Origin of the sequence: Pseudomonas sp. 13B_3.2_Bac1, from assembly GCF_025466205.1 — a bacterium.
Classification (GTDB): domain Bacteria; phylum Pseudomonadota; class Gammaproteobacteria; order Pseudomonadales; family Pseudomonadaceae; genus Aquipseudomonas; species Aquipseudomonas fluorescens_H.
The window spans coordinates 1-56,200 of record NZ_JANLOG010000156.1 but is presented as its reverse complement, the minus strand read 5'-3'; the positions used below and the strand labels follow the sequence as shown (position 1 = coordinate 56,200).

Below are 56,200 nucleotides of genomic sequence, written 5' to 3'. Positions count from 1 at the left end.
AAAAAAACCCCGGCACTCACATGCCGGGGCTTTGGTTTTTCAGCGAATCACTCAGACCTGTGGGTCGCCCACGTGCAGGATTTTCATGCCGTTGGTGCCGCCGGTGGTGTGGTAGCTGTCGCCCTTGGTCAGGATGACCCAGTCGCCTTTTTCCACAACGCCGCGCTTGACCAGCTCGTCGATTGCCTTCTGGCTGACTTCGTTCGGCGCCAGCGAGGCCGGGTCGAATGGCACGGTGTACACGCCACGGAACATCGCCGCGCGAGCCTGGGCTTCGCGGTGCGGGGTGAACGCGTAGATCGGCACCGAAGAACGGATACGCGACATGATCAGAGGGGTGTAGCCGCTTTCAGTCAACGCGATGATCGCTTTCACGCCCGGGAAGTGGTTGGCGGTGTACATGGTCGCCAGGGCGATGCTTTCGTCGCAGCGCTCGAATTCCTTGCCGATACGGTGGCTGGAAGTCTTGCTGGTCGGGTGCTTTTCAGCGCCGACGCAGATACGCGCCATCGCCTGAACGGCTTCCAGCGGGTACAGACCGGCAGCGGATTCGGCCGAGAGCATCACGGCGTCGGTGTAGTCGAGCACGGCGTTGGCCACGTCGGACACTTCGGCGCGGGTCGGCATCGGGTTCTGGATCATCGACTCCATCATCTGGGTCGCGACGATCACCGCTTTGTTGTGGCGGCGTGCGTGCAGAATGATCTTCTTCTGAATGCCCACCAGCTCGGCGTCGCCGATTTCCACACCGAGGTCACCACGGGCAACCATCACAGCGTCGGAAGCCTTGATCAGACCGTCGAGGGTTTCGTCATCGGCCACGGCTTCGGCGCGTTCGATCTTCGCCACCAGCCAGGCAGTGCCGCCGGCTTCGTCGCGCAGTTGACGGGCGTAGTTCATGTCGGCCGCGTCACGCGGGAAGGACACCGCGAGGTAGTCGACTTCCATTTCGGCGGCGAGCTTGATGTCGGCCTTGTCTTTTTCAGTCAGGGCCGGTGCGGTCAGGCCGCCACCGCGACGGTTGATGCCTTTGTGGTCGGACAGCGGGCCGCCGATGGTCACGACGCAGTGCAGTTCGGTAGCGGTGGCGGTTTCGACGCGCATGACCACGCGACCGTCGTCGAGCAGCAGCTCGTCGCCCACGCCGCAGTCTTTCACCAGATCCGGGTAGTCGATGCCGACCACTTGCTGGTTGCCTTCGGTCAGCGGATGGCTGGTGGAGAAGGTGAACTTGTCACCGATCTTCAGCTCGATGCGCTTGTTGGCGAATTTGGCGATACGGATTTTCGGGCCTTGCAGGTCACCCAGCAGGGCGACGAAGCGGCCGTGCTTGGCGGCGAGGTCACGCACCAGCTTCGCGCGAGCCTTGTGCTCGTCGGGGGTGCCGTGGGAGAAGTTCAGACGGGCGACGTCCAGACCAGCCAGAATCAGCTGTTCGAGAACTTCCGGCGAGTTACTGGCCGGGCCAAGGGTAGCGACGATTTTGGTACGACGGACGGACATGCAAAGACTCCTGAGTTCAAGCGCCAGCGAAGGCTACTATGCTCCGAGGGTGTAGTCATTGTTCGAATGCACTACTTATCGTTTTCTTTATTGAACGTGGCAACTTTGGGACAAACGCGCCTGAAGATTTCCGACTAGGGGTCGATACAGAACTCAAGACAGGAGAACCCCCATGCGATTGTTGCCCATTGCCGCCCTTGCCCTCAGCGCCCTTGCCGCCTCGGGATGTACCCGTTGGGCGATGAACCACCATCTGAACAACGCCTACAGCGCCTATGACCGGGGCAATTGCGAGCAGGTGATGCTCGAACTGTCCAAGGTCGAACGCGACAGCCGGGCGCGTCCTTATGTGTGGCCGGAAGTGTCGATGATGCGCGGCCAATGCCTGGAACGGCAAAAAATGTACATCGACGCGGCGCAGACCTACCAGTTCATCATCGCCTCGTACCCTACCAGCGAATACGCCTTCCGCGCCCGTGCGCGCCTGGAAACCCTGCAGAGCCTGGGCCATTATCCGACCCGCAGTTCGGCAGCGGTGGTACCGGCACAGCGTTTCTGATGGTGGTTGTCATACAAAATCTGGCCTGTTGTACAAGCTGAGCTATAGTCCAGTGATCCGGTTCGGAGCCTGACTACGAACTGGGGCAACACCTGCGACTGGTCGTTGTTGAGGCGATGGCGTATTGGCGACCATCCCACCGGAAGCGGGGAGAGCGCGGCTGCCATACAGGCGCGTTCCGAAGCAAAGGTGCGGCTCTGTGATGGAGCCTTGCATGGCGAACTGCGCATGTTTACCGACCGCCGAATCGAACGGCATCAGTTGCCGTACTTCCTCAGAGTGTTCAACAGCGTCACCGACAAACCCATCGGCTTTCTGGGCAACGTGTCTGAAGACGGGCTGATGCTCATCAGCCAGTTGCCGATGATGATCGGTGCCGAATTCCATCTGCGTCTGAAAATCCCCGTCAGCGATGGTTGCCAACAGGTGATCGACCTCAATGCGTGCTGCCTGTGGTGCCACGAAGACGCGACTCCCCTGCATTACGACGCCGGGTTCAGCCTGCAGCGCCCGCCCCCGGAATATGCGCAACTGGTGCGGGCATTGAAGCAGTACTTCAGTTTTCAGCCTCTGCCGGCGTCTGCCTGACGTCTGCGGCGCTCTCTCTATTGCCATCGCGGGCAAGCCCGCTCCCACAGTGTCCGGTGTTGATCACAGGAGGTGTACACACCGCCAATCCCTGTGGGAGCGGGCTTGCCCGCGAAGGCGTCAGCACAGACAACATCTGTCTATGGGCTAACCCAGAGCAATCGCCCGCTCACTGTCCAGCGTCTTTTCCGCCAGCAACAACCCCATCTCGCTCAACTGATAAATCGCCATTGCCAGATGCCGTGGTTTGTCTTCCAGGCTGTCCGCCAGATCCAGCAGCAGAATGCTCACCGACGAAAAGGTTTCGTAGGTCTGGATGGCGATGGCTTCGGGATTGATGTCGGGCGCGACCTGGAACATCTGCATGCCACGATCCACGGAATTGCGCGAGGGCGGTTCAGGTTTGAGGTAGTGATCGAGGGCACGCTCGGCGGCTTCGTGGAGCTTTTTTGAATCGGGGGATTCGTAGGGCGAGGTATCGGCAGGATTTGTTTCGGGTGGATTTGGAGTTGGTTTGAACATGATTTCGTACTCGTCGTTAAGGCCATGACCATGCTCGCGACTAAACGAGAGGGTGGCGGCTGTAAGCAGGTTAGTCGACCGGGAGTACGTAAACCGGCGCGCCCGAGGGCGCCCTGCGAACAGCCACCATCGAGTGCGGGGATAGGGAATACCCGACTTGATGACGCTTATACGCAACGTACTGAATCCCCGGACGACTAAACCCGACCACTGATTGGCAGCGGCACGGACTACGTTACGGGGCATCAGCAAAGCGCACAAGCCGGCGGATTCTGGCGGATCTGTAGGCAAAGGCGCAAGGCGTTGTAGTTTGCTGCGCGTGTCGAAGTAGGGCGTGGCAAACGTTAGCTGTTTTGGTGAGCAACCAACGTTTTTTTAGACGTATTTGATCTTTTCAACTGTCAGTTCTGACAGTGGTGACACGCAATCAGCGCACGTATGTTGATCCCACAACGTGAGCGACTGATTGCCCGGAGCACTGCTGACATGAACGACACGCTTGACGACGAAAAAGGCAGTACCTGGCTGGATGCCGAAAAAGTTCAGATCAGTGCTGCTCAGGTCACGGAAATGGAAGGCGGATCGCTCCGGGAGCAGGGCGACGGTGAGCAGTTTTCCGAAGTGTTCTGGGCGCAAGCGGTCGAAACAACGCTTTACCAGACCCACCCGCGGGTGCCGACACTGCAAACTCAGATGGTTTGCCAGTACCAGTTCGAGAACAACCGGATCTATGTGAGGACCTTGCGTTACAGGATGACCACGCGATATGGCCCCGTATACAGGGCAAACATAGATCTTGGCCTGCAGGCCGGCACATGGGTGCGCAAGAATTCCCCTGACGAAATGCGACAAGACGAGGAATGGCATAACTATGTTGTGTATATCGACTCCCCGCTCGGGCCTCCTGATTTTGGCGTTACCCTGGCAATCCGGGTCGACTATGACGGGCGGGATAATGACGTGGGCCCGACTGAAGGTTGGGGGCTGGATATTTACCCGGCGCAGAAACCGATCATCGAGGTACCCGCCAATAACGCAGAAGTGACGATGCCGTTCTCTGTGGCCGGAAAAAACGGCTTCTTTGGCGGCAGAATTCATCTGAAGTACCTGTACGACAATACTGAAACCATATTCCGCGAGCTGAACGTGGAGCAGGATGGAACCTGGGGGGGCACCACCAGCCTGCCGGACAATATCCTGTCTTTCCACGCCGAGCAGGTCATTCGCGGAGAGTATTCGGGTAACTCCAACACCGTCACCATCCGGGTGGCCCCACCGTACGTGGCACCCCGCATCGAGTCCCCGGCAAACGGTGCAGTGCTCAACCTGGCCAACGGCTTACTGATCAAAGGGCGCGGTACTCGGGGCAAAGTCATCGATGTGATGACACCCGGGGGCGCCGTTTTACACGCCACGGCAGTCGTCCAACCTGATGGTTCATGGGAAGGCCGATTCAACGAGGCCAACTATCCTGTCGGCGGACGCGTCGAAATGACCGCTGGCCACCGTGACATGAATGACTGGACCGCCGTGCAATCCTTCACGTTGCTGCTGCGGCCGACAATCACGACGCCGGCCGAAGGTGCGGTGACCGATCCGAGAGGCCCGATAGCAGGGGGCAGGGCTGTTTCAGGCGCGATGGTCGAAGTCGTCAAGGATGCCGAGCATTCATTCAGGATTGGCCAGGGCACGGCAGGTGCCAATGGGGTCTGGAACGTCACAACGTTCATCCAGGACATGCCGCCCGGAGCGTTCACCATTGTCGCGCGGCAAACAGTGTCCGGCGTTGCCTCCGAGTTCAGTTTGCCCCATTCATTCAAAGTCCGCCCTCCAGCACTGACGGCTGTCAGCGTCACCTACCCATCCCTCACCACCGTCGAGTTCTCAGGTACCGGTTTCACCGGCGCCACGGTCGAGATCACGATCGTGAGCGGCCCGCAAGGTGCAACAGCGCCACCTGACGTGGTCGTGACCGCAGGCACCTGGAAAACCACTTCACAGAACTGGCCCATCGGTACCTACGAGCTGACGGCTGTACAAAAAGTCTGGGACAACGTTGGAGGCTATATCCTGTCGCAGGCGTATCGGTTCACCGCTTCCTCGAAGCTGCTGCCGCCCACTGACATTACCCATACCGTGAACGAATACAGACCGACCTTCTACGGAAAGGGCATAGCGGGGGCATCGGTCCTGGTGAAGGATAAAGCTGACGGCACGGCGCTGGCTCCGGCAGCGTTGGTCACCGCTCAGGGCTGGTCGACCACGGCCAATGCGCCCTGGACACCAGGTTCGACGCGCACGGTGCTGTTTGTGCAGACACTGGGTAACGCCGAGTCGGAGCCGGTGGAATACCCGGTCAAGATCGATCGTTACCCGGCACCGTTCGACCTGCGCTTCAGCGTTGTCGACTACATCCCGATCCTCACCGGCAAGGGCATCAACGGGGCGACGGTGGTGGTGACGGACAAGGTGACCGGTGCGCAAGTGGCGCCGCCGGCAACGGTAACATCGCAGAACTGGACGACGCGGCCTGCAAGCCCCTGGGAGCCGAACACGACCAAGGTCGTGCTCGTGGTTCAGAAGAACGGCAGCCTGGAATCCGACCCGGTGGAGATGACCATCAGCGTGCCGTTACTGGCGCCGCAGATCAGCGTCATCGAGGACGACGGGCTGTCGCCGAAAATCTCCGGCAGATGCTGGCCCGGCGCAGTACTGAGGCTGACCTACAGCGATGACACCACCGTGCATGACCCCGATGGTGCCAGTGGCAACTGGACCTTCAAACGCCCGGCCGGGTTTGCGCCGGACAAGGAGCATACCGTCACGGTGATCCAGACCGTCGCCGGCAATGCTTCGCCGGCGGCCTCGCAAACCTTCCGGGTCAGTCCGGAAAAACTGCTCATCACCGAACCTGCGGAAAACACCGAGGCCGGTCGCACCCTGCTCGTGCGTGGCGAACAGGGGTTCAATGGCGCCACCTTGCAATTGCGTGATGCCCAGTTCGGTTGGGCATTGGGCGCGCCGAAACAACTGACCAGTCAGGGTGCATGGTTCGTTGAACTGAGCGGGCTGGAATTTCGCACCTACCAGATCGATGCCACGCAAACCATCGGCGACCGGCCTTCAGCGCGCAGCGATGTGCGCACTTTCGACGTGGTGCTGCTGCCGCCCGTCATCGAGGTGCCGGCACCGGGTCAGGCCCTGCCGCGCACCGCCATGCTCTCGGGAACCGGCGATCCCTATGGCCAGGTGTCGGTCTGGCGTGAAGGGGTGCCGGAACCGCTGCTCGATAAAATACCGGTCAGTGCCGAGGGCCAATGGCAGGCCGAGGTGGTGCTGCCGGTCGGCACCTACACCCTCAAGGCCAGGCAATTCCTTGATAACAGGGAGTCGAAGGACAGCCCTTCGCTCACCTACCGCGTGGTGCCGGCCGCACCGTTTATCGAAAGCCCGGGTCGGGACACGTTTGTCGGTCGCAGCGTGGTGGTGTCCGGGTTCGGCGATCCGGAGGACACAGTGACGGCGTCACTGACGAACAGCAAAGGCTCGGTACTGGGCAGCGCCCCAGTGCTTGAGGATCGCACCTGGACGCTGACGCTTGTGCTGAGTCAGGCGGCTGGACGGTACAACCTGCAAGCGGTCTCTTCGCGCGACGGCTACGAGTCGGACGCTTCCGTTGCGCACCCGGTATTGCTTGGCACTTATCTGCCCGGGATTGATGAGCCGGCGGCAGGCGCCTGGGTTGCAGGACAGTTCGAATTGGCCGGCACCGGCCGCGCGGGAGTGGGGCAGGTGGTGAGTTGGTACGACCCCGGACAGATTCTCAGCGCCAACATCGCCGTCACCGCGCAAGGCTGGCGCAGCCAGGGTGGACAAGGCCTGCGCGCCGGTGGCCACTGGTGCCGCTTCCAGCAGACCGTCACCGACGGCGCGGATGGCTCGACCCTGTCCGACTGGGTCGAGAGCGGACGTTTTGACAAGATCGCAACCCCACCGGGAGCCGGCCATGAATGAGCCTGTGATTCGCCCTGTCGAACAATTGCTGTCGCAGGTGTTCGATGCCGAACAGCGCAAGACCTACGCCGATCTTTCCACTTACCTTGAGAGCGGCGGTTCGATTTTTCCGCTGGTGGAGCGCGGCGTGCGCGGGCTGGTCCGGGACTATCAGCTGCAGCCCGAGGACGCCCAGGCGTTTCTGCGCAGAGCCAACGCCCTGGCGGTGTTCGTGCGGCGCCAGTTCATTGAACACACGTTGCGCGGTTCGGCCACCCAGCTCACGCGTCCTGACAGTGGGCTGTTGTCGATGGTGAACGGGCCGAGTTTCGAGCAACTGTTCAGCCCCGGATTCGGCGATTTGTGCCCGCCGCAGGCACTGGAATCGATCGCATCGCCGGTGGCCTATCTGATCGAGTTGCTGCGCTGGATCCGGGACTGGATCTTTGCCGAGGCTAAAGAGGGCAAGCTGGATTTGCATGATCGTCGCCAGGACCTGAAGCGTCTGCAGGTCGACTTCAGTGCGGTGCATCAGTCGATCTCGGCGCTGGACATCATCGTGCCGGTGCTGGAAACGTTCATCGAGGCAAACAAGGACAAGGACACGGATCTCGAAGACGCACTGATCACCGCCCGCTACCCCAACGGCCTGCCTTATTACCAGCATTGGGTCACGCTGGATTTCGCCGCCCGTCAGCAGGGGATGTCGGTGGGCAACTTTGCGCACATGGTGGATCTGGCCTATCCGTATTTTCTACAGCCCGAGGCCTGGGACAACGATGCCGGGCGGGCCCTGAGCCATGCCTCGCGGCTGGGACCGTACCAGCGTGAGTTACTGACGCAAGCCCCCACCCTGGACGTGGAGAAGGAGAGAGAGGCGTATTACCTGCACAATTTTGGCGCGGGGAATTTGGATTGGCAGAACCTCAATCAAGTACCGTTTTTCGGTGAACGCACCCGCCTGAGCGCGCAAGACCTCGAGGCCTTGCTGTCGATTCGCGAGTTCGCCCCGACACGCTCGGCCCATGTCACCTACGCCGCAAGCGCGCCACTGGCGGGTGACGAGAGCCAGCTGAGCGGTTCGGTGTATCTCAATGCTGCCGAATCTCCAGCGCTGAGCATCAACTACAACGACGCAACGTTTGCGCATCGTCTGACCGAGGACCCGGTCCGCATCAATCGCTACGAACGCATGAACCGCAAACTGCGTCTGGATCAATGGCTGGGCTTGCCGCCCGAACAGGTCGATGCCCTGCTGGTGGCGGCGATCAACGCAGAAAAGCGCGGTAAGCCGCCACAAGTCCCCTGGTGGATTTCCACCCACACGGTGCATGCCGTGGGCCTGTTCCAGTCACTGCGCGAGCGTTATGACTGCCCGGCCGAGGACTTTGCGGCGTTTATCGATGATCTGTCGCTCTATGGCCGTGGCCCGGAGCTTTCGCTGTTCGACCGTACTTTCAACAGTCAGGGCAGCTACCGTCAGCCGTTGTTGCTGGACAACGGATTGTTTACCGTGCTGCCTGGGCAAGGCGTGACCGACCTGACCGTCAGCCAGTTGTGCAGTGGCTTGAACATCGACCTGCAGACCTACGCTTATCTGGCGGTGGTCATTGCCCGGGCACATGGGCTGGGTGACCAGCTCACACGTACCCCGGAGGTGATTTCGAGTTTCTATCGCCTGGTGAAATTGCCACGGCTGCTCGGTATTACGCCGGTCGAAGGGGGGCTGATGCTGACCCTGCTGGGCGGCGAGAACTGGCTCAATGGGCTGGCAGGCAAACCGCGCATCATCGAGCGCAGTGACAACGACAGTGTCCCGGACGTGCTCAACCTGATTTATGCGCTGCACTCTTGCGTGTCCTGGTGCAGGGAGCGCGACCTGCCGGTGCAATGGGTATTGCAACAGGTATCGCCGCTTCAGGCATTGGCGGTCGCCTCCGAGGCGGAGCGGAGCCTGTTCGAGCAGCTGCGCAATCTGCTGCCTTCGGCACTGTTCAGCAATGCCGGGTTGCAGGCGGCGGGGGTGCCCTTGCAGCCAGGCCTGGACTGGCTGCATTTTCTCGGTGACCTGGTCGACGCTTCCGGACTGATCGTCAATTCGTCGTTGCCCGAAGCGGACTACCTGAATTTTGCCCGGGAAAAACTCGATCAGGCCATCAAGGACGGGCTCGGTGAAGTCGACGCCGACACGCTTGCGAGTATTGTCGAGCGCATGCTGAACGTGTTGGTGCAGGCGCGGGAAGCACAAGTCTCGGTCGCCCGGGAATGTCTGACGGTGTACACCGGACTTGATGCCGAGCGGGCACTGCGGGTGCTGAGCTGGGCGCAGTCCTCGGTGTATCAGTTGTTGTCGCAGGTGCTCGAACGCGCCGAGCGCGAAGCACTGGAGGCACGTGCCTCGGAGCAGCCGGATCCGTTGCTGAGTCTGTTGGCCGATCTGCGACGGCGCAGTGCGGTGGTGAGCAAGCTGGACCTGAGCGCGCGCCTGCTCGAAGACTTTTTGCAATACGGGCACAAGGCCTGGATCGATCAGGACGACCGCCACCTGCTGTCGATGCGCACTCTGTATTACCTGAGCGTGCTGACCCGGGCGTTCGAGATGAGTCAGCAGCCGGCGGACAAACTCCTCGACTATCTGCGCCAGGTCCATGCCTTGCCCGGCTCCATCAGCGTAGATGCGCTGCGACTGGCCCAGCAAGCGGCCGTGCAGCGCCTCGCGGCGTTCTTTGACTGGAGCGTGCAGGAAGTGCGTGAGTGCGTCAGCCGCGTGGGGGCGGACGACGCGATCCTGAAGACCCTCAGCCAACTCGACTTGCTGATGCGTATTCGCGTCCTGGCCGAACACAGCGGCATGGACGCCCTGACGATTTTCCTGCTGGGAACCCTGCCGGAAACGGTCGACAAGAGTGCTTATGCAATTGCCGCCGAGCGCGCCTTGCTGAGCATTTCGGAGACGCGCACCCCGCTGGTGTCTTTCGCTGACGAAGTGCCTGAACCCCTCGTCAGCATGACCTGCACCGTCGACAAGACCGAGGTGGTGGCCAACAAGCCGGCAGACAAAATCGTCCTGACCGTGACGCTCAAGGACGCTGCCGACAAGGCGTTGAGCGGGGTCTACGTGTATTGGCAGACCACTTTGGGCACGGTTGCGACTTCCGCTACCAATGCCGACGGCGTGCTGAAGGTCGATTACGTGCCGGGCAAGGTCATGGGGCGAGAGGTGCCGTTGTTCTGGCTGGATCTGATCGACGCCCAACAGGCGCCGCCGCTGCAGGTTCTCGACGATAGCGCGACCCTGGATTTCCCGCCTTCGATGATGGCTCAGGTGCCCGTGGACCCGGTGCCGGCAGGGCTGGAGGTCGAGCTGTATGCGAGCCTGCGCGACAACTACCAAAACCCCGGCCGCCATCGCCCGGTGCGCTGGAACGGCGAGAGCAAGGATCCTTCAGCGGTTCTGGTGTTCCGGCCAGTGCAGAGTCAGACCGATGCGCAGGGCGTTACGCGGGTCTTTGTCTCCAGCCCGACCGGCGGAGAATTCACGATTACAGCCCTGAGCGATGCCAGCAACAGGATGGTCGAGTTCGACGCCATCACGTTCCTCGCGCCAACCACCCGATGAAGCCGTTCGTTGAGGGCGCGTGGATGCCCGTCCTCAGGAGAAACCGACCATGACTCAGCGCAACCTGGCTGAACTGCTGGAAAAACGTCGTACCGCGTTGGTGGATTACTGCATCGGTCACGTCGCCAAGAGCAAATACGCCTTCGTGAAAACGCCGCAAGACCTGTTCGAGTTGTTGCGCCTGGACCCACTCGACAACTATCCGGTGCAAAGCTCATGGGTGGCCGAGGCGACCAGTTGCGCCCAGCAATTCATCCATGCCGCCTACCGCAAGCTCGAGCCAGGCTACGCCGAGGTCGACTTCGAAAAGGAGCATCTGAAACTCTGGGAGCTGTACAGCAATTTCCCCGACTGGGCGGCGTTGTCGATGATTGCGGTGTACCCGGAAAACTACATCAATCCGTTTGTCCGGCAACGCAAGAGCGGGCTGTTCAAAACCCTCGAGAATGACCTGAACCAGACGCGCCTCAACGGCGACTCGGTGCAACGTGCCCTGCAGAATTATCTCAAGACGTTCGAGCAGACCTGCAACCTCGACGTGATCAGTGCGTGTCTGGACACCGACTCGGCCACGCGCGCGACCTACTATTTTATTGGCCGTCAGCGGGTGCAGCCGTTCCAGTATTTCTGGCGCAAGGCCGACATCGAACTGACGGCCGACGGCACTGCGATCAATCCGGCCGCCTGGGGTGAATGGCAACCAGTGGATATTCCGGTGGCCGGCAAGGTGCTGGATCTGCGGCCGGTGTTCTGGGGCGGGCGGTTGTGCGTGGTGTGGGCGCAGTGGCGTGAGCGGGAAGAAGCGCAGGACGTGCCGTACAAGCTGGATATCAATCTGGCGTTCATGAATCAGAGCGGCGAATGGTCGGCGCCTCTGAGTCTGAAGAGCACCACGGCGGCCAATGACCTCGGCGAGGACACACGACTGATTGCGACCACGCTGGCGGATGCGCAGCACCCCAAGGGGCGTCTGGGGGTGTTGTTGACCAACGGCACCGGGGCGCTCAAGGTCCATGCGACACGCGATGTGCTGTTTCGCCCGCTGCCCGAGGACGACGGCAGCTGGCTCGATTACCTGGCGGAATTCCGTTTCACCGATCAGTTGATCGTGCAGCATCCGCAGACCTCGAAGAGTCAGCCGACGGTGACGGTACAGAGTCAGGACGACAAATCACTGACGGCTTACTACGCCTTGCAGGTGGTGTTCAACGAGGTGGACAACAAGGATTTTCTGTGGGTCAGGGGCCTGTGCGGAGAGAAGACGCGAGCCGCTGGCAGCGACGTAGAGTTCAAGCTGACGTTCCACAATGGCGCGAGTGGGGATCCCGAAGAGATTACAGTCAAAAAGTCCACCTCTGGCGGCTGGGCCACTGACTGGATGACGCTAAAGCGTTCGACCGGAGGCTTTGTCTCGTCATTCGCTTTCACCCTGAGTAACGCTGACGAAGGCACCAAGAGATTCACCGTGGACTTCACCAACCTGCGCCGTTTCACCGCGCCGACACTGGTAAAAAATTCGCTGGATGCGGCGCAGTTCATCGCCTTCAGACAAGAAGGCATGCTGCAACTCACGCGTCTGAATTCGCTGTTCGGCCCGGCACTGGTCGAGCGCAGCCAGATATCCGTGGATGCCGTGCTCGAGTGGGACAGCCAGTTTCTCGTGGAGCCGCCACCGGCCGACGGTACGATCCGCGAGCCCAACGGGGCATTCGACGGCGCCAACGGTCTGTTCTTCTGGGAGCTGTTCTTCCATCTGCCGCATCTGGTGGCGACGCGCTTGCGGGCCGAGGATCGTTTTCTCGAAGCACAGAACTGGCTGCATCACCTGTTCGATCCCCAGGCAAGGGCCAACACGAGCGAGCCGCAGAGACCCGACTACTGGCGCTGCCGCCCGTTGGTCGCGGCGGGGAATGCCGGCTGCGAGGCCGTGAGGTTGACCGATCCGGATGCCATCGCCTACGCCAGCCCGCGGCACTATCAGATTCTGGTGTTCAGCGAGTACGTGAAAAACCTCGTCGCCTGGGGTGACTGGTATTACCGGCAACTCACCCGTGATGCGCTGGTGGCAGCCAAGCTGTGTTACGTGCAGGCCGAATTCCTCATGGGCAAGGCACCGTCTGCAACGGTCGTCACCCGTTGGGAGACGCAAAGCGTGGAAGCGTTGCTGGCAAAGAGCGCAACGCGTCCGGCACTGGAAAAGTTCGAGCAGGAGCTGGTGTTTTCTCTGGCCGATGTGCCACCGGCCGCCGATGCCCCGCCGCTGATGGGGCTGCTGGCGAACGAACCGTTCAAGTGTCCGATCAACGAGCAGTTGCTGGAGCTGTTCGACTTGCCAGTCCAGCGCCTGAACAACTTGCGTAACAACCTGACCCTGGACGGCAAACCGCTGGATGTGCCGCTGTTCAGTCCGCCGACCGATCCCGATCAATTACTCCGTGACCTGGCCAGCGGCGGCGGTGCCCCACGCCCGATGGGCGGCCGTCTGGTGGTCGGCGCGTTTCGCTGGCGCGTCACCTATGAAGCGGCGTTGCGCGCGGTGCAGACCTTGCAGGAATACGGCAATCAGGTCTTGCGCCTGATCGAACAACGCGACCGCGCCGAACTGGAAGAGATTCAGCAGGAATATCTGGGCGAACTGGAGGCGTACGCCCGCACGGTTCAGGAGCAGTCGCTCGAGCAGCAGCAGGCCCAGGTGACGGCGCTGAGCCAGAGTCGCAGCATGGCGCAGGAGCGCGCCGACCGGTTCCAGGCCTGGTTCGATGAGCACATTACCGACACCGAATATGAGGTCATGGAAAAACTGCAATCGGCCAAATGGCTGAATTTCGGCACGATGGCGATCAATAGTGGTGGTGCGGCGCTGGCCGTCGGGCCGTGCATATTCGGCGTCGCCTCCGGCGGCATGCGCTTCGACGCGATCGCCAATGCGCTGGTCTTCGGCCTGCAGATCAACGCCACGGCCATGCAGATAGACGCCGAAAAACAGGCACTGATCGAGAGCTATCGCCTGCGACGCCGGGAATGGGAACTGCAGCGCGATCAGGCACGAGCGGAAGTGCGAGCCATCGATGAACAGCTCAACGCGCAGACGTTCGCGCTGGGCGCCGCCAGGGCCAGTCTCGAACAGACCCTGCGCCGCAACAGCCAAGCCCAGTCTCTGTACAACTTCCTGAAAAAACGCGCCAGCAACGCCGAGCTGTTCGGCTGGCTGCTGGGCCAGCTCAAGGCGTTGCACTATCAGGCCTACGATGCGGTGGTCAGCCTGTGCCTGAGTGCTCGCGCGGCGCTGAGCGCCGAAACCGGTGAATATGAGGTCGGCGATCCGTTGCCGCGGGTCTGGCAGGATAATCGCCATGGGCTGACGGCCGGCGAGCATCTGCGCGAGTACCTGTTGCGCATGGATCGCCAGTACCTGCAAAGCCATGAGCGGCGTCTGGAACGGGTCAAGACGGTGTCGCTGCGTCGCCTGTTCGATGATGCCAGCGATCCGCAGGCCGGGTTTGCTGACTGGGCTCAGGCGCTGGCCGACTTGATCGACAAGGGCACGCTGGAGTTCCAGCTGACGCAGTTGCTGTTCGACCGCGACCATCCGGGGGAATACTGCCGGCTGCTCAATCTGCTCGAAGTCGATATGGCGGTGCTGGTCGGGCCGTATGAGGATATCCAGGCCACCTTGTTGCAGATCGGCAGCATGACCGCAACCAAGGCTTCGGCAGCGTCGGTGGCGTATCTGCATCAGCCCACAGGCAAAGTCGCTCCGGCCGATGTGCAGTTCAATCTGCGCAGCGGCCAGCAGATCGGCCTGTCGGTGGGCCTGGCCGACAATGGCATGACAGCGATCAGACCGGACGAAGGTCTGCTCAACCCCTTCGAGAACACCGGAGCGGTGTCGCGCTGGCAGTTGAACTTTCCGTGGCCGAAAAACCAGCCGCAGGCGTCGATGCTCAACTCGGTCACCGACATCATCGTGCGCGTGCGTTATACGGCGAAAGCCGGCGAGCCGACTTTCACCCTGGCGGTCAAGGATCTGGTCACCCGGACCATGGCCTCGCGTCAGCCACGTAACGGCAAAGGAGCAGGCAATCATGGTTGATCGGGACATGGTTGATCGGGACATCGAGGCCAATCAAAGCCTGATACTCAACGGTGACTTCAACGAAGGTTTCAGTAGCTGGACAAAGGGCGGCAACACGGCGGAGGTGGTAATCGCGGGGGAGCTTTACGACGGCACGATGATCAAGTTCCTTGCCGCCGCCAATCGGGGCACGGCTGCGCAGGAGGTCACCTTGCCTGTCGAGCAAGGCGTCGGCGCCCGTTATGTGTTGAGTTTCCTGTGTGAAACGCGCCACGCCAATCCGGGCACGCTGAGCATCACCACGCTGGAGGGCGCGCCACTGGCTGAAATTCCCCTGCCGCCGGGCAACCCGGAGCGACTGGCTCGTATCGACAGCGGACAGCCTCTGGACTTCGTGCCAGTCAGTTACAACATTCCGCTCGATCTGCCGCTGCCGCGCCAGCAGAAGATTCGCGTCACCGTGATCTCGCCGGTGAACGAAAACCCTGAGGAGTATTACCGCAAGGTCTGCATCACCCGCATTCATCTGGGGATACACCTGGCACCGTTGGTGCCGCACAGATTTGTGCTGGATCGTGAGCACCTGTCAGCGAACGCGCCGCTGTATCTGTGCCTGGGCGCCGACGGCAGCTTCCAGCATCAGCTCGAATGCGTGCCCGCGCCCGACAGTCCGTGGCAGTACACCCCGGTCGCCCTGATCAGCGACGACAATCCGCAAGGCGCCGTGCGCGCAACACCGGACTGGGGCGTCGCGCAGCCACTCGATTCGTTTTGGACGCTGTATTGCCCGCTGCTCGAAGGTCAGGAGCCCTTTGTGTTCACGGCCAGTCTGGTCAACCAGTACAGCGCCGAACCGTACCCGATCGAGGTTTCGCTGGGGCATCACCGCCTGGTGTTCAGCGATGTGCTGGAGGCCGCGTATTACCCGGTGCTGGAACTCGCGCAATCGGTGCGCCTCGGGGTTCGTGTGGCCTCGTTCTACACCGGCCAGTATCTGGCCGGGCGCACCGTGACCTGGACGAGCGAAGGGCAGGGGATTGTCGGGACGGCATCCACCGATGCCGAGGGCTGGGCGTACCTCGATTATCGGCCCAAAGCCGCAGGCACGTTCGCCATCGTGGCGTCGGTGGCCAGTCCCTACTATGCCGCCGGGGTTGAAACCACGAACCTGGAGGTCCAGGTCCTGGCGACCGATCCATGGGCAGACCTGCTGGCAGTGGTCGAGGACAATGCCTTGCCCTGGGCGCAGAAGACCGGTTATCCCAACCGGGGTTCGACGTATCCATTGAGGGTGCGGGTGCCGCCGGTGTTGCGCGCGACGACGCTGGCGCTGCATTGGCAAGGCACTTCTGCCGGACAGTTGGGCGTGCAGGTGCAGCCGCAGCTGGAGCAACCGGTGGCGGTCGGCGCAACGGACTTGAACTGGGTCCTGACCTGCGACGATCAGCTCGATGGTCGCTTCGAGTTGCAACTGCGCTGTTCGAAACTGCTGTTGCCCTCGGACTGGAAGCCGATGTCGCTGGCGCGCAATGTGGTGCGCATCGGCGCCGTGCAGGAGGCGAATAAATTTCCGGTGGTGGATGAGGACGAAAGCGTCCTGCTGCGGGTGCAGGTGGTGCATGTGCTCACCAGCGGCGATGGTGATCCGGTCAACCATGCGCTGGTGGACTGGGACACGCCCGAGGGCACGATCTCGACGGTGAGTGGCAGTGGCGGCTGGGCCAGCGTGCTCTATCAGCCGAGCCGTGCCGGTGAGCACGTGGTGACCGCCCGTGTGCGTGCGCATGCCGAGGCTGTCGTGACGCAGCGAGCGTTCGCAGTGAGGGCACTGGCGAGCAATCCGTGGAAGCGCGAGGTGCGGATTCTGTTCGACGACGTCGAGGTGGATCTGGTCGAGTTGGGGCTGCTGTGCTGGAAGGGCACAGCGCATACCTTGAAACTTGTGCCGAACCCCGGCAGTCCGCTCATCAATTATTCCATCACCCTGGACTGGCGGGGCGAGGATCCGCACATCGGGCTGTCGGTCAGCGACCTCGGCGTTCCCAGAATACTTGGCGAAGGCCTTGAGTGGACGTTCAGTTCACAGCAGGGCAGCAGTCTCAGCAGCCTGTTCGCGTTGCAGTTGTCGGTGAATTACATTTCGGTACCACGGGAATTGTTCGGACGCCTGATTGCCACTGATCTGGCACAAGAACTGTCGGTGATGCTCGATCAGGTACCCGGCACGCCGGGCGAGTCGATGTTCTATCCGTGTCTTGGCGCGCGGCACACTCTCAGGTTCCTGCCCAATCCGTTGAGTCCGTTGGTGGGACTTGAGGCCTTTCTGGAGTGGCAGGGCACGCCACCCGCAGACCTGAACGCCGTTGTCGAGCCGGCGCTTGAGCTGGCGCAGACCCTCGCCGATGGCGGCACCGGGTGGACGCTGGATTTCGCCGCCAGTGCCGCTGCGGGGCAATTTTCACTGCTGCTGCGCCTGCCTGGATTGGCCCGGGCAACGCCAGTGAATGCAATGCAGCTGGATCACAATAAAGTGAGGATTGAAGGCTGGCGCGAAACCCCGGTCGATCCGGTGATCAATCAGGATGCCGCCTGGCAATGGGTGCAAGTGGTGTCAGCGTTTACCGGCGAGCCAGTGACAGGCGTCGCGGTGCGCTGGCACGCCGCCAATGCAGATCAGGTCGTCGATACCGATGCGTTCGGCTGGTCGGGTTTTGCCCTGGCACCCACCTCCGCAGGTCAGCACCAGGTCGTGGCACAGCTGCTCAGCCGTTTCGATAATTACCAGGAGCAGCGCGAACTCAGGGTCACGGCGCTGGCAAGTGATCCCTGGCAAGGTGTCAGCGTGCGCTTCGATGGCCATCTCGAGCAGACCTGGGGCGCGCGCACCTACTTCCCGCGGCGTTCGGGCAATCACGTGCTCGAGTTGTTGATCAAGGAGGACAGTCCGCTGTTGCAGCAGGAGCTGACGCTGGGGCTGACCGGCACCGGGCCTGCGCAACTGGGGCTGACATTCGAGCCCGCACTGGGTGTCCCCCGTCAGCCATCGGCACTTGGTTTTCGCTACACGCTGCGATGCGCCGACCTCATGGATGGAGGGTTCGCCCTGCGCCTGAGCGCCGCGCGTCTGGCCAGCCTGTCACCGGCCAATGCGATGTCGCTGGGCACCGGCGAGCAAGTGCTCAAACTGCTCGCCGGCAGCACCGTTCAGCAAGTGCTGGAGTGGGGGCAGACACTCGTCGAAGAGGTCCGGGTCGTCTCATCCATCACCGGTCAAGGCATCGCCGGCGTCGTGGTGACGTGGCGCAATACAGAGCTGGGAACGTTGACCAGTCTGACTGACTTTTACGGCATGGCGAGGGTGCAGTTCAAACCGCAGATTCCAGGTGCCTCCATGCTGACGGCAACGGTGGGGGATGCGTTGCATTCAGAGTCGATTGCCTTGGCGTATACGCTCGAGGAACCGCGGAAAATCAGTGAGCTCATCATGCTGGAATCTGCGGTTTATCCCGGTGCGCAAGTGCTCGCCCAAGCGACGATTGTCTCGGCGATTGGAGGGCAGCCGCTCAGCGGCGTTGAGGTCATGTGGACGTTTGCGGAGGTTGCCCTTCCTTCGACAGTCACCGATGCCGCAGGCCGGGCGATCGTACGGTTCAATCTTGATACCTCCGGCATCCGGGCCTTGGCCGCGACAGTGCGGGGCGGCGAGGGCGGGTGGGACTACGCGCTGCTGGCGCTGGCTGTTGAAAACGGCCCGATCATCCAAAGGTTTTCGGCTGATCGCACAGTGGTCTATCCCCGGCAACAGTTTTCAGCGCAGGTCACGGTGGTCAGATCTGACGATGGGCGCGGTTGGGGCGGGCTCGGCGTCGTCTGGGATTTTGCCGGTGGCCGGAAGTCTTCCGTCACAGGGCCTGATGGCGGATCCACCGCCAGCAACTTCCTGGCGAATGAGCCAGGCGTCTTCCCGCTGACAAGTTCCATTGTCGATTACCCCTACTCGAGATCAATCGATATCGAGGTGGTCGGGCCGGACTCGGCGCGCATCAGCGACATGAAAAAATTAAGCGCGGGCGTTTTCCAGGTGCTCATTACCGATGGACGCCAAGTGCCATTGGCACGCAAAACAGTGTTCTGGCGTCTGGACAACTCGCAACTCGAGTCGACGATCACGGGCGAGGATGGCAGAACCACCATCGACATTCAGTTCCAGACGGGCACCAGGGTGTACGCGGGCATTGAAATAGGGATGAGCAGTCAACTGTACGAATTCGCGCTGGATTTCTGAGGACTCATCGTTTGATCAGATAACGCCGGCACGCTTCCAGCTCAGATAGCGGTTCACCAGCCCCGTGCTCAACTCGCCGGGGCGCACATCCAGTACCTGCACGCCGTGAGCGGCCAGGCGCTCATGCAGTTCGGCCCGGGCATTGAGGTAGTCCACGGTGCCGCAGTAGGCGAGGGCTTCGGGCAGCGTCTGAACCGGGGAATTGCGCACGCGGTCGAGGGTTTCCTCGCGCAGACTGACCACCAGCACTTGATGCTGCTGGCCCAGACGTTTGACGCTGGCGAGCAGATCTTCGTCGTCCTCGTCACGCAGGTTGGTCAGCAGAATGATCAGCGCCCGGCGCTTCTGGCGGGCCAACAGATGATGGGTCGCCGTTGAATAGTCAGCAGGACGCTGACTGCTGTCGAGATCGTAGACGGCATTGAGCAGGACCTTGAGCTGACTGGAACCCTTGATCGGCGCCAGATAACGCGGTTGATCGACGGCGAACGTGCACAACCCCACCGCATCGCCCTGGCGCAGTGCCACGTGGCTGAGCAGCAGGCAAGCGTTGAGCGCATGGTCGAAATGCGCCAGCTCGTCATCCTGGCTGCGCATGCGTCGGCCGCAGTCGAGCAGGAACATGATCTGCTGGTCGCGCTCGTCCTCGTACTCGCGCGCAATCGGCGTGCGCTGGCGGGCGGTGGCTTTCCAGTCGATCTGGCGCAGGCTGTCGCCTTCGCGGAATTCACGCAGCTGATGAAACTCCTGGCCCTGGCCACGACGCTGGCGTTGACGTACGCCGAGCTGGCTCAGCCAGTTGTCCACCGCCAGCAATTGCCCGCCGTAGAGCTTTGCAAAGTCCGGGTAGACGCGGATATCACTGCTCACTTCCAGCAGGCGTCGGCCTGTCCACAAGCCGAAGGGGCTGGGCAGATTGATTTCGCAGTGCCCGAAGGTGAAGTGACCGCGCTTGAGCGGACGCAAGCGGTAGCCGACCTCGCTGAATTGTCCGGGTTGCAGCTCGACCGGGAGCGGCAGGTTTTCGAAACTCAGACCCTGTGGCACGTGGTCGAACATCATCACGGCGACCGGCTCAGTGAAATCGTGACTGACCTGCAGCCGTACTTCACTCCAGCGACCCAGTGCCAGATTGCCGGGCATCTGGCGTTTGATCCGCGGCGAGGGCAAGCGCCTGAGGCGTAACGCATCGATGATCGCCAGCACCAGCAGAGCCAGGAGCAAGCCCCAGTTGATCGCCGAAAGGCTGGCGGGGGTCGGGATGTCGAGCGCCTGCACGGCGCCCAGCAGCGTGCCGCCGGCCAGCAGAACAGCGAGCCAGATCAGCAGCAGGCGTGACGGTTTCACAGGCGCGGCGCCGGCACTTGGTCGAGCAATTGCTGCAGCACCTGATCGACCGGCAGACCTTCGATGTCCAGTTCCGGCGCCACCCGCACGCGATGGCGCAGCACTGCGAGCGCGCAGCCCTTGATGTCATCGGGAATCACGAACTCGCCGCCGCGCAGCAACGCCCGGGCGCGGGCGCAACGCACCAGCGCAATCGAGGCACGCGGCCCGGCACCGAGGGTCAGGCCTGGCCAGGAGCGGGTGCTGCGCGCCAGGCGCACCGCGTAATCCAGCACTTGATCGTCAATCGGCAAGTCGCTGGCGATGCGTTGCAAGGCCTGCACGTCCTTGGCCTGCAACACGGTGCGCAGCGGCTGCACGTCGAGCATGTCGGCGCGGGTCGAGCGGCTGACCTGGCGCACCATGTTCAGCTCTTGCTCGGCCTCCGGGTAATCCATGCGCACCTTGAGCATGAAGCGGTCGAGCTCGGCTTCCGGCAATGGATAAGTGCCTTCCTGCTCGATCGGGTTCTGGGTGGCGAGCACCATGAACGGCTGGGCGATCGGCAGCGCCCGGCCTTCGAGGGTGACCTGGCGCTCCTGCATCGCTTCGAGCAACGCCGCCTGGGTTTTCGCCGGGGCGCGGTTGATCTCGTCGGCCAGCAGCAGGTTGGTGAACAGCGGCCCCTTGCGCAGCTTGAACTGCTCGGTGTGCAGGTCGTACACCGCGTGGCCGGTGACGTCGCTGGGCATCAGGTCCGGGGTGAACTGGATGCGCGCGAACTCGCCGCCGAAACAACGCGCCAGCGCCCGCACCAGCAAGGTCTTGCCCAGCCCCGGAACGCCCTCAAGCAGCACGTGGCCGCCGGCGATCAGCGCGGTCAGCACATCGTCGATCACGCTGTTCTGGCCGATCAGGGCCTTCTGCAATTCGCCGCGCACCGCTTGCGCCAACTGGCTGGCACGCTGGCGTTGCTGGGCGGCGTGGCTGGCGCTGCCGGGCTCGATCTGTTCACTCACAACTTTCGGAGCCTTGCTAACTGTTACATACGATTTATCTTCCATAAATCAATCAATTACCTAATCTAATTATTTTCGGGTTTTTTACCTTCCAAGTAAGGTAAGAACCGCCAGAGTGCACAATTGCAAATCTAAGGTAACCCCTCTACTTTACCCGCATGTCAATAAGTGGTGGCGGTCTCGACGGGCAACTTTCATTTTTTTGGGGATGACATCAGGGGCGATATTTGTTCATAGCTCAAGTATCATTTTGCTGAAACACAACAAAGGTCGGGGAGACCAAGGAATGGAACAAGAATTTTTGTTGAGGTTTCTTGAGATTGGAGTTATCGACCTCAAAGGTGATGACACCAAACTCGAGAAGCTTCGGTCCACGGCCAAAGACTTGTCAGCTACGCTTCGAAAGGCGCCCTCAAAGACCGCCAGCTTTACGATGGTGGCGGCCGACCCCAACATTGCTGCTACCGACCTAACTATAGAAGAAGCAATGGCCTCTCTCCGCAAGCAATGGGAGACTGTTGCAAATGCCTTTGCCGGGCGCCCCGTTGGCATTTTGCGAGCTATCATTCTAGACGCGATCGTGCAGGCGGCTCGTTCGGATGATGCAATTGCCGTTGCCTTCGTCAATACGGCGCGCAATGCACTGCCCCACGCCGAAACGTCGGACGAAGCTGAGATTTGGCGCGAAGCTGTTAGCGAAATTGAGACAAAGGTCGATGCGCGTGCCGAGGCAGAATGGGCAACGCCGGAGATGGTTACGGTAGATCCGTTGCAGTATACGCCGCCAGCTCCTGCGGCTACAGACTCTGAGACAGCAAGCGTCGATCAGAGCGCGCTCCGAGAGAAAATCTTTTCTGCCGCGGGACCATGGGGGACTATTGACCCGAATCCGCATCAGTCGAACCAGCCTCATTACTGGGCGCCAGAATTTGCAAACAGGATGAGCTCCACCATCGCAGAATTGTTGAATGAAATGGCCGAGAGGCTTGCGCCCGTCGCTGTCGATCTATCCGGCCCGCTATCGACGTTAGCGAAGGCGGTCACAGCCCATGTTGATAAGGCGTTGTCCAGCTTCAGCGGCGCGACGGCAGGTCTGCAGCGCCGCACCAACCTGCTTTGGTGGAAGGAAGCGCTGTATTCTCCGAGCGCTCACGCGAGTTATCTTGATCTGTCTCCGTTTGAAGCCTCTGCTTTGATGGCGCTCGACCTACATGAACAAGTACCAACCTATTCACCAGCAAGCGTCTCGGCTTTCCTGCGGGAGGCGATTCGCTGTCTTCCGGTTGAAAATGGGGGGCAGGAAAAATGCGAGCGTGACGTCGCTAGCCTAGTGTACGACGCTAGGACAACTGCATTCATGCATCCTTTACGCGCGCTGGCTGCTAAATACACAACTAAACCAGTTGCTCGTGGCCCTCTGCTGGCGTTGATTGGGCATCCGATGAATTCAGGCGCAATCGAAGCGGCAACTCTGCGCACCCTCGGTGGCGTGGACGCTTCCACCAAGATGACACCGTCCGAGTGGGGAACATACCTATTCCGTGAACTACAGAGCGCACGCGCCATAAGTGAAAGCCCAACTAAACGGGTCAGGAAGAATTAAAGCGCCAATGGACAAATGCCCTCATCCCAACTGCTTCGCTGATGACAACACTACCTGCACGCTAGGGCACATCCGGCTTGATGTGTGCCCCGAGTGGAAGCGTGTTAGCAAAAGCGAAGTAGCCGCTTCGGCTGACTGCGATCAAATGCTGCTCCCATGGAGTGGTTTGGCGATGGGAGAGTCTGATCTCAACTTCGTCAGCGGTAAGGTCAAGCCCGTCACGGTAGGTATCGTCGGTCCAGAAAGCGCAGGAAAGACGACACTTCTCGGTGCGTTTTATCTGCTGCTGGGCCAAGGTGCACTGACTACTGATGCCAATTTATTCAGCAACTCTTACACGCTGGCAGGTTGGGAGGCGGTGGCAACGTATCTGCGTTGGAAGCCGGGGCATCCCCCAAACTTTCCACCCCACACGCCCAGTGGGGCGGCTCGAGCACCCGGCATGCTTCACCTTGGCTTTCGCCGTGAAGACGGTTCGCTACGCGATTTTCTTTTTGCCGATGCTCCTGGAGAGTGGTTTCAGAAATGGGCGATCAACGAGCAGGCAGCCGACGCGGAAGGAGCCCGCTGGATTGCTCGGCACGCAGACGTCACTCTACTTATCGCTGACCGTCAGGCTCTTGCTGGTCCTAAAATGGGCACTGCTCGAAACGACTTTCAGCTACTTGCTCAGCGTACGGTTGCCGAAGTCGGGGGCCGGCGTTTGGCACTCGTCTGGACAAAGGGGGACGTAGAAGTGGCGGCAGCCATGGAAGCGCAGATCAGAAAGGCGGTGGTATCACACTCATCTAGCGTGCCGGAGTTCACAGTCAGCGTATCCAGTAGCGGAGAGGTCGACGCTGCAGAAGGCTTTCGTGAACTATTTGAATGGGTTCTTAGCGCTAAGCGCGGGGGGGTTGATATACCCACCACAGAAGTTTGTGGTCACGATCCGCTTTTTCGGTTTGGTAGGAGATAGTTGGTGGCTGCTCAACACACCATCTTGTTGGTCGGCGAGTCAAATGTCGGCAAGACACACTACGGGGCTCAGTTTTTGAAACGGCTCATGGTCAAGGCATGCGCGCTCAAGATGACTGGCGCTCCAACGAACCTGGAGGCGTTCAATACAGCTCTCAGTTGCCTGACTGAGGGTAAGTCGACCGACCACACACCGGCTAACATCTACGTCGAAAGTGTCTGGCCCATCACGGACGAGGCCGGCCGGTACGCCGAACTGGTATGGCCGGACTATGGTGGCGAACAGGTTCGTAACCTTGTCATCCAGCGCAAAATACCGGCCGCCTGGCGCGATCGGGTGGTCGAAGCCACGGACTGGATCGTGCTGATCAGACTGCATTCCCTTCGGTCCGAAGATGACTTGTTCTCGCGCCCGTTGCACTCTTTTGCTGCTGTTGAGCCCCAGGTCGAGGAGACAGCGTACGAGCTATCAGATCAAGCGCGAACAGTAGAGCTCCTTCAAATGCTGCTCTACCTGGCGCAGTTCCATTTGGATCGACCGCTTCGCAAACCTCGCTTAACCATCTTGCTGAGCTGTTGGGATGAGCTTGAAACGACGGAGCTTCCAGCTGACCTCTTGGCGTCTCGACTGCCCATGCTGTGGTCGTTCGTTCGCAGCAATTGGGCGTCGCCTACTGTCATTGGCCTGTCGGCCTTGGAGCGCAAACTCAGCAATACGGACGCGGACCAAGAGTACGCAATCCGTGGCCCTGAAGAGTTCGGTTACGTGGTGCTACCCAATGGTGTAAAAAACACCGACATTACCCTACCCATTCAACACTTGATGGCTGACGAGGTCTGAGTGCATGCGAGTCGAGCAGGCCGTTTATGGCGAGACCCCAGGCCGCGGCCACGGATTGAGAGCATCAAGTACGAATGCGCCTATAGCCGCTTCCATCGCATCAAAGCTGGACTTGCCCGATGCAGTGCCCCTCGGTGTCCAGGGGTGGTCGCCGTTCGTTCGCGGCTTTCCCATCGACGACTACTACGTCCTTGCTCGCACGTTCGTTGATTCGAGCGCCTCGCGGGGCGGCATGGTGCTGACTCATGCGCTAATAGTCAGCTTGGACGAAGTGTGCGAGGTTGGAAGTCTAACTTCGCTTTTTGGGAGTCTGGCAGCCTCAGTAACAGAATGCCCCAATTTGTTGGTAACGCTTGAGCTTGACAATGTCGGCTGCAATCGACTGCCAGCCGCTGACTTGATCGGGACGGCAAACGCGTTGGCAGACCAAGGGCTCGCTCCAGTTGTACGACTGAGCATTGAGGGATTCGAGCACCTCGTTGATTCACTGTGGAACAACCTCTGGCCTGCCTTAAGACGAACCTTTGCGTTCCGGCTAAGCTTTAGTCCGAACGATGTGGTAGAGCAACCCACGCCGGCGCTTGTATGCACGCCTGAGCAGCTCCAAGCTCGTTGGACAAAGCATCGTATAGTCAAGCCAAGCGATCAAACTTCGAACTCTGAAGTTGCCGGGATTCTCTGTGGCCAGCGCGACTTGCAACCAATTCTAGCTCTCGCCAAGGATCTGGGTCTTGAAGTTCATACGCTCAGGGACTTGAGCCGGCTTGAGCGGTTACAAACCCTCCTGTCTACCGGCGAAAGCTTTGATGATTTGCTGGCAGCCTTACGCTTGGCAAACGGCCTCTCAAATCGACCGGCAATCGGTGCGAGTATCAAGGACAAGCTCATCGGCCGCCTCACCGCCTTGATTCCAAGCATAGACTGCAAGCAGTTGCTGTTAATGAGGAATTTGGTGCTCTCTGGCTTTGCCAACACTCGACCGTTGTGGTCAGCCGTTGAGCTCCTCGTCAGTAACCTTGGATTTGCGCCAGTAGAAGACAGCGATTTGATTGAGATGGTCGCGGCCTCGGTTGATGAGGAACGCGCATTGCCGCCATGGTGCGCCGCTGTGACAACCGGCTTATCGACAGTTGCTCGTAGAGACAAACCCGCCATTTACCAAGCGGCTTGGAGATGGGCCGAGCATAGCCACACCGCGTTCGCCGCGGCCGTAGGTGCACTGCCTGCTGACGCGGCAATTGAGCAGCGTTTGGCGGAGCAAGTGCCCAGAAAACTCCACGTTAACTCTTCGGCTGCTCTACTTTCGCCGCTGCTGAAGAAGCGCTGGCTGACAGCGTACGGCGCCGCGCTAGCGGCAACGCTGTCCCCTATCGATGCGACAGGCCAGCAGCTCAAGGTGGATAGAGACATAAATCACAGCGCGGGTTTGAGGTCAGCCCTTCGGTTTGCGAGCCCTTCACAGACGTTGGAGTGTACGCTCGCGCATAAGGATTTGCGCTTGGTAGAGTTGTGTGCGGAGCAGGCCGCTTCTCATCCTCAGATCCTGTCTAACATCCGCTGCGACAACATTACCGAGCAACAAGTGTGGGGCGCTGTGATTGGCAAGAACTCTACCCTCTGGAACGCACCCAGCGATGCCATCGGTGCGCGTGACACTGTTTTAGCTCAACTCGTTCAAGGACGAGTCGTCTACACCGGCTTACTTGAGGCGATGGCAAATACTCCATTGGCTAACCTCTGCGCCACCTCAGACCGGGCGCAACAGTGGTCGCTTCTGCCTGCTTCGCAGCGAGACCACTACCTGCGTGCGACCGCAACAGGCTGGCTAGAAGTCGCGGCGAAAGGCGCGGTGATGACTACCCCTGAAGCGCCACTTGAGCGCGCAATATTGGCGAACTCAAGCCTGCGGTCTGTATTTGAAAGGACATCAGTGCCGGTTGAAACGCATCTAGCGATCGTTAGTGGCCTCCCATCTTTTCCCGAAGAGATATTTATCGAATGGATGACCAACCTCTTGAAGGGCGCTGGCTTGCTTTCCCATGCGGTTTCGGAGCAGTTGGGAGCGCTGGTGGCGTCCCGACACTGGGAGCGCGCAGCTAAACTTCTTGCGGACCGGCTTGCCAGTCGTCCAGATATTAAGCCAGGGCTAAGGATGTGCGCAGACTTGCTTAGCTTTTATACGCGTTGGACGCTTGGAATATCTAAACTAAGCGCTGCCGAGAAGTGGAAAGCCTTCGAAGATGAGGTCCGTGAACTCTATCCACGCGGTCCGGATAGCGACGAGCTCTGGTCACGTGCGGGCGGCAAAAATTCCGACCTGCCAGGACTGTCTCAAAATGGGGGAACACGTTGGCACACTACATTGAATTCAATCCGATACGGTGGCCGTCCGACAGCACATGATCTTCTTAAAGTGATGCGCAATGACTTTCCCATGAATGAGAAGCTGCGTCTCTACATCAGCGACACGGACATTGTCGGCTGACGTTAAAACTCCCAAACACCCATGGTTGAAACATGAACCCAACTGGCTACCCGCAAGGCCACGCCCTTCTTATCGGCGTGGCGAACTATCAGCGAATCTCTAGATTACCTGCTGCAATTCTGAACGATGTCAATGACGTCGCAGCAACGCTCTCATCGCCGGATCACTGTGGCTATGCCCCCGACAACGTCGTCACTCTTTTGGACTCAAGCGCTACCAGGCCAGCAGTTTTGAAACGGCTAGAGGAGCTGGCTACTCGTGCGGGGCCTGATGATACGGCCTGTGTGTTCTTCTCCGGTCACGGTGGCATCGTGGGGAGCCTGGGCAATGAAGACAGCGTGCTGCTAACTGTGGATAGCGATCTCGCTGACATTGAAAACACTTCCATTAACTCGAATGAACTAGCTGCTGCGCTTGCGCAGATCAAGGCGAAGCGAGTCCTGGTCTTCATTGACGCTTGTCATGCTGGTGGCGCTGCGCTTTCGAAGAGCTTGACTGATGACAAAGGACACCAGCTCAAGTCTGGCTATAGCCTAAACACCTTCGCAAAACTGGCAGCTGGTAGCGGACGCGCACTAATGGCCTCGTGTCGTGCTGACGAATTGTCGTCCGTATTTGACGGTGCAAGGAACAGCGTATTCACGACCGCACTGCTGGCGGGTTTGCGCGGAGCTGCCGACAAGAGCGCCAGCGGCTTCATCAGGGTCTTTGACCTATTTAACTACGTCTCCGAAGAGGTGCCTAAACTGATCCCAGACGACCAGCACCCAATTTTTAAGGCTGACAATCTTGAAGTGAATTTCGCTGTCGCGCTGAGCAAAGGAGGGAGGAAGTCACCGTACAGTCCTGAGATCACGCTAACGGTGCAAGAGGAGCTCCCGTGGTCGGTGCTAGAGAAGATTCTGGTCGAGCTCTATCCATTCGGACCGCGGGACCAAGAGATGTGGAGCCGTGCTGGCGGTGACCTGTCTCGTCTGCAGTTTCATCCCACCGGGCAGGCTGCTTGGCATGCGGCGATTCGCACGCTGAAACAGGGCGGCGGTGGCAGGAACATCAGCTTCGGCAGCTTGCTTAGTACAGCGAAGGAGGACTTTTCGAATCATCCGCAATTGGCGATGCTGCAGACGCCTTAAGCTTGAGCGTTTGAACGTACTCGTCTGACGCGCAAGGATCTGCCTAATGGCAAAACTCAAAACGAGAACTGCGGCTCTAAATGTAGTTAGGTTTATAGACGACGGCCGAAGCCTAGGGATCTCTAGGTTCTTCCTCGAATTTCGGCAGCCGCTGATACTTGTGGATAAGGTCAAGCGTCGAGGAACACTCCAGAACAGTCCTCAATTCTCGATCAGGAGATCAGTATCTCTTTTTTGAACGAATTGACCTACCTTGCTAGCGCACAGTCAACTCCATGGCAGCGTTCCTAAGTGTAATAAAATGCAGTAGTTCGGCTTTCGGGAAGGGGCGCCTTGTGGTATTGATGGCTCTTTAACGCCACCAGGGGCACTAGCGCTAGTAATGGACGATAAAGAGAGGTTTGCTTTTTACGAGAGAGTTTTCTATCAAGAGCTTGACCGCAAGGAAAAGCTCTTCGCTAGGTTGAGTATGCCACTTGCGATGTTAGTAGCCATAGTGACGTTCCTCTCATATATGCTCAACAAGGCACCTACTACCGAGGGCGGTACCGCGAGCGTCTTTTTCTGGTTTTTTTATCTAAGCACATGCGTGATGCTACTGATAGGCGCTCTGTACTTCCGGGCAGCATGGTCCCTAAGGGATTCAGACAGGGGACTGCCCACACTGATGGAGCTTGAGACCCATCGGCGCAGCTTCAGCGATGACTATGAGAAATATTGGGACTCTCCAGAAGAAGCCGATGCGCACTTTAAGAGCTTGGTGCTTAATTACTTCATCGAAGGCGCCACGGTGAATACAGAGAATAATGATAAGCGTGGGATCTATCTCCGATCACTTGCAAACTATGTAACAGCGGCGTTATTCGTCTCAGTGCTGTCATTCCTTCCGTTCTACACATATCAGCAGGAGCAAACCATTAATGACCCAAAAACCTCCACCGCCCCCACCACCGCCGATGCGGTATGTAAAAGATAATCAGCCGAGGAAAGAGCCGCCGCCGCCTCCACCCCGACCTTCTCCGTCCAAAAAATAACGTATCCGCCCGCACTTATGCGGGCGCTTTCTTTGTACTAATAATTAGGTACGGCGGCTGAGTCCTCACCAGGCTATGCCATCGACTTTCCTTGGTTTCATAACCGTTCGGACGTTAGAACATTGCACCTTAGGGCATATGCAGAATGTGAGCTAGGGTAGTTTCCAAGTATGCCCAGTCTGTGTAGACAAGATACTTCGAAAAACTCTAGCGTCGACGAGATACTGACGCCAAACGAACAGGCAGGGATAAGCATCATAGATGCAGTGCGCTCGGCGGATCAAAATAGCCTTGAAGGAGCTGCCGACTCGGTCAAAGCTGTGTTTAGTGGCAACTGTTTCGCTCCGAGGTCATCGACGATGATTTATAAGTCTCGACAGTGAGTACTGAAGAACTATGATTAATAAAACCGCCCCGCTAATAGATACAAAAAAAATTGCTTTTGCTCACCGCAAGAGACAAACCAGGATAGGCATCCCCTATGGTTACAGATATTTTTCGTGAAGAGGCTTACCGCGCCTATCGGCTCCGGTTAGAAGTAATTCTTCATATTCCAACCGACGCATCAGAGCAGAGCATCCACGATTTGATCGAGGCCGGCTTCCCATCCGCTATTGTCGATAAGCTTTTCGACCACGTAGCGCTAAGCATAGAAGCGCGTGACCTCATCATTCCACAAAAAAACCTTGATGATAGGCTTATTCGCGGTCAGCGATTGACAGTCGACGAAAGTGATCGACTATTTCGTGTCGTACACATCACAGCCATGGCAAGGGTGCTTTTCGGGGACAGTGAGAAAGCCGAAAACTGGCTCAACAAATCTCAGCTCCGTTTTTCAGGCAAAAGCCCAATCGCAATGCTCTCGACAATACAGGGCACCCGCCTAGTAGAAGAGGTACTGATTCAAGCCGCGGAAGGATTGGTATTCTGATCTTGTAAGGGGCAATCAGCATGCACCGTCCCTCACACAGCAATACCGCATCACTTCCATATCCCAAATAAATCGATCGCGGAAAAGCCAACTTCTAAATATTACAAAGCCAAACCCTCAGTCAGCCTTTCGCGCCGGATTTTCACATCCACTACGCTTAGCGTACTAGCATTTCTAAGCTCTCTACGCTTAGCGTACTGGATGGGTCAAGCATCAAATTCGTAGTTCAGCTCAAGGTGAGCGGGTCAGAAACCCGTTTGGAGAACTGTATTGATAATTTTTCTCGATATTGATGGTGTTCTGCACCCTCTTTTTCCTCGTAAGGACAGACCCGGAAAGGAGTCTGCGCCATTTGCATACCTCCCCAGATTATCGGCAATTCTGCGCGATTATCCTGACACACACGTGGTAATCAGCAGTACATGGCGAGTAAATCGCACCCTGAAGGAACTCAAAGCTTTGTTTCCTTTAGATCTGCAAGATCGCATCATTGGTTCAACTCCAGTCCTAGAGGATTCCCAGCGACCTGGAGGGCGGGAAGAAGAAGCATCAAGTTGGCTAGATCTACATCCTGAATATTCGAGCTGGATAGCAGTTGATGATTGCGCTGTTTGCTGGTTTAGTCTTTCAAAACTTATACTATGTGACGACGGCTTTCGTGAAGTGGAAGAGGCGGAGCTTAGATCTGCCATTGAACGCCATAGCTCAAAATTCTTGAAGTAAGAGCCATATTATAATTGTATGCTGCTAGCTATACGGCGAAATAAGAGCAAGAAAGTTAATTGGGCCGATCTATTCAAGGTCGCCCATTGTGCTCTCTGAGAACCAGAGAAGAATTGCATAACTAGATTGCTAAAGGTGTTCCATGATTTGTATTGCATGTGGCAGTGACGAAGCGGTGCTGGCTAAGAGCCATATCATCTCCAATTTTGTAAGGAAAAGGTTGACTGGAGAAAAGGGGAGAGGCGGGAGCAAAAAATTTACATTCAAGTGGATCGGTCGGAGCGATTTACCAAATCAAGATCTGCCCAAGCCATACTTGATGTGCAAAAGATGCGACAACACCTTGGGGGCGACGGTGGAGCGAAATACGGCAACTCTGCTCATGCCTGAGAATGTTGACCTTTTCCACGAGTGGCAACAGCTACCTATATTGGAATGCCAGATTCACGGCGTATTCGATGAGCCGTTACCTCTAGGCATCTACGATTATCCCCTCTCTCAGCAGTTTTTGATCGAAAAATTTGCGTTGTCTACTGCATGGCGAGCCCTGCATGCGCTGGCAAAAGACGATGAAAAGCTTTCCAAAGATTTTTTGATTTCCGCCCGTGGACGGGGAATAAACCAGTCGGTCATCAGACATTTATTCGACGATGCGATATTGGAGGACGGCTTCGCTGCTTCTCTCTACTACTGGCCACCGCAGACAGTGCGGTTTATCACAGGCAAAGATGACGAAATGCCATTCGCTTGGGTCGAACTTGGTGATCAAAACGAGTTTCTTGGTGTTGCAGTTATGTTTGCCTATTGGGTGATTATTTGGCCATTATTCGAGTGTGAGGAGCATCAGCGTTCAGAAAAGCTCAATCGTCTGAACAAAATGTGTTTTCTGAATTGGGTAGCAAGCGTAAAAAAGCAGCTGAGCCAATAGGCTCTCGCTGGGTCACAAAAGAAGTCTGGTCTATAGCCCAGTGGTACGGCTATGAATTGGCTAACCATTAGTCTTTCCACGTAGGGCAGGGTTACCTGGTTCGCGAATTAGACATTCGTTGGTTTACGCTAGAAGCCTCCTAGATATCGTGCTAGCGCCGCTGACATTGCGGCCGCTAACTTTTTGGATCCTCCATGCCTCGAGGTGTGTGGCGCTGTGGATTAGTTTTCGTTTGAAGCCAATTCTTCACGAACGGAGAAAGGGGGAAGAGTCATCGCTCTTTTGAGCTGTACTAGAACCACGCACTGCTTTTTTGCTCTTGTAACGGCATTGTAAAGCAAGCGTCTCTGTTGCTCGTCATCTCCACGTATTGCCGCAGGCCAAAGAACAATCACCAAATCAAACTCTCTATTTTTCGCTCCATGAACAGTTAACGCTCGAATGCCAGGCCCATCTCTTGAGCCTAGGCGTCGTTGGTTTGAAAATGAGTGCCGTATAGTGTCCTCCATTTCTTCGCGCAGGACATGAGTCCTTCCCTTAGCCCGACGCTGTTTTTCTAGCCAACGTACGAAGTCTTGGACAATCGATGCGGGTTTTCCTGCCATCAACTCTAACGCTTCGGCCAATGTAGCCTGTTCTGGAAAAGCCAGACTGCCAATGAAGGCATCGGCAAGGCTAGCCTCCGATTCTTCCAGAATTATGTCGTAAGGACCGTTTCCTCTGCCTGTCGTTTTGGTGGTGACCCAAGTGAGGATATCGTGGGCAAATCGGCCCATTGTTGGCGTGATAATCGCCACCCTATTTCCCCCTTTATTCCAAGCAATGCCATTAGAAACATAAGACGCGGCGAGAGCTGCTGTGGGGGTTAGGAAGATTTTGAAAAGCCCATTAGATTCTGGAGCCCGTGCTGACCGGATGGCACCAGCGGCGGCAAGAAGGTTCTGATCTGAGGTCCGCCAAGGCTGTTGTAGCAGTGCGTCGTGACCTACGGCCGTTAACCATTCGCAAGCTTGGTTAGGACGTAGCTCCTCAATGAGACATTGAAACTCATCGGCCGCAATTAACAGGTCTATGTGGGCAGTCATTGACTGCACGATCCTCAGTCGATTTGGAGTGAGATCTTGTGCTTCATCCACGATCACTATGGGATACGTCGCGGCGACCCAGCGAACAACAATATCGTGAGACAGGAGATCCGCAGCGACTTGGCACACTGCCTCATAATCGTTAACTCTTGGTTGCTCCACGCCGAATTGGTTGATGAGTGCTTGCCACCTGCTGACGATTCGCCAAGCGAATCCGTCGATAGTTGTGCACTCGTACTGCCGGCGTAAAACTGCGACACCGGCCAGCCGATCGTCCAAGCGTCTGCGCGATCCATGCATAAAGGTCAGTGCCAAAACTTTCTGAGACGTCAGTAGAGGCTGTTCCTCCAATCTCGCTGCGAGGTTTGCCATCAATTGATGAGTCTTTCCACAACCTGCCGCACCGGAAAAAGATTGGATTGTCATGGTTGGAATACCCAGACACCTTCTGGGTCGGCGACGAAATGTGCGTTAGCAGTGCCCGCGCACGCAAGTGCCAAACAGTTGAACAACTCCGCTGCTCTGGTACGACACAGAGGTGAGTTAACTATCGCGTCTGCAACCGACTCGTAGCAGATCACGTCCACTTTCTTATTTTTTAGATGATTGACGATGTCAGATACGTTTGAGGGGGCAACCTCAGTCAACTCAGTTAGTGTTTCGATGACGTAGTCCCCATCCGCGGCCAGAATCCAGCCGATGGCGTCTTCGATCATTTCGTCGTCTGCCCACCGGATTATTGATGAGGGAGCAGCGGGCTCTGCGAGAAGATTAGTGATATAGCGTTTCCCGTCCCTATCACCGTCCACCAGGCAGCAAACTTTTTGATGCGTAGTTGATAGCAGCTGGAAAGTTTCAACTACTTTGGCATCCTCCGTAGGAACCACGCCCACTTCCAGCCCAAACATAGCTTGCATGCTTGAAGACCACCCCTCGGTCAGCATCAGCGGTCGCAGCACCGTCTTCAGGAGCAAAAAATCAGCACGTCCTTCCGGTACTAATACACACGGATGCATCAACGCTGACAGGACATCCACACGACTCTGTTGAAAGAATTTCCTTTTCCAGTTCTGGGCGTTTGGCAGCAAGGGCTCTGCTAAAAAAGGGAGGGCGGAGAGATAGCCGTCAACATTTCGGAGAACCAATACAGAGGTAGGCTCCGAAACGGCTGCAATCAATGGGGAGTGCGTAGTGATGAACGTCTGAGTAGAAAGCGCTTGGACTCGATGTACCAACTGCTGCTGCCCAGCAGGGGGTAGATGAAGCTCAGGCTCCTCGAGGGCCATTAGAAATCCTTCACCCGCTGCTGCACGTCCCCGACCCAGCTCCAGAAGCAATAACAAACCTTGCAAAGATACCAAGCCACTGCCCTGTCTGGCCGCGGGCACTCCCAGTCCCCCGACGACAGCAAAATGTGCTGCGACAGAGTCGAGGAGCGATCGGCTATCGGTGCTGGTAACTCGTAACTGAACAAGAGGAGCATTCGGTATGCATCTCGCTAACTCAGCGTTTACATTCTGAATCAGCGGTGAAATTCGCTCGTCGTTCTCGATGGGAGCTTCCGGGCTTCTGAGGCGGTCGCGCTCAGCCAAAATTGCCTCGGATGGTTGGGCCGCAGCCGCCTGCAGCGTACGTCGGAATAACTCACTACCCCATGAAAAAACTTTGTCCCAGGTTCGGCTTGCACGTACGAGATAAAACCCAATGTCTTTTATCAAGCGTGGGGGGACGCCTACAGGTGAGTCCTCAGCGAAGGGATCCATCGGGATATCGTGGTCGTGGAAGTAGCGAACCATCTCGACTGATAGAGAGTCGCGGTCAAAGTATGCTTGGGCACCAATTTGGCAGCATAGCTTTGAGGCTTGTTCAGTACGAACAGCGCTGATCGTACCGGTGGTTTCGTCCAACCATTTAGGAACACCTCTACCGTCTCTAAACCATTCGGTATATTGATAAGGGTCTTCAGTAGGAAAATCTGTGATTGTTGCAACCAGCTTTATTCGATCAGCGGGTTGGGGGTTGGACCCGTAAAAATCATGTTCAGAGAGCTCCCTGATCATGCGCTCCCGTCCAAGAAGAAGCGTTAACGCCTCTATCACCGTGGTTTTGCCAGTGTTGTTGGCCCCGATCAGTACTGGATGGTCTTTGAAGTGAACGCTTCCTTCACGGATACCTCGAAAATTGCGGATATCCAAGATCGCTACTCTCATCACATTTCCTTTGGATTCAACGAGCGACTAGAAAAAATTTCTCTTTGGTTGCCGAGCCTTTTCGACTTCCGAGATAGTCAATATAGGAGAGTTTTTTTCAAAACCTATACGCCTCAATTTCTAAGGATATTTCTGTACCGACCTGTCTCTCGACGCAAAAGGGAGCGATTACGCACCATGTGCAATCGACTTATCCGTGCGGCTTCCCTGAAACCAGTTCAACCACCCTACGGTCGTTTAACTTAGCCTTCAGCACACCGTTCTCGTCCAATAGCACTTCGTTGATGGATGCGAGATTGGCGACCTTGGCCCGCAGTTCCTCGATCTCCTGACGGTGGGCTGCAGATTTCTTGCGTTCCGCAATCAAGTCTTGTTGTTTTAATTCACGCATGGCGCGACTGGAGCGACCTTGAGACTCTCGAATAGCCTCGGAAATTCGTGGGTAGTAGTTGTGAATCAGCGCCGTCGATACGCCCGCCTCGCGGGCGACTGCCGCGATGGTAACCTTGGTTTCCCCGGTGTGAGCGCGTCCCTTCTGGATACGGTAGAGGGCGAGCTTCAGATCCTTTTCACGATCCTCAGCTGGCTTGTAGTTGGTAGTTTTGTCTTTGCTACTCATGCGATCAGCGTCTCCGAGTCCATACCTAACTGGGCCAGTACGTCTCGGCATCGATTCAGGTCTCGCTCAACGCGATGGCGGCCGCCCTCGCCAATATCCGGGCAATTCAGCAGCCCTTTCAGATCATCATAGAGTCGCTGGTAGATCGCCGCGTGGCCGCGCCCGATCACAGCATTGTTGCAATTACCACAGCGGGTACGTTCAAAGGCATTCCCGACGCAACCGCCATTGTCCGCCGTGCACCAAGCGTGGCCGTTGCTGCGAATCGCGGTGCTCTCGGCAATTGACTTCAGCATCGAGGCGTGATCCTTGAAAATTAGCAAGTTTTGCGGGTCTCGCTGCCACTGTTTGAGTGCGCGACCATAGCCCCCGGCTAGGGGGGCCTCATCCAGCCAATTATCTACGACGCCAAGCTTTATATCTTCCAGCTGCCTCTCAATATCGGCGCACAGCTCTAAATCCACGTGATATCCCAACGTGTCGTCCATTGCGTAACCCAAAGTCATGTCCATCGACCAGTGCGCAAAATGCTGTTTGAGGTAGCGGAGATCACCGAAGCGGCTACGCGCGGCATAGGTGGCGAACTTGCGACGGAACTGATGGCTAGCGAGATTCCAGGTTAGTCCGCAATCCTTAGTGAATGCCTTTAAGTAAGGGCTCCAATTAGTGATGGAAAGGGTGCGTACCTGATTGCCTCCCATAGCTGCCCCGAGAAAGAGTGCATGGCGGTGTCTACGCGCCTCGATGATTTTCGGATCATGTGGATTGACGCGTCGCCGTTGCAAGATCTCCGCGGTAAGCATGGCCTGATAAGGGATGGCCCAGCGCTCCATTATCCGTAGGGCACGTACGGCGGCCTCGGGAATCATCCAGTCATGAATACCGGTATCAGTCTTTTCCGAACGAGAACGCATCCAATGGTATACGGTGCCCTCACCATCTTGAGTGCGATGATGCGAGCCACTTTGCAAGTTGGCCAGCTCGTGGTTACGACAGCCAGAGGTGCTGGCTAGTACGATGTAGCAGGCCGTGCGAAGGTTGGTCAACGCTTTGATGAATGCCCTCAGTCCCCCCTTTCGGCCTACGGCGCTCAAGTAGCGGTTTTTTGCTTGAATGATGGTAGTTGCTGCGTTTCCCTTTCGCCGCGCCGCTTCGATATCTAGCGCGTCACGTAGGTCAAGCAATTGCTCTCCGCTCTCCACCTGCAGGTAGGCTCGCTCGAATAGAGTGCAGAACACGTCATCGGGTATCAGCGCTGTTTTTTCGAGCTGAACACTGTTGCCAATAAGACCCGCCATTGCCTTTGCAGAAGTATCGGGCCAAGGGTGCTGCGGCATCTTGTCATTTGTGTATTGGCTCAGTTCATAGAGCGCTTCGATGGCGGCGTAGCGGGCTTGAAGCCCACGTTGCGACAATGGCTTGCCCTTAAATCGACTGGCTTGGAGATGCACTTTGCAGGCGGAGACATAAGTTGCGCAGATCAACGGCGTCACCGCACCTAAGCTATCGATTTTCGATGCTTCCAAGTGGAGCAAGAATGGTTTCGTATCTGCTAACAATTGCCGAACTGCTGCACCTTTTGGGCGACCCGCCTCGCGGCGCCCCCGGCGCATATATCGGTAAAATATCGCCTTCATCACTTCTCGAAACGCCAGTGGCAGGTGGCCGAAGTTCAGCCGTTTCTTGCTGTCAGGGGTGTTGCTTGTGAAGCCTTCAAGGTGCCATATGTCGTCGCCATAATGGCTAAGAGTGACCCAATGTCCATCGACCTGAGTAGCGCTGATAATAAGCGTGTCGCGTACGGATTTGAGAAGTTCACGCACATCGCTCGGCTGTGCAATGGAAGTCCTTGGCTGCGTCGTAGAATTTATTTCACTCATCTCAATTTTCCAGGCTGTCGACCAAATCAATCGACCAGAACGGATGCGGCAACGCACGAGCGCGCTCACGGGCAGCCTCCACCGCTTCAACCTTAAAGATTCCGCGCCGCAGCCCCTCGGCGACGATGTATTGCTCGATCAAGCGGGGGATGTGAGCATACTCCCGAGCCCAGCGCCGTTTGTCCATGCGCGAGCGCTCAGCAAGCACATGGAAGTAGAAACTGAACAGTTTGTGCAAATCCTCGGCAGTCACCGCGTAGTGCCGGCAGCGCAAACAGTTCATGAAGTTCATGCAGGTAGCGCCCTCGCGTTTCGGAGCGTATTGGCCGTTTACAGGGTCTGCGCAGCGCCCGACTGGAGTGTTCCTGTAGGTCGCACCGATTGTCCTGGTAAGCAATTCTTGCACGAGCACTTCACCCATGAATTGCCAATTGCTACGGGTAATCTCGCTGGGCGCTAAGTAATATTGATCGGTTACCTGAGAAGTATTGCCAAGAGCTGCAGCGGTGGTCGCGAGGTCGCCGTCGGTTAGTTCGAAGATCCGGTTGGCAAAGGTTTTGCGGAGCCGCGAAATATTGATACGCAGTGGTTTTCCGTCGGTATCGGTCAGAGCATGCTCGGCTACGAGGCGTCTCATCGCCAACAATAACGAATGTTGGTTCAAAACCGCGACTTGACCCACATCTTTACCGCCTCGAATGCGATGCAGCCACACGCGCCCCTTAATTTCACCTGGAGCCTCTGAATCAAAGGGTTCGGTTATGACCATCACGCGGCGTATCAGTCGCTCCACGTTGTATTTTACGGTCGGCGTCGATCCTAAAAGATGCTCAGCATCCGATACAGCGCGCAGGGCGACCTTACTGCTGTTGTAGCCTCGACGTTTCCACAGTGTCAGAAAAACTGTGTTGTCTTTGGGGTGCGGGTGCAGGCAATCGCGGGTCATTTCTAGTAGTGGCGTGGTATTACGCCCGGTGTGCAGCGCCACGACGAGCAGGGCATACGCAAGCAGTTCGCTAGTTAACAGTGCGTCGTCAGTCCAGATCGGCTTAATTGCTTGCCGTAGTGCAATACTGAATGCTTGCTGCTCCCGGTTTGTCAGCGCTGTTTCACCTTTGGCCTTACGGTTGCTGTTTGGGAAGGGGTTGCGCGGGAAGGTGGATGCATCGCCGGAAGTGATCAACGGAATTAGCCCACGCCGCCCTAAGGCAAGTAACACAGGCTTTGTCGCAGTGTAGATAGACTTCTGAGTGGTTGTTGATACACCCAACCCCGTGAGGTGACCGAGATAGCTATCGATCAGGTCCCGGTCCACATTGCGCAGGGTCAAATCATGGTTAAAAGCTGTCGCTCGCATGGCGCAGCATTCAAGAAAATGGCGCAGCCCACACGTACAGTAAGCAGCCACAGTGCACGTCGAGACGCCGCCGTCTTGGCCGGCAAGGAAACGTTCAATTTGGCGCTGGCAGGCATAAGTAATGGGGTCTATATCACAACCGTACCAGCGGGCAAAATCGAAGCTACGGCTATTTGAGGCATTCCGACCGAACTTCACTGTGGTATGTGTTGGGGGGAGAGGTTCGGGCAGGATGACCACATTGCCTACTGGGTCGTGGCGGTGCTCGACTTTTGGAACGCTGAGGTCGGTTTTATTAAATATCTTGCGCCTGCCCATCAGACCACCTCCGCCAAGGCATTTAAATCATCCTGATAGGCTAGCACCGCCTCATCGGCCATTTCATTGACCAGATGTAGGTATATCATCGTCGTCTGAATTGAACTGTGGCCCAGCTGCTGCTGAACGAACACCAAGGGTTCGAGCCCACTCGTTGGGTTGCGCTGAAGGCTTACCAACGTATGAGTGGCATAGGTATGCCGAAGCATGTGCGTATGGACGTTGATTCCAGCTCGCTTGCCGATCTCGCTAATTATTCGATTGAGACTCTTACCGTCTTGGGCATAGGGCTCCCCAGAATGGTTGAGAAACAGCGCCTTTTGCGGGGATTTATTCAGCGATGCGCGCTCACCGCGCACTTTCGTTAAATAGTGATAGAGTTCGGCCATAAACTGGCGACTGACGTAGATATCTCGTGGCTTGCTGCCCTTTGTCTTTATGCCGCTACCGTCGAAGGAATTTAGCCGAATTCTGAGGTTGCGCTCGGTTCGTTGAGCCTTTTCCGGATCAAAAATATAGGCTTGGGGGAAGGTGGTGATTTCCTCGCGGCGCAGCCCCATGTGTAGCGCCACGCGTATCATCATCCGGTGATGGACGTTTTCCGCTGCAGCCAATAGCAATCTAATCTCGGCCATGCTAAGAAACTTGGGTAGTGCTTTATGGCTACGCGGCATCACATCGTTTGCCATTGCCCTACCGCCACGGGAATCGATATGTGCAAGGAAGCCTATTGCATGACGCGAAGCACGTTCTTCGTAGGCGAAAGGTAAACGCTTCACCCACCCCTCCTTCAGCGCAAATTCGTAGAACTTGCAGATGTATGTAAGGCGTTGACGAGTGGTACTCAATGCCAGACTGCAGTCCACCAAACAGTAGTCACGGTAAGCCGCGACTAAGCTTTTGGCCTCGCCACGATCCACATCGCGCCAGTCAATTTCATGGGCTTGAAGAAAGCTAAAGTAGTCATACATTGCGCGCCCGGTACTGGGCCAGGAACGCTTAGAGCCAATGGCCCCGCGAAGCAGATAGTGACGAAAAAACTGATTGGCTGGTGCGCAACTTTCCATTGAGTCCCATAGCAGGATGGGAAATCCTGGATGAGGCTGCCCAGCGATCAACAGATTTTCAGTGGCCCACACAAGCTCCATCTGCTGTCCCCCTGCACTGAACATTCATCACAGGTCTCAGTCTGCTTTTACAGATCTAAGGTCAAAACGCTCTTGACGAGTAATCCCAGCGCTGAGGAGCGTTTAAGGGACTGTTTTTAATATGGCAGATATCTAACATTTTCCCAGTGCCAGATCATAGCGTGTTCCTCAAGGTTTGCAGGTGGGCCACCTGGCGACTGAAATCAGCGCTGCTCATACGCTGTTTTGGCACCGGGCTCAGGGCCTGACTGATGGCGCGGGTCGGCTGACGGGTCAGGCGCGACAGCACCAGCCATTGCTCGGCCACGTTCAATTGGTCGAAACCGGGATACCGGCGGCGGGCGCGGCGCAGCACGTCCTGTTGCAGGGCTTGCAACAGCGTGTGCTGACCGTTGTGGCGCAGGATGAAATCGGCACTGGCGCGCAGGTGTTCCTGCAACTGGCGACGGCCACGCTGAGCGGGTGCCTGCAAAGGCCCGTGGCGCACACCGAGGTGCCACAGGGCCAGACCGATCAGCGCCAGCAGGGCGACGATGGCTTGCGGGAAGTAACGCCAGAGCAAGCTCGGCAGCCCCTCGTGTAGCGTGTTGAAAATCAGCGTGACGTCGGTGTCGGCGCTCAGGTACCAGAGCAGCCAGGCGTTGTCGTGTTTGCTGATGGCCGGGGTCTTCCACAGCTCGGCATCGGTGACCACGGTGACCGAGCCGAGGCCGTACGCCAGTTGCATCATGTGCGTGGCCTTGGCGCTGTTGGCCCAGGCCTGGGCGAGATTCTTCGGGTCTTCCAGATGGAACGCGGTGTCGAAACCGGCGTAGGCCGGCGCGTCCTCGTCTTCCAGATAAAGTTTGGTCAGGTTCGGGTACGGATCATCGGCCAGTTCCGCCGGCGGCTCCTTGAGATCCTTGCTCAGGGACTGGTGCAACTGCACCCGGTCCAGCAACAGGTCAGCGCTTTGTCTGGCCTGCTCATCCCACAGGGCTTCGGCGACGAACACCAGTCGCCCACCGGCGCGGGCCCAGTTCAATACCTGATCGACCTGCCGCGGGGTCATGCGCGAACGTTCGCCGAACAACAGCAGGGTGTGCCGACGCGGATCGATGTCGGGCAGCACCGCTAGCGTTTCGGCGTGGCCGACGTTGAGGCCGCGCTCGCGCAAAAACATTTCTGCCGCCAGATAAGGATTGGCCTGTGCCTGGGGCGAGGGGCCGTGATCGATCATTTCCTGATAAGGCCGCGCCTTGAGGTACAGATAAACGCTCAACGCCGCGAGCAGGGCGACCATCAGCCCGCCGAGCAGCCACGCGTTGCGCCGGTTCAAGCGCGCGCTCCCTGCTCGAACAAGGCGCGCCAGCCGTCACACAGTTCCTGTTGCAGATGTGCCGCCGGCACGCGGTGCCCGTAGGCCATGTTCTGCCAGTGCAGCGTCAGGGTGCGACTGAACGCCAGCAGTTCCGGGCACTGCAATTGCTCGACCCGCAGCAGCACCTGATGCTCGGTGTCGGCAGGTTTCAAGGTCAGGGCAAAATCGTGCAGCAGACGGCTGAGCAGTCCGCGATAGAGCAGGCCCAGCGCCGCGCGCGGCTGGGTCTGCCAGAGTTGTTCGGCGCTGGCGGCGATGTCGTCGGGCAAGGACTGCGGGGTCAGGTCCAGGCCAAATGCTTGTTGCGGCGCAGGTGGCCTGCCGCGGGCGGGCAACTTCGTCCGGCGACTGACGAAGGTGCGCAGGAACTCGCGGTAACGCCAGATCAGCCAGCCGACGGCCGTGAGCAATGCGCCCCACAGCAGCACTTCGATCAACACCGCCAAGGCATTGAAGCGTTGACCGTCGAGCCAGCCAAGCAGGGTTTTCAGCCATTGCGGAGGCTCGCCGGGTTTGCCCTCGGCCGGGGTGGCCGGGTCGTCGCCAAAGCGGTAGCGGGTCACGCTTTCCTTGTTCTTGAATGGCGGTTGTTCGAGCAGTGCCTTGATGCTGTCGTGCGCAGCCTGACTGGTCAGCGGTTGGTGCAGCAGGCGTGGCGCCTCCGGGGCGTTGGCCGGGGCATCCGCCCATACCGGTGGTACCGCCGGCAGCCACAGACAGACCGCCAGCAGCAGACCCAGAGCGCTGCTGTTCAAGCGCTGGCGCAAACGACGGAATACCAACTCGATGTCCCACGCTTCCAGTGCGGTGCGTCGGTTCAGATACAGGCTGAAGCCGCAGGCGACATAAATCGGTTCCCAGACCACCAGCACCAGCGCGTAGAAGGCGTTGGTCAGGTGTTCCAGCCAACGCCAATGATGATCGGCGTCGAGGATCAGCGATTGCCAGTCCCAGTCGGTTTCAATCTGCTGCGGCAGCAGAATGTAGAACAGCACCATCAGGCCGATCCACAGCGCGGTCTCCAGATGCATGCCGATGATCGTCAGCCATTGCGCGGCGCCGGCATTGCGTTGCAGCAACACTTGCAAGCGTTGCTGGCGAGCGGTGCCGTCGAGGCCTTCGAGTTGCACCACCGGCAGCAGAAAGCTTCGACTCAGGCTCAGGCGGCGCCAGGTCAGGCTGGCCAGCAGTTGTGGTTTGAGCAGTCGCGGAAATTCGCGCAGGGCCTGTTTCAGAGTGGGTGTTTCGCCGAACAGGGCCTTGGACAGGATGTACAGCGGCAGGCGTTCGTAGGCCGGTTTCAGCCACCAGAAAATCAACACTGCCAGCGACGGCGAATCCCATAGCAGCAGACTGAGCACGACGAACAGCGGCAGGGTGACGATGGCCCAACTGGTCATCAGCAGCCGACGATGCTGCTGGCTCATGAGCACGCCCAGGTCCATGGCTTCCCAGGTGCTGCGCGGGCGGATCGCTACAGTGGCATCACTCAGGCGCATGGCGGGTCCTTCCGGCGAACAGCAGATAGGCCGCCACGGCGATCCACAACGCGGCACCGACCGCATATTTGATCGGCGGTGTGACCCCGGTCCGCGACGACCAGTACGCTTCGATGAACGCCGCGATCAGCAGGAACAGCATGACCCCGCACACCAGCAGCACGCTTTTGCGCGCGGCGGTTTTCAGTGCTTCACCGCGCGTCAGGCGTCCGGGCGCGATCAACGCCCAGCCGAGTTTCAGGCCGGCGGCACCCGCCAGGGCAATGGCGCTCAGCTCGAAAGCCCCGTGACCGATCACGAACGACCAGAACGTCTGCCCGAAACCGATTTCAGTCAGATGCCCGGCCACCGCACCGATGATCAAGCCGTTATAGAGCAGGAAAAACGCGCTGCCCACGCCCAGCAGCAAACCGCTGGCGAAGGTCTGGAAAGCGATGCCGATGTTGTGCATCACGTAGTAGCCGAACATCACCCAGTCTTCACTGGCCGCCCGTTCGGCCGAACGCCCGAGGTGCCCGGCCACCGGGTCGTACATGCTCTGCATCTCGCGCACCTGTTCGGCGGGGATCAGGTTGTAGACCAGTTCGGGAAAGGCATACACCAGCAAGGCAAAACCGATCAGGCTGCCGAAAAACACCAGGCCGGCGGCCAGCACAAAGGGCCATTCGGCGCGCACCAGCCGGGGGAAGTCAGCGAGGATGAAACCCAGCAGGTTGGCGCCGAAGCGGCTGCGGTGCCGGTAAAGCTGCTGATGGCCGCGCAACACCAGTTGTTGCAGCGAGTCGGTCAGAAAACTGCTGTAGCCGCGCTCCTGTGCCAGCGCCAGATGCTGGCACAGGCGTCGATAAGCCTTGGGGAAAGTGGCCACTTGCGAGGTGTCCTTGCCATGTTCGAGGCGTTCGAGCGCCAGCGTGAAGCGCTCCCATTCGGCCTTGTGGCGAGTTTCGAAAAGACTCTGCTTCATGTCGGCCCCAACAAGCCGCGGGCGATACCGTTGAGTTCGCTGACCGCTTTGGGCGCCGAGATGTGCAGCGGCTGGGCGAGCAGCGCGGCCAGCTCGTTGACCCGCGCTGGCGACAGTTCGCCCTGGCGTTCGGCGAAGGCGAGCAGGGCGCGTTGTTCGCTGAGGGTGAGCGGGACGGGCGAGCGACGCGGCTGGGCGTCGGGCAGTTGCGGGCGTGCGAGTGGGCGTTCGCTGTAGACCACCAGGGTGCCGGCGGCGATGTCGCCCAGGCGTTTGAAGGTCGGGTGCTGCAGGCAACTGATCGCCCCGAGGAAATAACCGAACGGCAGCAGGTCGACGAAACGCAACAGGTTGCGCAGCAGCGAGGCCGACCAGCCGATCGGTGTGCCGTCATCGTGGATCACCCGCAGGCCCATCCATTGCTTGCCCGGCGAACGGCCCTGACGCAGCACTTCGAACAGCACCATGTACCACCAACTGACGGCAAACAGCAGCAGCGAACTCAGGCCCATGCCGAGCTGACCGAGAAACGCCAGCAACAGGAACAGCACGCCGAGGATGGCTCCGCGAATGCCCAGGTCGATGCCGAAGGCGAGGCTGCGCACCATCAGCCCGGCCGGGCGCAACGGCAGGTCGATGCCCTCCGGGGTTTCCACTTGATAGCGGGTATCGAGTGGCGGGTTCAGCGGTGCTTTCCGTGGCGCTGCTGTGTTCTCGAGCATGGGCTACCTGATGGGGCCGGATCGGGAGGCGAGGTCTGTCCGATGCTAGCAGCCTCTTGGGGGAAAACGACATCACTATGTATTGCACATCGTGTGGCGCGCGCGAGTTGAATGACACAGCGCTGGCCGCGATGCGGGTTCAACGCCTAGACTTTGCCGATCTTCAGTTCAGGAACCGCCCGTGACTTCAATCTTCTGGTACGACTACGAAACCACCGGCATCAATCCGCGCAACGACCGCCCGCTGCAGGTCGCCGGGATTCGCACCGACCACGACCTCAATGAAATCGACGAACCGGTCAACCTCTACTGCCAGCCCAGCGAAGACATCCTGCCGCACCCGGCGGCCTGCGCGATCACCGGCATTACCCCGGGGCAACTCGCCGAGCACGGCCTGAGCGAAGCCGATTTCATGACCCGTGTGCATGCGCAACTGGCGGCGCCCGGCACTTGCGGCGCGGGTTACAACACCTTGCGTTTCGACGACGAGATGACCCGCTACAGCCTGTACCGCAACTTCTTCGACCCGTATGCCCGCGAGTGGCAGGGCGGCAACAGTCGCTGGGACCTGATCGATGTGGTGCGTGCCGCGTATGCGTTGCGCCCGGATGGCCTGGTCTGGCCGACCGATGACGAAGGCAAGGTCACCCTCAAGCTTGAACGTCTGACGGCCGCCAACCATATCGACCATGGGCATGCGCACGAAGCACTCTCGGACGTGCGCGCCACCATCGCGCTGGCGCGGTTGATCCGCGAGAAACAGCCGAAGTTGTATGACTGGCTGTTTCAATTGCGCAGCAAACAGAAGGTCATGGATCAGATTCGTCTGTTGCAGCCGCTGGTGCATATCTCCGGACGCTTTTCGGCGGCGCGGCACTATGTCGGTGTGGTGCTGCCATTGGCCTGGCATCCGCGCAATCGCAATGCGCTGATCGTCTGTGACCTGCACCTCGATCCGCAAGGCTTGCTGGATCTGGACGCCGAAACCCTGCGCCAGCGCCTGTACACTCGCCGCGACGACCTCGCCGAAGGTGAACTGCCGGTGCCGCTGAAACTGATTCACATCAATCGTTGCCCGGTGGTGGCGCCGTTGTCGGTGTTGCGCGCCGACGATCAGCAGCGCCTGGGCCTGGACATGGCGCTGTATCAGGCACGTGCGCTGCGGCTAAGTGACGCACAACAAGTTTGGAAAGATAAAGTCGCGGCGATTTACGCCAGCGAAGACTTCACGCCGAGCGAAGATCCGGAACAGCAGTTGTACGATGGATTTATCGGTGATCGTGACCGGCGTCTATGTGAGCAAGTGAGGACGGCGGATCCGGCACAATTAGCGCAAGAACACTGGCCGTTCGATGATGAACGTCTGCCGGAATTACTCTTTCGATATCGCGCACGCAACTTTCCCGATACGTTGAGTTCCGAGGAGCAAGAACGCTGGAGAATATTCTGTCAGCAGCGTTTGTCCGAGCCGCAAATGGGCGCGCCTAATACCCTGCAATCTTTTGCCGAGGCCGCGCAGCAATGGGCGCTTAGTGCTACGCCGATACAGAATCAAGTGCTCAATGAGTGGCAGAATTATGTCGAGGCATTGCGCAAACGTTTGAATCTTTGAAATCGAACATAGTGTGCCCATGAAATGCCGGGCATAAAAAAACGCCAGCGTATGCTGGCGTTTTTCATGGGCCGCAGAATCAGTCTGCGGCAGGCGTTGCGGCTTAGCCCAGCAGGGTAGCCCAGCCTTCAACCACGTCACCGCCCCACTTGGCTTTCCACTCTTTCAGAGTCTTGTGGTTGCCACCTTTGGTTTCGATGACTTCGCCGTTGTGCGGGTTTTTGTATTGTTTAACTTTGCGCGCGCGCTTGGTGCCGGTAGTTTTTACTGCGGCGCCACGGGTACCTTTGGTTTTCGATTCCGGATCCAGCAGGGCGATGATGTCGCGCAGGGACTTGGAGTATTCGCCCATCAGGGTGCGCAGTTTGCCTTCGAATTCCAGCTCGGCTTGCAGTTTGTCGTCTTGCGACAGGTTCTTCAAACGGGCTTGCAGCTCTTTGATTGCTTCTTCGGTGGCGCGATATTCGTTGATCAAGGACATGGTAACTACCTTATGCGGATGTGTTGAATGGCAGGGGACAGTGCCGCAATAATAGTCAGGCTGTTTCATCAAGTAAACATTTAACCGGATTTTTTATTTGAATTAGTTACGTGAAATAACCGGTAAATTGAATGGTCATTTAAATAATGTGATGCATTCATCACGATTATTCACAATTATCTGCTCGAACAGCGTCACGGCAGTGCCATCACATTGGCGCGCCGGACGATCGGACGCCTTGAATCGCGCCGTCTACGGGGAATCGGTCATCAATACTGCAGTTTCCGCGCGCAGTCGCTAGAATGGCCGCCTTTGCGAAGTTCTGGAGTTTTTCCCCCATGCGCACCTTTCGGTTGGTGATTTCCTGCCCTGACCGCGTTGGCATCGTTGCCAAAGTCAGTAACTTTCTGGCATCCCACAACGGTTGGATCACCGAAGCGAGCCACCACTCGGATAATCAGAACGGCTGGTTCTTCATGCGTCACGAGATCCGCGCCGATTCGCTGCCGTTCGGTATTGAAGTACTGCGCGAGAAGTTTGCGCCGATCGCCGAAGAGTTCTCGATGGACTGGCGCATTACCGATACCGAGCAAAAGAAACGCGTAGTGCTGATGGCCAGCCGCGAATCCCACTGCCTGGCCGACTTGCTGCACCGCTGGCACAGCGACGAGCTCGATTGCGAAATCTCCTGCGTGATTTCCAACCACAATGACCTGCGCAGCATGGTCGAGTGGCATGGCATTCCTTATTACCATGTCCCGGTCAATCCGCAGGACAAGGAGCCGGCGTTCGCCGAGGTGTCGCGTCTGGTCAAGCAGCACGACGCCGAAGTGGTGGTGCTGGCGCGCTACATGCAGATCCTGCCGCCGGCCCTGTGCCGCGAATACGCACACAAGGTGATCAACATTCACCACAGCTTCCTGCCGTCGTTCGTCGGTGCCAAGCCGTACCATCAGGCGTCGCTGCGCGGCGTGAAGCTGATCGGCGCGACCTGCCACTACGTGACCGAAGAGCTGGATGCCGGCCCGATCATCGAGCAGGACGTGGTACGCGTCAGCCACAGCGACAGCATCGAAGACATGGTGCGTTTCGGCCGTGACGTCGAGAAGATGGTGTTGGCCCGTGGTCTGCGCTATCACCTCGAAGACCGCGTGCTGGTGCACGGCAACAAGACCGTGGTGTTCTGATCGGTCTGAAAGTCTGCGGTTGAAAAATCAAGGGTCTGGGCGTTCAATCGTCCAGACCCTTTTTCATTTCATCCCTGAGGAACTGCCCATGAGCGATCCACTGGACAAAGCCACTTCCAAAGCGCCGGCCACCGTGGGTGAGGGGTGTTTGAGCAGGTATGATCCCGAAGACATGACGCCGGAGGACGGGACAGAGTTTCCCGGGGCTGCCGAGTTATGGGAGCAAATGAAAGAACAGCTGGACGAACCTAAGAAGCCTGTCTGACCTTCATCAATTTCTTGAGCAACGGTCGTCCCAGCATCAGTACAAACACCGGGCCACCCACCAGCAGATAGAAATAGAACGTCACTGCCCGCCAGATCAGGATTGCCGCCGCCGCTGTGGATTTGCCGACCATGGGCGCCAGCAGCGCCGCCGAGGTCAATTCCGCCGCGCCGGCGCCCCCCGGCAATAGCGTGAACTGGCCCGCGCCCAGCGACAGCATCTGCACCAGAAAGCTCCAGGCCCAATGCAAGTCCGCACCCAGCCCGCGCAGCGCCAGATACAGCACGCTGTAACGCAGCAGCCAATGCACGCACGTCAACGCAAACACTTTGCTCAAGGTCTGCCACGGCAATTTCAGGGTATCGGTGAACGCTGCAAGAAAGTGCAAGAGCTTGCGCGCCCAGCGTCGGCGGGTGCTGTGTTCGACGTTCATGCGGGCCAACAGGCGCCCGCTCAGGCGAATCAGCGCGCGATGATAGCGCGCCAACAGCGCGCAACCGATCAGGCCGCCGAATAACGACACGGCACTGACCATCAGCAGCCATTCCATACGATCGCTCAGGTGCTGGAACAGCGCGTAGATCAGAATCGCGCTCAAGGCGCAGAGAAAGAACAGCAGATCGCTCAACTGATCCATCGCAAACACCGCGCTGCCCCGCGCCGGGCGCACGCCGCAACGGGCCAGCAGGGCCATGATGGTCAGCGGGCCGCCGCTGCCACCGGGGGTGGCGCAATAGGCAAACTCGGCGGCCATCACCACCCCGAGACTCTTCAGCGGTGAGACGCGATCACGTTGATCGCCCAGTAACAGCCGCAAGCGCAGGGTGTTGATACCCCAGCAGAGCAGGATCATGCCGAACAGCACCAGCAGCCATGGCAGCGGAAAGCTTTGCAGGCGCGACCAGATTTCATTGCCACCGAGCAGCAGCGGAATCAGCAGCGCCGCGAGCAGGCCGATCAACAACAGAATGCCGCGGCTCATGCGGCGTGCCCGAGTTGCCCGCGCTGTTGCGCCAGCCAGTCAATCTTGGTCATCGGCACGCGTCCTTCGGCGAGCAGGCGTTTGAGGGTTTGCAGCCAGTAGTTTCGCGAGTAACGGTAGCGCATATCCACCGGGTGCAGGCCGAGGCGAATCACCGGGGCCTGACGCCAGCGCTGCTCGCGTTGGTCGCTGAGGACTTTCGACAGGCCACGACGCCAGGCACTGCGGGCGCTCCACACCAGACCGGGAGCATCGATCGAGGTGAAATCCGGCAGGCAATAAAGATGCTGCGGATCGCTGGTGTAGTGCAACGGCAACTCGCGCAAGGCCTGGCGCGTACCCTCGCTCATCAGCCAGGCCGGGGCGACGAAACCGTGTAACGGCCAGTCGTAGCGCTGGAACAACTCGATACCGGCGCGCAGTCGCGCAAGCGCGGCTTCGCGGGACAGGTGATAGAACTCGCCTTCGTGGGTGTAGATCCGGCGCATGAACCAGTCGCGGGGCGTGGTCGGTGCCGGCTCGCGGTCGTCATGGTAAAAACCGTGCAAGGCCAGTTCATCGCCACGGGCCACCCGCTCGCCGAGCCTGCGACAGAACGCCGGATGCGCTTCAAGAGCATCGCGCCCATGGAAATTCGGTACCACCAGCCAGGTCATCGGCACGCCGCCCAGCGCATCGACGGCTTCGACGAATGGCTGATAATCCGCCCACGTCGACGGTGCTACGTCGTGCAGCACCAGCAATACGGCGCGGCGGTTCAGGGGATCAGCCATTGGCCACCCGAGGCCAGGAATGGCCGAGGACCGCGTGATAATGACCGAGCAGGCTGTCGACCACACTGTCCCAGGAATAATGCCTTTCGACGTGTTGCCGCGCCTGCTGGCCGAGTTTCACGCAGCCGCGACTGAACAATTCGCGCACGGCATTGGCCATGGCTTGTGGGTTGTTCGGTGCGCACAGCAAGCCGCAGTCCTGGTTGACGATTTCCTCGAACGCCCCGGCCGCCACTGCGACCACCGGAATCCCGCAGGCCATGGCTTCGAGGATCACCAGACCGAAGGTTTCCTGATCGCCGGCATGCAGCAGGGCGTCGGCGCTGGCCATTAATCGCGCCACGGTGGCGGCCGGGCAGAACCCGTCGATCACGCTGACATTGTCCGGGACCACGGCGGGCATCGATGAGCCGACCAGCAACAGGTGATAGCGCGGGCCGAGGCGTCGCATGCATTTGAGCAGCACCGGCAGGTTCTTCTCTTTGGAGCCGCGCCCGGCAAAGATCAGCAGACGGGTGTCTTCGGCAATCCCCAGTTCGGCGCGCAGACCGTTGTCGCGGGCGTCGGGGTGAAAGGTTTGCAGATCCACCCCCAGTGGCTGCACAAAGACATTGCGCACCCCCAGCCCGGTGAGCTTGTCGGCCATGACCTGGCTCGGCGCCAGCACCCGGTCGAAATTGCCGTAGAGTTTGGTGACATACGCCTCGACATTCGGCGTGACCCAATGGCCCATGCGGTTGCTGACCAACAGCGGCAGATCCGAGTGATAAAAGCCGATCACCGGCACATCCAGTTGGCGCCGTGCATCCAGCGCTGCCCAGGCAGTCAGGTACGGGTCGCCGACTTCGATCAGATCGGGCTGCAAATCCTGCAGGACATTGCGCCACGGCGCCAGACGCAGCGGGAAGCGATAGCCTTTGCCAAACGGCAGTGCAGGCGCGGGCACCGTGTAGACGCCATCGTGTTCACTAAAGTGCGCGCCGGGGATCAGCAGGCTGTGGCGAATGCCCGGTTTGACGCCCAGCCGACGATGCTTGGCGTCCAGATAGGTGCGTACGCCGCCGCTGGCCGGGGCGTAGAACATGGTGATGTCGGCGATGTGCACAATGACGAACCCTCCGCTGTGTTGCTCTTCCTTGGTTGACCTTTATCCAGAATAGATGTTCGGTCGGGATTGCGCGGGGGGAGTGTCAGGGAGGGGTTGTGGTGTTTGACAGGACGCCTTCGCGAGCAAGCTCGCTCCCACGGGGATCTGCAAACGACACAGATCCAATGTGGGAGAACAGGGTGTTGTAGGTGATATGCGCGGGGGGAGTGTCAGGGAGGGGTTGTGGTGTTTGACAGGACGCCTTCGCGAGCAAGCTCGCTCCCACAGGGATCTGCAAACGACACAGATCCAATGTGGGAGAACAGGGTGTTGTAGGCGATATGCGCGGGGGGGGGAGTGTCTGCGAGGGGTTGTGGTGTTTGACAGGACGCCTTCGCGAGCAAGCCCGCTCCCACAGGGATCTGCAAACGACACAGATCCAATGTGGGAGAACAGGGTGTTGTAGGTGATATGCGCGGGGGGAGTGTCAGGGAGGGGGTGTGGTGTTTGACAGGACGCCTTCGCGAGCAGGCTCGCTCCCACGGGGATCTGCAAACGACACAGATCCAATGTGGGAGAACAGGGTGTTGTAGGTGATATGCGCGGGGGGAGTGTCAGGGAGGGGTTGTGGTGTTTGACAGGACGCCTTCGCGAGCAAGCTCGCTCCCACAGGGATCTGCAAACGACACAGATCCAATGTGGGAGAACAGGGTGTTGTAGGCGATATGCGCGGGGGGGGGAGTGTCTGCGAGGGGTTGTGGTGTTTGACAGGACGCCTTCGCGAGCAAGCCCGCTCCCACAGTGGTTTTTGGTGGAACTCACAATGTGTGAACACCGAAGATCCAATGTGGGAGCGGGCTTGCTCGCGAAGAGGCCAGTGGCAGCGCCTTAAATTCTGAAGCTACCGACCAACTGCTTCAGCCGCGAAGCCTGCTGTTCCAGATCCGAACAGGCGCGCAACGTCGCCTGCAGGTTCTCGACGCCTTCCTGGTTCAGCGTGTTGATCTCGGTGATGTCGACGTTGATCGACTCGACCACCGCGGTCTGCTCCTCGGTCGCGGTCGCTACCGACTGGTTCATCCCGTCGATTTCGCCGATGCGCTGGGTCACGCTGTTGAGGCGTTCGCCGGCGAGGTTGGCGATTTCCACGCTGTCCTGGCTGTGGCGCTGACTGTCGCTCATGGTGCTCACCGATTCACGGGCGCCGACCTGCAGCTCCTCGATCATGGTCTGCACCTGCTGCGCCGATTCCTGGGTGCGGTGCGCCAGGTTGCGCACTTCGTCGGCGACCACGGCAAAGCCGCGTCCGGCCTCACCGGCACGCGCCGCTTCGATCGCGGCGTTGAGCGCCAGCAGGTTGGTCTGCTGGGAGATGCTGGTGATCACTTCCAGAATCTGCCCGATGTTCACGGTTTTGCTGTTCAGCGACTCGATGTTGCTGCTGGAGGCGCTGAGCATGCTCGACAGTTGATTCATCGCCTTGATGCTGCGATCCACCACTTGCTGGCCGTCTTCGGCGAGGCCGCGAGCGTCACTCGCCTGGTTCGACGCTTGCGCGGCGTTGCGGGCGATTTCCTGGGCGGCGGCGCCCAGTTGATTGATCGCGGCGGCGACGCTGCTGGTGCGCGAGGCTTGCTGGTCGGAGTTGTACATCGACGAGTTGGACGCCGCGACCACGCGCAGCGCGACCTCGTTGACCTGGCCGGTGGCCGACGACACTTCGCGGATCGAGCCGTGAATACGCTCGACGAAACGGTTGAATGCGGTACCCAACACACCGAATTCATCGTTATTGACGATGGTCAGGCGCTTGGTCAGGTCGCCTTCACCGTCAGCGATGTCTTCCATGGCGCGGGTCATGACGTGCAGTGGCTGGATCAGCAGGCGAATCAGCATGCCCAGCAGCGCGATGATGATGACCACCGCAATCACCGTGGCAATCACCGCCGAGGTGCGGAACTCACTGAGCATCGAGAAGGCTTTGTCCTTGTCCACCGACAGACCGATGTACCAGTTGACCGACGGCAGGCCTTTGATCGGGGTGAAGCTGACGATGCGAGTCTTGCCATCGACGGTGATTTCACTGAAGTCGCTGCTGATGCGCGGGGTGTCCTGCGGATAGGCTTCTTTCAGTGATTTCATCACCAGCGCCTTGTCCGGGTGCACCAGGATCTTGCCGTCGGCGCTGACCAGGAACGCGTAGCCCATGCCGGAGAAGTCCCGGGCGGTGAGGGTGTCGACCAGGGTTTGCAGGCTCAGGTCACCGCCGACCACGCCAACGCTCTGGCCGGCCTTTTTCGAGGCGGTGGCGATGGAGATTATCAACTGCCCGGTGGCGGCGTCGATGTACGGTTCGGTCAGGGTCGACGCGCTGCTGCTCTCGGCCCCTTTGTACCAAGGGCGCACCCGTGGATCGAAGCCGTCCGGCATCTTCACGTCCGGGCGGATGGTGAAGTGACCGGTGGCATCGCCCAGGTAAGTGGCCATGAACGTCGAGGTCAGGGATTTCTGTTCCAGCAAGCTGGCGACGTTGGCGGGTTCCGGATTGATGGCGATGTTCTGGGCGGCGTTCTCGACCAGCAGAATGCGTCCGTTGAGCCAGGTCTGGATGTTATCGGCAGTAACTTCGCCCATCTCGTTGAGATAGTTGTTCAAGTCAGCGCGGATCGCGTTGCGTTGCAGCCAGTCGTTGTACAGCGTGAACGAGGCGAAAGCGGCGATGACGATGAGGGCGGCGGCAAGCAAAATTTTATGGCTGAAGCGCAGATTTTTGTTCATGGCTTGGGGTTCCGCTAAGGTCTTAATGTCCTGGGCGTGCTTTTATAAAGGCGCGCAATATGGGCAAGGGTGAAACAAACTGATATTTCCGACTCTCCTTAGGGAAATGTCCGACCGACTTTTCAGTCAGGTTCTCGCCTTTATCTATCGGCCATACCGGATTAAAGATTAACCATAGGTGACAAAATGCCTGACACATCGCAACTCGTTATCGGCGCCGATCTGGCGGGGCAACCGATTGCTCAGGCCATGCGCCTGGCGAACCGCCACGGGCTGATCGCCGGTGCGACCGGGACCGGCAAGACCGTGACTTTGCAGCGTCTTGCCGAAACATTCAGTGACGCCGGCGTCGCGGTGTTCGCCGCTGACATCAAGGGCGATCTGTGCGGGCTGGGCGCTGCCGGCAATCCGCAGGGCAAAGTGGCCGAGCGCATCGCCGGGATGCCTTGGCTCGATTACAAGCCGCAGGCCTATCCGGTGACGCTGTGGGACATTCACGGCGAATCCGGTCATCCGTTGCGTACCACGTTGAGTGAAATGGGCCCGTTGCTGATCGGCAGCCTGCTGGAGCTGACAGACAGCCAGCAGTCGGCGCTGTACGCGGCGTTTAAAGTAGCGGACCGCGAAGGCCTGTTGCTGCTGGACCTGAAAGACCTCAAGGCGCTGCTCAATCACCTCAAGGACAACCCGCAGCTGCTCGGCGAAGACGCCGCGCTGATGACCACCGGTTCCAGTCAGGCGCTGTTGCGTCGGCTGGCGACTCTGGAGCAGCAGGGCGCTGAAGCCTTGTTCGGCGAACCGGCGCTGCAACTGGAAGACATTCTGCAACCGGCCGCCGATGGCCGTGGGCGCATTCATTTGCTCGATGCCAGCCGCCTGGTCCACGAAGCGCCGAAGGTCTACGCGACGTTCCTGCTGTGGCTGCTGGCCGAGCTGTTCGAGCAGTTGCCGGAGCGCGGCGATGCCGACAAACCGCTGCTGGCGCTGTTCTTCGATGAGGCGCACCTGTTGTTCGGCGATACGCCCAAGGCGTTGCAGGATCGGCTTGAGCAAGTAGTGCGATTGATCCGCTCCAAGGGCGTCGGGGTGTATTTCGTTACTCAGTCGCCGAGTGATTTGCCGGACAGCGTGCTGGCGCAACTCGGTCTGCGGATCCAGCACGGCTTGCGCGCGTTCACCGCCAAGGAACAGAAATCCCTGCGTGCGGTGGCGGATGGTTTTCGGCCAAATCCGGCGGTCGACACCTTGTCGGTGCTGACGGAGCTCGGCATCGGCGAAGCGTTGGTCGGTACGCTTGCCGAGAAGGGCACACCGGAAATGGTCCAGCGGGTGTTGGTGGCACCGCCGCAATCGCGGATCGGGCCGTTGAGCGAAACCGAGCGCACGATGCTGATCGCCGGTTCGCCGTTCAAGGGCCGTTATGACAAGCCGATCGATCGTGAGTCGGCGTACGAAATCCTGATGGGCCGCAAGGATCTGGCGCCGCCGGCAGAAACACCGGCCGGCAAGCCGGCAGCCGAGGAACCGAGCCTGGCCGATCGTGCCGGGGAGTTTCTGGGGACGGCGGCGGGGCAAGCGCTGAAGTCGGCGATGCGCCAGGCGGCCAATAATCTGGGTAAACAACTGGTGCGCGGCTTGATGGGCTCGTTGCTCGGTGGCAGCAAACGGCGTTGAGCCAAACTGTGGGAGCGGGGGTGGTCGCGCAACCCGGGGGTGCGTCGGGCCGCTTTCTGTAATAAAACACCCAAA

Annotated in this window: 38 protein-coding genes and 1 pseudogene; 19 read left to right on the top strand and 20 right to left on the bottom strand. The window is 58.7% G+C overall.

The genetic code is table 11. From position 1 onward, the window contains the following. Positions 1-51: 51 nt before the first annotated feature. Positions 52-1,503, bottom strand: coding sequence for a pyruvate kinase (gene pyk, locus NTD85_RS26730; RefSeq protein WP_003227610.1), 1,452 nt, complete (start codon positions 1,501-1,503; stop codon positions 52-54). A gap of 172 nt (positions 1,504-1,675) precedes the next feature. Between pyk and NTD85_RS26725 the strand changes: the two genes are divergently transcribed. Both NTD85_RS26725 and NTD85_RS26720 read left to right on the top strand, forming a co-directional pair. Further along, a complete protein-coding gene (locus NTD85_RS26725; RefSeq protein ID WP_262143666.1) occupies positions 1,676-2,062 on the top strand; it encodes a tetratricopeptide repeat protein in 387 nt (128 codons plus the stop codon). A 228-nt stretch (positions 2,063-2,290) separates the two neighbouring features. Then, positions 2,291-2,650, top strand: coding sequence for a PilZ domain-containing protein (locus NTD85_RS26720; RefSeq protein ID WP_262143665.1), 360 nt, complete (start codon positions 2,291-2,293; stop codon positions 2,648-2,650). A gap of 147 nt (positions 2,651-2,797) precedes the next feature. Here the strand turns inward: NTD85_RS26720 and NTD85_RS26715 are convergent, their stop codons facing one another. Continuing rightward, entirely contained in the window at positions 2,798-3,172 is a 375-nt protein-coding gene (locus tag NTD85_RS26715) for a DUF6124 family protein (RefSeq protein WP_262143664.1), read from the bottom strand. Between the two features lie 486 nt (positions 3,173-3,658). On the opposite strand from NTD85_RS26715, the gene NTD85_RS26710 reads away from it, so the two are divergent. From NTD85_RS26710 to NTD85_RS26695, 4 genes are read left to right on the top strand one after another with little or no spacing between them, the layout of a single operon-like run. Then, positions 3,659-7,186, top strand: a complete 3,528-nt coding sequence (locus tag NTD85_RS26710) for a hypothetical protein (RefSeq protein WP_262143663.1) — start codon at positions 3,659-3,661, stop codon at positions 7,184-7,186. Further along, on the top strand, positions 7,179-10,784 hold the full coding sequence (locus NTD85_RS26705; RefSeq protein ID WP_262143662.1) for a Tc toxin subunit A: 3,606 nt from the start codon (positions 7,179-7,181) through the stop codon (positions 10,782-10,784). The genes NTD85_RS26710 and NTD85_RS26705 overlap by 8 nt, the downstream gene beginning before the upstream one ends. Positions 10,785-10,833: 49 nt before the next feature. After that, positions 10,834-14,877 carry a neuraminidase-like domain-containing protein gene (locus tag NTD85_RS26700; RefSeq protein WP_262143661.1) on the top strand — a complete coding sequence of 1,348 codons (4,044 nt, stop codon included), beginning with the start codon at positions 10,834-10,836 and terminating at the stop codon, positions 14,875-14,877. Beyond that, entirely contained in the window at positions 14,870-19,144 is a 4,275-nt protein-coding gene (locus NTD85_RS26695; RefSeq protein WP_262143660.1) for a hypothetical protein, read from the top strand. The genes NTD85_RS26700 and NTD85_RS26695 overlap by 8 nt, the downstream gene beginning before the upstream one ends. 15 nt (positions 19,145-19,159) lie before the next feature. Here the strand turns inward: NTD85_RS26695 and NTD85_RS26690 are convergent, their stop codons facing one another. Further along, a complete protein-coding gene (locus NTD85_RS26690; protein ID WP_262143659.1) occupies positions 19,160-20,491 on the bottom strand; it encodes a DUF58 domain-containing protein in 1,332 nt (443 codons plus the stop codon). Continuing rightward, positions 20,488-21,489 carry an AAA family ATPase gene (locus tag NTD85_RS26685; RefSeq protein ID WP_003227594.1) on the bottom strand — a complete coding sequence of 334 codons (1,002 nt, stop codon included), beginning with the start codon at positions 21,487-21,489 and terminating at the stop codon, positions 20,488-20,490. Before NTD85_RS26685 ends, NTD85_RS26690 begins: the two co-directional genes overlap by 4 nt. Positions 21,490-21,775: 286 nt before the next feature. On the opposite strand from NTD85_RS26685, the gene NTD85_RS26680 reads away from it, so the two are divergent. The 9 genes from NTD85_RS26680 (at position 21,776) to NTD85_RS26640 (ending at position 32,124) form a co-directional block, all read left to right on the top strand. After that, the gene (locus NTD85_RS26680; RefSeq protein ID WP_262143658.1) at positions 21,776-23,092 is read left to right on the top strand and encodes a GTPase-associated system all-helical protein GASH; all 1,317 of its coding nucleotides are present in this window, start codon (positions 21,776-21,778) and stop codon (positions 23,090-23,092) included. A gap of 7 nt (positions 23,093-23,099) precedes the next feature. Further along, positions 23,100-24,050: a TRAFAC clade GTPase domain-containing protein gene (locus NTD85_RS26675; RefSeq protein WP_262143657.1), complete on the top strand. Its 951-nt coding sequence runs from the start codon at positions 23,100-23,102 to the stop codon at positions 24,048-24,050. Positions 24,051-24,053: 3 nt separating this feature from the next. Then, complete coding sequence (locus NTD85_RS26670; protein ID WP_262143656.1) at positions 24,054-24,890, top strand: hypothetical protein; 837 nt, start codon at positions 24,054-24,056, stop codon at positions 24,888-24,890. 4 nt (positions 24,891-24,894) lie between these two features. Beyond that, complete coding sequence (locus NTD85_RS26665) at positions 24,895-27,375, top strand: effector-associated domain EAD1-containing protein (RefSeq protein ID WP_262143655.1); 2,481 nt, start codon at positions 24,895-24,897, stop codon at positions 27,373-27,375. A gap of 32 nt (positions 27,376-27,407) precedes the next feature. Continuing rightward, positions 27,408-28,508: a caspase family protein gene (locus NTD85_RS26660; protein WP_262143654.1), complete on the top strand. Its 1,101-nt coding sequence runs from the start codon at positions 27,408-27,410 to the stop codon at positions 28,506-28,508. Between the two features lie 382 nt (positions 28,509-28,890). After that, entirely contained in the window at positions 28,891-29,484 is a 594-nt protein-coding gene (locus tag NTD85_RS26655; RefSeq protein WP_262143653.1) for a hypothetical protein, read from the top strand. Positions 29,485-30,023: 539 nt separating this feature from the next. Then, positions 30,024-30,473, top strand: coding sequence for an antitoxin Xre/MbcA/ParS toxin-binding domain-containing protein (locus NTD85_RS26650; RefSeq protein WP_262143652.1), 450 nt, complete (start codon positions 30,024-30,026; stop codon positions 30,471-30,473). 270 nt (positions 30,474-30,743) lie between these two features. Then, on the top strand, positions 30,744-31,196 hold the full coding sequence (locus NTD85_RS26645; RefSeq protein ID WP_262143651.1) for an HAD domain-containing protein: 453 nt from the start codon (positions 30,744-30,746) through the stop codon (positions 31,194-31,196). A 142-nt stretch (positions 31,197-31,338) separates the two neighbouring features. After that, entirely contained in the window at positions 31,339-32,124 is a 786-nt protein-coding gene (locus NTD85_RS26640) for a hypothetical protein (RefSeq protein WP_262143650.1), read from the top strand. A 221-nt stretch (positions 32,125-32,345) separates the two neighbouring features. Here NTD85_RS26640 and NTD85_RS26635 read toward each other — a convergent pair whose 3' ends face one another. The 10 genes from NTD85_RS26635 to NTD85_RS26590 all read right to left on the bottom strand — a co-directional run bounded on the left by NTD85_RS26635 (position 32,346) and on the right by NTD85_RS26590 (position 45,286). Further along, on the bottom strand, positions 32,346-33,635 hold the full coding sequence (locus NTD85_RS26635) for an ATP-binding domain-containing protein (RefSeq protein WP_262143649.1): 1,290 nt from the start codon (positions 33,633-33,635) through the stop codon (positions 32,346-32,348). Further along, on the bottom strand, positions 33,632-35,419 hold the full coding sequence (locus NTD85_RS26630) for an ATP-dependent nuclease (protein WP_262143648.1): 1,788 nt from the start codon (positions 35,417-35,419) through the stop codon (positions 33,632-33,634). The genes NTD85_RS26635 and NTD85_RS26630 overlap by 4 nt, the downstream gene beginning before the upstream one ends. Before the next feature lie 190 nt (positions 35,420-35,609). Then, positions 35,610-36,038, bottom strand: coding sequence for a TetR family transcriptional regulator (locus tag NTD85_RS26625; RefSeq protein ID WP_262143647.1), 429 nt, complete (start codon positions 36,036-36,038; stop codon positions 35,610-35,612). After that, on the bottom strand, positions 36,035-37,918 hold the full coding sequence (locus tag NTD85_RS26620) for an integrase (protein ID WP_262143668.1): 1,884 nt from the start codon (positions 37,916-37,918) through the stop codon (positions 36,035-36,037). The genes NTD85_RS26625 and NTD85_RS26620 overlap by 4 nt, the downstream gene beginning before the upstream one ends. 1 nt (position 37,919) lies before the next feature. Then, complete coding sequence (locus NTD85_RS26615; protein WP_262143646.1) at positions 37,920-39,593, bottom strand: hypothetical protein; 1,674 nt, start codon at positions 39,591-39,593, stop codon at positions 37,920-37,922. Then, positions 39,593-40,741, bottom strand: a complete 1,149-nt coding sequence (locus tag NTD85_RS26610; protein WP_262143645.1) for a tyrosine-type recombinase/integrase — start codon at positions 40,739-40,741, stop codon at positions 39,593-39,595. The genes NTD85_RS26615 and NTD85_RS26610 overlap by 1 nt, the downstream gene beginning before the upstream one ends. 154 nt (positions 40,742-40,895) lie before the next feature. Then, complete coding sequence (locus tag NTD85_RS26605; protein WP_262143644.1) at positions 40,896-42,059, bottom strand: DUF4350 domain-containing protein; 1,164 nt, start codon at positions 42,057-42,059, stop codon at positions 40,896-40,898. Then, positions 42,056-43,600, bottom strand: coding sequence for a DUF4129 domain-containing protein (locus tag NTD85_RS26600; RefSeq protein WP_262143643.1), 1,545 nt, complete (start codon positions 43,598-43,600; stop codon positions 42,056-42,058). Before NTD85_RS26600 ends, NTD85_RS26605 begins: the two co-directional genes overlap by 4 nt. Further along, entirely contained in the window at positions 43,587-44,564 is a 978-nt protein-coding gene (locus NTD85_RS26595) for a stage II sporulation protein M (protein ID WP_262143642.1), read from the bottom strand. Before NTD85_RS26595 ends, NTD85_RS26600 begins: the two co-directional genes overlap by 14 nt. Continuing rightward, on the bottom strand, positions 44,561-45,286 hold the full coding sequence (locus tag NTD85_RS26590) for an RDD family protein (protein WP_262143641.1): 726 nt from the start codon (positions 45,284-45,286) through the stop codon (positions 44,561-44,563). The genes NTD85_RS26595 and NTD85_RS26590 overlap by 4 nt, the downstream gene beginning before the upstream one ends. Before the next feature lie 181 nt (positions 45,287-45,467). Here NTD85_RS26590 and sbcB point away from each other — a divergent pair, with 181 nt between their 5' ends. Beyond that, complete coding sequence (sbcB, locus tag NTD85_RS26585; RefSeq protein ID WP_262143640.1) at positions 45,468-46,898, top strand: exodeoxyribonuclease I; 1,431 nt, start codon at positions 45,468-45,470, stop codon at positions 46,896-46,898. Between the two features lie 103 nt (positions 46,899-47,001). Here sbcB and mvaT read toward each other — a convergent pair whose 3' ends face one another. After that, positions 47,002-47,379 (bottom strand): histone-like nucleoid-structuring protein MvaT, encoded by a 378-nt coding sequence (mvaT, locus tag NTD85_RS26580; RefSeq protein ID WP_003227581.1) that lies wholly within the window; start codon positions 47,377-47,379, stop codon positions 47,002-47,004. A gap of 338 nt (positions 47,380-47,717) precedes the next feature. Here mvaT and purU point away from each other — a divergent pair, with 338 nt between their 5' ends. Together purU and NTD85_RS26570 are read left to right on the top strand one after the other, a co-directional pair. Further along, positions 47,718-48,566 carry a formyltetrahydrofolate deformylase gene (gene purU / locus NTD85_RS26575; protein ID WP_003227580.1) on the top strand — a complete coding sequence of 283 codons (849 nt, stop codon included), beginning with the start codon at positions 47,718-47,720 and terminating at the stop codon, positions 48,564-48,566. An 88-nt stretch (positions 48,567-48,654) separates the two neighbouring features. Continuing rightward, positions 48,655-48,831: a hypothetical protein gene (locus NTD85_RS26570; protein WP_177434683.1), complete on the top strand. Its 177-nt coding sequence runs from the start codon at positions 48,655-48,657 to the stop codon at positions 48,829-48,831. Here the strand turns inward: NTD85_RS26570 and NTD85_RS26565 are convergent. From NTD85_RS26565 to NTD85_RS27875, 5 genes and pseudogenes are all read right to left on the bottom strand, one after another. After that, positions 48,815-49,813 (bottom strand): lysylphosphatidylglycerol synthase transmembrane domain-containing protein, encoded by a 999-nt coding sequence (locus NTD85_RS26565; protein WP_262143639.1) that lies wholly within the window; start codon positions 49,811-49,813, stop codon positions 48,815-48,817. The genes NTD85_RS26570 and NTD85_RS26565 overlap by 17 nt on opposite strands. Further along, positions 49,810-50,586, bottom strand: coding sequence for a polysaccharide deacetylase family protein (locus NTD85_RS26560; RefSeq protein ID WP_262143638.1), 777 nt, complete (start codon positions 50,584-50,586; stop codon positions 49,810-49,812). The genes NTD85_RS26565 and NTD85_RS26560 overlap by 4 nt, the downstream gene beginning before the upstream one ends. Further along, on the bottom strand, positions 50,579-51,670 hold the full coding sequence (locus NTD85_RS26555; protein WP_262143667.1) for a glycosyltransferase family 4 protein: 1,092 nt from the start codon (positions 51,668-51,670) through the stop codon (positions 50,579-50,581). Before NTD85_RS26555 ends, NTD85_RS26560 begins: the two co-directional genes overlap by 8 nt. An 891-nt stretch (positions 51,671-52,561) precedes the next feature. After that, the gene (locus NTD85_RS27880; RefSeq protein ID WP_371043227.1) at positions 52,562-53,326 is read right to left on the bottom strand and encodes a methyl-accepting chemotaxis protein; all 765 of its coding nucleotides are present in this window, start codon (positions 53,324-53,326) and stop codon (positions 52,562-52,564) included. Positions 53,327-53,419: 93 nt separating this feature from the next. Then, a pseudogene (locus tag NTD85_RS27875) lies at positions 53,420-54,451 on the bottom strand (cache domain-containing protein); the annotation flags it as partial. 186 nt (positions 54,452-54,637) lie between these two features. Between NTD85_RS27875 and NTD85_RS26545 the strand changes: the two are divergent. Further along, positions 54,638-56,125 (top strand): DUF853 domain-containing protein, encoded by a 1,488-nt coding sequence (locus NTD85_RS26545; protein ID WP_262143637.1) that lies wholly within the window; start codon positions 54,638-54,640, stop codon positions 56,123-56,125. Positions 56,126-56,200: the final 75 nt, after the last annotated feature.

Bases quoted from the DNA above. Each gene is read 5' to 3' on its own strand.
- NTD85_RS26560 (WP_262143638.1), bottom strand. From the start codon at position 50,586: ATGGCTGATCCCCTGAACCGCCGCGCCGTATTGCTGGTGCTGCACGAC.
- NTD85_RS26650 (WP_262143652.1), top strand. From the start codon at position 30,024: ATGGTTACAGATATTTTTCGTGAAGAGGCTTACCGCGCCTATCGGCTC.
- NTD85_RS26570 (WP_177434683.1), top strand. From the start codon at position 48,655: ATGAGCGATCCACTGGACAAAGCCACTTCCAAAGCGCCGGCCACCGTG.
- NTD85_RS26590 (WP_262143641.1), bottom strand. From the start codon at position 45,286: ATGCTCGAGAACACAGCAGCGCCACGGAAAGCACCGCTGAACCCGCCA.
- NTD85_RS26720 (WP_262143665.1), top strand. From the start codon at position 2,291: ATGTTTACCGACCGCCGAATCGAACGGCATCAGTTGCCGTACTTCCTC.
- mvaT (WP_003227581.1), bottom strand. From the start codon at position 47,379: ATGTCCTTGATCAACGAATATCGCGCCACCGAAGAAGCAATCAAAGAG.
- NTD85_RS26630 (WP_262143648.1), bottom strand. From the start codon at position 35,419: ATGAGAGTAGCGATCTTGGATATCCGCAATTTTCGAGGTATCCGTGAA.
- NTD85_RS26675 (WP_262143657.1), top strand. From the start codon at position 23,100: ATGGACAAATGCCCTCATCCCAACTGCTTCGCTGATGACAACACTACC.
- NTD85_RS26595 (WP_262143642.1), bottom strand. From the start codon at position 44,564: ATGAAGCAGAGTCTTTTCGAAACTCGCCACAAGGCCGAATGGGAGCGC.
- NTD85_RS26680 (WP_262143658.1), top strand. From the start codon at position 21,776: ATGGAACAAGAATTTTTGTTGAGGTTTCTTGAGATTGGAGTTATCGAC.
- NTD85_RS26660 (WP_262143654.1), top strand. From the start codon at position 27,408: ATGAACCCAACTGGCTACCCGCAAGGCCACGCCCTTCTTATCGGCGTG.
- NTD85_RS26710 (WP_262143663.1), top strand. From the start codon at position 3,659: ATGAACGACACGCTTGACGACGAAAAAGGCAGTACCTGGCTGGATGCC.
- NTD85_RS26640 (WP_262143650.1), top strand. From the start codon at position 31,339: ATGATTTGTATTGCATGTGGCAGTGACGAAGCGGTGCTGGCTAAGAGC.
- NTD85_RS26700 (WP_262143661.1), top strand. From the start codon at position 10,834: ATGACTCAGCGCAACCTGGCTGAACTGCTGGAAAAACGTCGTACCGCG.
- NTD85_RS26715 (WP_262143664.1), bottom strand. From the start codon at position 3,172: ATGTTCAAACCAACTCCAAATCCACCCGAAACAAATCCTGCCGATACC.
- NTD85_RS26635 (WP_262143649.1), bottom strand. From the start codon at position 33,635: ATGACAATCCAATCTTTTTCCGGTGCGGCAGGTTGTGGAAAGACTCAT.
- NTD85_RS26695 (WP_262143660.1), top strand. From the start codon at position 14,870: ATGGTTGATCGGGACATGGTTGATCGGGACATCGAGGCCAATCAAAGC.
- purU (WP_003227580.1), top strand. From the start codon at position 47,718: ATGCGCACCTTTCGGTTGGTGATTTCCTGCCCTGACCGCGTTGGCATC.
- NTD85_RS26565 (WP_262143639.1), bottom strand. From the start codon at position 49,813: ATGAGCCGCGGCATTCTGTTGTTGATCGGCCTGCTCGCGGCGCTGCTG.
- NTD85_RS26600 (WP_262143643.1), bottom strand. From the start codon at position 43,600: ATGCGCCTGAGTGATGCCACTGTAGCGATCCGCCCGCGCAGCACCTGG.
- NTD85_RS26725 (WP_262143666.1), top strand. From the start codon at position 1,676: ATGCGATTGTTGCCCATTGCCGCCCTTGCCCTCAGCGCCCTTGCCGCC.
- NTD85_RS26665 (WP_262143655.1), top strand. From the start codon at position 24,895: ATGCGAGTCGAGCAGGCCGTTTATGGCGAGACCCCAGGCCGCGGCCAC.
- NTD85_RS26620 (WP_262143668.1), bottom strand. From the start codon at position 37,918: ATGAGTGAAATAAATTCTACGACGCAGCCAAGGACTTCCATTGCACAG.
- pyk (WP_003227610.1), bottom strand. From the start codon at position 1,503: ATGTCCGTCCGTCGTACCAAAATCGTCGCTACCCTTGGCCCGGCCAGT.
- NTD85_RS26625 (WP_262143647.1), bottom strand. From the start codon at position 36,038: ATGAGTAGCAAAGACAAAACTACCAACTACAAGCCAGCTGAGGATCGT.
- NTD85_RS27880 (WP_371043227.1), bottom strand. From the start codon at position 53,326: ATGTACAACTCCGACCAGCAAGCCTCGCGCACCAGCAGCGTCGCCGCC.
- NTD85_RS26555 (WP_262143667.1), bottom strand. From the start codon at position 51,670: ATGTTCTACGCCCCGGCCAGCGGCGGCGTACGCACCTATCTGGACGCC.
- NTD85_RS26705 (WP_262143662.1), top strand. From the start codon at position 7,179: ATGAATGAGCCTGTGATTCGCCCTGTCGAACAATTGCTGTCGCAGGTG.
- NTD85_RS26615 (WP_262143646.1), bottom strand. From the start codon at position 39,593: ATGGGCAGGCGCAAGATATTTAATAAAACCGACCTCAGCGTTCCAAAA.
- NTD85_RS26545 (WP_262143637.1), top strand. From the start codon at position 54,638: ATGCCTGACACATCGCAACTCGTTATCGGCGCCGATCTGGCGGGGCAA.
- NTD85_RS26655 (WP_262143653.1), top strand. From the start codon at position 28,891: ATGGACGATAAAGAGAGGTTTGCTTTTTACGAGAGAGTTTTCTATCAA.
- NTD85_RS26610 (WP_262143645.1), bottom strand. From the start codon at position 40,741: ATGGAGCTTGTGTGGGCCACTGAAAATCTGTTGATCGCTGGGCAGCCT.